The following is a 56,322-nucleotide window of genomic DNA, read 5'->3' on the forward strand; positions in this document are numbered from 1 at the left end:
TGCAGGGCAATGGGGTGTTGTTGGAGCGGATCGCGTTGAATCTGGTGCAGAACGCGGTGCGGTACAACGTGCCGGAGGGGGGTTGGGTGGAGGTGGCTACGGAGCCGCAGTCGGGGTGTGCGGTGTTGGTGGTGTCCAATACGGGGCCGGTGGTGCCGGCGTATGAGGTGGAGAATCTCTTCGAGCCGTTCCGGCGGTTGCGGACCGAGCGGACCGGTAGTGACAAGGGTGTGGGGTTGGGGTTGTCCATCGTCCGCTCGGTGGTGCGGGCCCATGACGGGACCATCACCGCCGTACCCCGTGAGGGCGGCGGCTTGGACATGCGCGTCGTCCTCCCCCTCTGACCTGCCGCTCCGGGCCGGCCGCACGGGGGCTGTACGCCCGCAGGAGCGGCCGGCCACCCCGGTGCGAGGTCGCAGGACATCTGTGCGTACGATCGCCCGTCTCGCGGGCGTACGCCGCTCTGCCTCCCGGTTTGACGAAACGGGGGGTGGGCGGGGATCCTTCGCCACGTTCGCTTTGCGCGGAATTGCACCGGTCCTCGTGCCGGGCTGTGCGTGTGTGATCTCTCACAGGCGCGAATTTCCGGCCATCTACGTTCTGTGATCAAAATGCCTGGTGGAATGCCGGGGACGTCCGGGTTTCCCGGGGGTGGGATCACGGGAAGTACAGGTGATGGGCTGCGCGAGGTGCGACATTCGGACCGTGTACGGTCCTGATCGCCATCCAAACCGATCACCTCTTCAGGGGTGCGGTTGGGTGTCGATTGAGTAACAGACCTTGATGTGAGGCAAAATCTCCGCCTCAGGTCGGGCACAAAGTCCGGCCTCTCACGCGTTACGAGCGCTGAGACACCGCAGACACCCAGAGGGGGAGAGCGAAAATGGCTACGGATTACGACACCCCACGCAAGACCGACGACGACCTCAACGAGGACAGCATTGAAGAGCTGAAGTCGCGGCGGAACGACAAGTCCGCCTCGGCCGTCGACGTCGACGAGTTCGAGCAGGCCGAGGGCCTTGAGCTGCCCGGTGCGGACCTTTCCAACGAAGAGCTCGCGGTGCGCGTGCTGCCCAAGCAGCAGGATGAGTTCACCTGCATGAGCTGCTTCCTGGTCCACCACCGCAGCCAGCTGGCGGAGGAGAAGAACGGTCAGCCGATCTGCCGCGACTGCGCGGCCTGAGACCGGCCTACGCCGTGACAGGCGTGAACCCGTTCCGTAAGGGCGCCAAGGGCGTCCGCGGCTCGGCGGCCGGCGCACGATCACGCGACGAAACCGCGCCCGTGCCCGCCGACCCGACCGCCCTTCCCGCGGAGCGGACGGCCGGTGTGCCGCTGGAGGGGCGAGGCCGTACGGCCTCGCTCGAAGCCATGGGCGACACCGGCGCGGCCGGAGCGGGCGACGCCCGGCAGCGGAGCCGGGTGCGGGCGTGGCTAGCCGTGATCGCCGACCGGATCATCGCCACCGCCCCGCGGATCCCGGTCCGCGACCTCGGCACCCTCCGCGCACAGTTCCCCGGCCTGACCCCCGAGGAGCTGGCGGACAAGCTGGTCGCGGGCGCCTGTGCGGGCACCGCCACCGTCGGCGCGGGCGTCGGTGCGGCAGCGATGCTGCCCGTACCGCCCGCCATGCCGGCCGAGCTGGCCGCCGAGGTCACCGGTGTGGCCTCGGTCGAGATCAAACTCATCGCCGAACTGCACGAGGTCTACGGACTCCGGCCGCCGGGCACCTTCCGGCAGCGTGCGATGGCCTATCTGACCTCCTGGACCGAGGAGCGGGGCATCGACCTCGCCGCACCGGCCTCGCTGAACATCGCCCTCGGCGGGCAGATGAAGCGCGAACTGCGCCAGCAGATCATGAAGCGCACCCTGCGCAACCTCCCCAACCTCACGCCGTTCCTGGTCGGCGCCGCCGTCGGTGCCTTCATGAACCGCCGCGACACCAGGAGGCTGGCGCAGAAGATCCGCAAGGACCTGCGCAGGCGGCAGATCCCCTGGGACGCCCCTCCCGCCCTCGACGGCTGACGCCGGCCCCGGGAGCCCAGGTCAGTCGCGTACCGCCGTCAGCGCCGCCACCAGGCGCTCCGGCTGCCGCGTCGAGAGGTAGGCGTAGGGCGTGGGGTCGTCGGGATCCGCGATCTCCACCCGCACCGCGGTACGGATGTAGCTGCGCAGCAGCATGAACGCCCGGGCGTCGGCCTTGTGCGTCCGCCATGCCAGCGCCGCGTCGGCATCCAGCACCTCGGCCCGGCCCAGGGCCGATACCGGGATCTTCGCCTCGCCGGCGATCAGCGCACCGCCCACCACCCGGATCCGCGCCGAGCCGTACGAGCTCACCGCCACCGCCGAGAGCGCCGCGCCGCCGATCAGCCCGCCGAGCATCGGCAGCGTCCCCACCGGGAGCAGCATCAGGGCGCAGGCGACGCCGATCAGTGCGGCGATCACCCACCAGGACCGGGGTGCGGTGAGGCGTTCCTCGTACGACTGCATGGCTCCAGCTTGGCACGGCGGCACGGGCCCCTTACGCGCGCGGGTAGGGTCTGCACTCGTGAGTGGAACTGACGAACCCAGGGCGCGGCTCGTGCCTCCGAAGGACGCCGTGGCCCCGGCCCGGCACGCCGACGCGCCGGCGCCCGGCGAACTCCTCGGCGCGCACTACGACCGCTGCTTCGGCTGTGGCACCGGACAGCCGCACGGGCTGCACCTGGAGGCGCGGGCCGGCGAGGGGGTGAGCGTACGGGCCGAGTTCACCGTCAAGGAGGCCCACCAGGGCGCTCCCGGCCTGGCGCACGGCGGGGTGCTGGCCACCGCGCTGGACGAGACGCTCGGCTCGCTGAACTGGCTGCTGCGGGTGATCGCGGTGACCGGCCGGCTGGAGACCGACTTCGTACGGCCGGTGCCGCTGGGCACCGTGCTCCATCTGGATGCGCGGGTCACCGCGGTGCACGGGCGGAAGATCTACTCGACGGCAGTGGGGCGGATAGGCGCGCCGGACGGCCCGGTGGCGGTGCGTGCCGAGGCCGTCTTCATCGAGGTGAAGGTTGACCACTTCATCGAGAACGGAAGGGCCGAGGAGATCCAGGCGGCGATGTCCGACCCGGACCAGGCCAAGCGAGCGCGTGCCTTCGAGGTGAACCCGTGAGTCAGGTGCGGAATCCCGTGGATGTGCTGCTGCGGCGGCTGGACCCGGACGTGCCCGTCCCGTCGTACGGGCATCCGGGCGACGCGGGGGTGGATCTGGTGACCACCGAGGCGGCCGAGCTGGCGCCGGGGGAGCGCGCCGTGCTGCCGACCGGGGTGTCCATCGCCCTGCCCGATGGGTATGCGGCTTTTGTCCACCCGCGGTCCGGGCTGGCAGCGCGCTGCGGACTGGCGCTGGTGAATGCCCCCGGGACGGTGGATGCCGGGTACCGTGGAGAGATCAAGGTGATCGTGGTCAATCTGGACCCGCGCGAGAGTGTGCGGTTCGAACGATTGGACCGGATCGCCCAACTGGTCGTCCAGCAGGTCGAGAAGGTGCGCTTCCACGAGGTGGCGGAACTTCCCGGCTCGGCGCGGGCCGAGGGGGGATTCGGTTCCACCGGCGGTCATGCGGCGGTGGACGGCTCCACGGGCGGGAATGAATACGCATCGGTCGGTGCCGACCGGGAAGGACAGTGACGTGTTCGGACGTCGCAAGAAGAACGAGGCTCCTGAAGAGCTGGCCGAGGACACCACGCTCGACGAGCGAGCGGTGAGCGACGCCGACGAGGACGAGGCGGAGCAGGAGCGGCTCAGCCTGCCGCCCGCCCCGCGCCCCGACGGCCCGTGGGACGTGTCGGAGGTCCATGATCCCGGCGAGGGCCGGGTGGACCTCGGTGGGCTCTTCGTGCCCGGTGTCGAGGGCATGGAGCTGCGGGTGGAGGTCGCCGGTGACGCGATCGTCGCCGCGACGGTGGTGCTGCAGGACAGCGCCGTACAGCTGCAGGCGTTCGCCGCCCCCCGGAACGAGGGGATCTGGGCGGAGGTCCGCGAGGAGATCGCGACCGGCATCACCCAGCAGGGCGGTGTCGTGGACGTGGTCGAGGGGCCGCTGGGCTGGGAGCTGCGCGCCCAGGTGCCGGTCCAGCTGCCGGACGGTACGAACGGCGTGCAGGTCGTGCGGTTCGTCGGCGTCGACGGCCCCCGGTGGTTCCTGCGCGGAGTGATCTCCGGCCAGGGCGCGGTGCAGCCGCAGGCCGCCGGTGTGCTGGAGCACATCTTCCGGGACACCGTCATCGTCCGGGGCGAAGGCCCGATGGCGCCGAGGGACCCGATCGTCCTGAAGCTGCCGGACGACGCCCAGATGGTCCCGGACGGCGTCCAGCAGGACTCGGCCGAGCAGTCCCGCTTCGGCGGTGGCGTGGACCGGCTGGAGCGCGGACCGGAGATCACCGAGATCCGCTGACACCTCCGAGGTCGGGGCGCCGCGGCGCCCCGACGACGGCTGGAACGTGACGCTCGCAAGGGCCCGTACCCCCTTCTGAGGGGTGCGGGCCCTTGTCGTTTGCGCAGGTCAGATCGGGACGCGTATGGGTTCCGTCAACGGGGCGCTAATGGCCGTAAGGGAGGCGTCAACGCCGTTCCGGCGGCATCGGATGGGCGCTTTGCTGTGGGAGTCCTGATCCGCCTCCCCTCTAGGAGCACACGATGGCCGACGTGGCCTTCGTCGTCGTCACGATCGCGGTGTTCGCGCTGGTGGCCCTCGTCGCCAAGGGGGTGACGAAGCTATGACCATCGAGAACGTCGTCGGCCTGATCGTCGCCGTCGCCCTGCTGGGCTACCTGGTCCTCGCCCTCGTCTTCCCGGAGAGGTTCTGAGCACCGTATGAGCCCCGTCCTCGCAGGCGTGCTCCAGCTGATAGCGCTCGTCGCGGCGCTGGCCCTGGCGTACCGCCCCCTCGGCGACTACATGGCCGCCGTCTACCGCTCTCCCAAGCACCTCCGCATCGAGAAGGTCATCTACCGCTGCATCGGCGCCCACGCGGACACGGAGATGCGCTGGCCCGCGTACCTGCGCGGGGTCCTGGCGTTCTCCGCGGCGGGTGTGCTCTTCCTCTACCTGCTCCAGCGGGTCCAGGGCAGCATGCCGCTCTCCCTCGGCTTCGCCTCGATCAGCCCGGACCAGGCGTTCAATACCGCGGCGTCGTTCGTCGCCAACACCAACTGGCAGTCCTACAGCGGCGAGCAGGCCATGGGCCACGTCGTGCAGACCGCCGGCCTGGCCGTGCAGAACTTCGTCTCCGCCGCCACCGGTATGGCCGTCGCCATCGCCCTGGTCCGCGGCTTCGCCCGGTCCCGCACCGGCGAACTGGGGAACTTCTGGGCCGACCTGGTCCGCGGCACCGTACGGGTGCTGGTCCCGATCGCGGTCGTCGGTGCGCTCGTCCTGGTCGCCTGCGGTGCCGTCCAGAACTTCTCCGGCATCCACGAGGTCGGCCAGTTCATGGGCGGCTCCCAGCAGACCAACGGCGGCGCGGTGGCCTCCCAGGAGGTCATCAAGGAGCTGGGCACCAACGGAGGCGGCTACTTCAACGCCAACTCCGCCCATCCCTTCGAGAACCCCAACGCCTTCACCAACCTCTTCGAGATCTTCCTGATCCTGGTCATCCCGTTCGCGATGACCCGCACGTTCGGCAGGCTCGTCGGCAATGTGAAGCAGGGCTACGCCGTGCTGGCCACCATGGGCATCATCTGGCTCGGCTTCACCGCGCTGATGATGTGGACCGAGTTCGCGCACGGCGGGCCGGCCCTGCAGGCCGCGGGTGCCGCCATGGAGGGCAAGGAGACCCGCTTCGGCGTCGGCTCCTCCGCGATCTTCTCGGTGGCCACCACCCTCACCTCCACCGGGGCGGTGGACTCCTTCCACTCCTCCTTCACCGCCTTCGGCGGCGGCATCCAGCTGCTCGGCATGATGCTCGGTGAGATCGCGCCCGGCGGTGTGGGCTCCGGCCTCTACGGCATGCTGGTCATGGCGATCATCGCGGTGTTCATCGCTGGCCTGATGGTGGGCCGTACGCCCGAGTACCTGGGCAAGAAGATCGGCACCCGCGAGATCAAGCTGGCCGCCTGCTACATCCTCATCACCCCGACGCTGGTGCTCGGCTTCACCGCGGTGTCGATGGTGCTGCCGGACGCGCTGGGCTCGATGCTCAACACCAAGGCGCTGGGTGCGGGCTCGCACGGTTTCTCCGAGGTGCTCTACGCGTTCACCTCCGGCGCCAACAACAACGGCTCCGCCTTCGCGGGCCTGAACGCCAACACGCCCTGGTATAACACCGCGATCGGTCTGGCGATGCTGCTCGGCCGCTTCCTGCCGATGGTGTTCGTGCTCGCCCTGGCCGGCTCGCTCGCCGAGCAGAAGCCGATCCCGGAGACCGCGGGCACCCTGCGTACCGAAAAGCCGCTCTTCGCCGGGCTGCTGGTCGGCACGATCCTGATCATCACCGGTCTGACCTACTTCCCGGCGCTGGCCCTCGGGCCGCTGGCGGAGGGCCTGTCATGACCACCCCTGTGAAACCAGAGGAGCCGGGCTCCATGGCCTCCAGCTCGACAGCTACTCCGACCCGCGCCCCGCACCAGGACGTCCCCAGCGGGCACAAGCCCGGCGACGGACGGGTGGGCGGCGGTCTCTTCGACCCCAAGCAGCTGATCACGTCCTTCCCGGACGCGATACGCAAGCTCGACCCACGGGTGATGGTCAAGTCCCCCGTGATGTTCGTGGTCGAGGTCGGCTCCGTGCTGACCACGATCTTCGCCGTGATGTCCCCCTCGGACTGGTTCGGCTGGGCGATCGCCGTCTGGCTGTGGCTGACCGTCCTCTTCGCCAACCTGGCTGAGGCGGTCGCCGAGGGCCGCGGCAAGGCGCAGGCCGACACCCTGCGCAAGGCCAAGACCGACACCGTGGCGCGCCGGCTCGACGGTGCGACGGAGCAGCAGATCCCCGGCACCGAGCTGCGCATCGGTGACCTGGTCGTCTGCGAGGCCGGCGACATCATCCCCGGTGACGGCGATGTCGTCGAAGGCGTCGCGTCGGTCGACGAGTCGGCGATCACCGGTGAATCGGCGCCGGTCATCCGGGAGTCGGGCGGAGACCGCTCCGCGGTGACCGGCGGTACGAAGGTGCTGTCCGACCGCATCGTCATCAAGATCACGACGAAGCCCGGCGAGACCTTCATCGACCGGATGATCAACCTCGTCGAGGGCGCCGCGCGGCAGAAGACCCCCAACGAGATCGCGCTGAACATCCTGCTGGCCTCGCTCACCATCGTCTTCCTGCTGGCGGTGGTCACCCTCCAGCCGTTCGCGATCTACGCGGGCGCCGAGCAGCCCATGATCGTGCTGCTCGCGCTGCTGGTCTGCCTGATCCCGACGACCATCGGCGCCCTGCTCTCGGCCATCGGCATCGCCGGCATGGACCGGCTGGTCCAGCGCAATGTCCTGGCGATGTCCGGCCGAGCCGTCGAGGCCGCCGGCGACGTCTCGACGCTGTTGCTGGACAAGACCGGCACCATCACCCTCGGCAACCGCCAGGCGGCCGAGTTCGTCCCGGTCCGCGGCACCACCGAGGCCGAGGTCGCGGATGCCGCCCAGCTCTCCTCGCTCGCCGACGAGACCCCCGAGGGACGTTCCATCGTCGTCCTCGCCAAGGAGAAGTACGGCCTGCGCGAACGGCACCAGGGTGAGCTGGTGGACGCGGAGTGGATCCCGTTCACCGCACAGACCCGGATGTCGGGCGTGGACGTCGACGGCCGCAAGATCCGTAAGGGCGCCTCCGGTTCGGTCATGGCGTGGGTCAAGGAGCGCGGTGGCGAGGTCGCCGACGACGCCCAGCAGCTGACCGACGCCATCTCCCAGGCCGGCGGCACCCCGCTGCTGGTGGCGCTGGAGGACGAGCACGGCCCGCGGGTCCTGGGGGTCATCCACCTCAAGGACGTCGTCAAGGACGGCATGCGCGAGCGGTTCGTCGAACTGCGCAAGATGGGCATCAAGACCGTGATGATCACGGGCGACAACCCGCTGACGGCCAAGGCCATCGCCGATGAGGCGGGGGTGGACGACTTCCTCGCCGAGGCCACGCCCGAGGACAAGATGGCGCTCATCAAGCGCGAACAGGCCGGCGGCAAGCTGGTCGCGATGACCGGCGACGGCACCAACGACGCGCCGGCGCTGGCCCAGGCGGACGTCGGCGTGGCGATGAACACCGGCACCTCGGCCGCCAAGGAGGCCGGGAACATGGTGGACCTGGACTCCAACCCGACCAAGCTCATCGAGATCGTCGAGATCGGCAAGCAACTGCTCATCACCCGGGGCGCGCTGACGACCTTCTCGATCGCCAACGACGTCGCGAAGTACTTCGCGATCATCCCGGCGATGTTCGCGGTGGCCTATCCGGGCCTGGACACCCTCAACATCATGCGGCTGTCCAGCCCCAACTCCGCGATCCTCTCGGCGATCATCTTCAATGCGCTGATCATCGTCGCGCTGGTCCCGCTCGCCCTCAAGGGCGTGCAGTACCGCCCGGTCAGCGCGGACCGGATGCTGCGCCGCAACCTCGCCGTCTATGGGCTCGGCGGCCTGATCGCCCCGTTCATCGGCATCAAGCTGATCGATCTGCTCATCTCCCTCATCCCCGGGCTGCACTGATTCAGGATTTGGTGACCGACATGAACAACTCGGTACGCAACACCGCCCGGTTGCTCGGGGCCGGGCTGCGCGCCCTCCTCGTCCTGACCGTGGTCTGCGGGGTCCTCTACCCGCTGGTGGTCACCGGAGTGGCGCAGGCGGCCTTCTCCGGCAAGGCCAATGGGTCGGAGGTGACGTCCCACGGCCGGACCGTCGGTTCGGCGCTGCTCGGGCAGCGTTACGACAAGGGGATGGACAAGGCCGGCAACCCGGTCCCGGACCTGCGGTTCTTCCAGCCCCGCCCGTCGGCTGGGCTGGGCAGCAACAAGACCAACGGCGTCAACACCCAGTACGACCTCCAGGTCTCCGGTGCCTCCAACCTGGGCGCCACCAACACCGACCTCACCAAGGCGGTGAAGGAGCGCAAGAAGTGGGTCTCGGAGACGTACGGCGTGCCGGAGTCCAAGGTCCCGGCGGACGCGGTGACGTCCTCTGGCTCCGGCCTGGACCCGGACATCTCTCCGGAGTTCGCCCGGCTGCAGGCCGACCGGGTCGCCGGGGAGAACCAGCTGCCCGCCGGCGCGGTGCGGAAGCTGGTCGAGGACCACACCGACGGCCGGCAGCTCGGCTTCATGGGGGAACCGCGGGTGAACGTCCTGCAGTTGAACATCGCGCTGAAGGACCTGGTGCGCAGCCACGGCAAGGGCTGATCGCGCGGCGGAGCAGGTGGGCGGCGGCCTCCGGGGAGTTCCTCGGGGGCCGCCGCCGCATGCCGTGTCCTTGCCGGTCCTGCCGTGCGGAGCGCGGGGCGGGAACGGGCCGAGGGCGAGGCTGGGGCCGGAGCCAGGGGCAGAGCGGGGCAGGGCGGGACTGGGGCGGGCTGGGGGGCGGAGCGGGGCTGGGCCGGAGCCGACCGGGGCGATCCGGAAACGGTCCGGGAGTTTTCCACAGGCGTTGTCTGCCGAACCGCGCGGTACGCATACTGGCGCAACCGGCAGGCGGCGCGGGTCCGGAGAGGCCGGGGTCGATTCGCCGAATGGAACAAGGGGCCGCCTTCCAGCGGGAGTTGACCAGGAAGGCGGGGGCGTTGGTGTGGAAGACAGGGGGGCTTGATTCGGAACGAGGGGGAGGCCGGCGCGTAGGGGACGCCGAGCGAAATGCAGGAGAAGCCGGTGCCGTACGCGGGGAGGGCGACGCGGAATGCGGGAGACGAGGACGCGGACCCAGGCGCCTACGCACCTAGCGGCGGACGCGCACAGACGCAGGAACGGACACGGGGGAGTGGGCACACCATGAACGACAGGGGCACAGCGAGGAAGACCACCGGCAGCGGCGCGGAGCCGACGGCGGCCGGGGCGGCGACGATCGATGCCATGGTCGTGGTCGAGGACCTGCAGCGCGGCTATGGCGAGGGCGCCCGCGCCGTGGCCGCCCTACGCGGGGTGAACTGCCGCGTCCCGCGCGGCGAACTGGTCGCGCTGCGCGGCCGTTCCGGATCCGGCAAGACCACGCTGCTCAACCTCATCGGCGGCCTGGACACCCCCGACTCCGGGCGGGTCACCGTCGACGGCACCCCGCTCGGCGGCCTCGGGGAGAGCGAGCTGCTGGAGATGCGGCGCGACCAGATCGGCTTTGTGTTCCAGTCCTTCGGGCTGATCCCGATACTCAGCGCCGCCGAGAACGTCGGGGTGCCGCTGCGGCTGCGCAAGGTCCCTCCGCGGGAGCGCGAGGAGCGCGTCGCCCTGCTGCTGTCGCTGGTGGGCCTCGCCGACCACGCCGAGCAGCGGCCCGGTGAACTCTCCGGCGGCCAGCAGCAGCGCGTCGCCATCGCCCGCGCCCTGGCCAACCGCCCCGCCCTGCTGCTCGCCGATGAACCGACCGGCCAACTGGACGCGGACACCGGTATGGAGGTGATGGAGCTGTTGCGCGCGGTGGTCCGCAGCGAGGGCGTCACGGCGCTGGTCGCCACCCACGACACAAACCTCCTCGGTCTCGCCGACCGGGTCCTGGAGCTGAACGACGGGCTGATAACGGAGCAGCCGCGGAGCTGACCGGGTGCACCGGCGTACGGTGCCGCAGGGGCGGGGCGTGCGGCCGGGGCGCGGCCTGCGGCCGGCGTGCGGCCGGGGCGCGGCGTGCTGCCCGTCACCCGGCAGCGGTCACCAGACGTCGCCGTCGCGCCAGTCGCAGGTGAGGTCAGCGTCGAGGGTGAGCGGGACCGCCGGGGTGGGCAGCACATAGATGCATCCGTCCTCGTCGGCGGTACGCCGGAGGCCGTCTGGTGTGAGCGCCCATGAGGCGCCGCGCCAGAGCTCCCAGCCGCGGGCCGCGTAGAAGGCGGCGGCCTCGTCGGAGGCGCCGAGGCCGCCGAGGTCGTAACCGTCGTGGATCACCCGTTCCAGAGCGTCCATCAGGGCCGCGCCATGGCCGCGTCCGCGCCGGTCCGCGCGGACGCCCACCCCCTCGACATAGCCGCAGCGCAGCGCCCGGCCGCCGTGCAGCAGCCGCCGTTGGACGACGGACGCATGGCCGATCAGCTCGCCGTCTTCGTGGATCAGGGCGTGCAGTCCGCCGAGGGCGTGTTCCCAGTCCTCGGTGGTCATGTCGTCGAAGACGTCATAGAGGAGGGCACGGGCCGCCCGGCGGGTGGCGGGGTCCAGATCCGCGGTGTGGGCGATGCGGAGGGTCGCGGTGCGGGGCGACGCGGGCAGGGGCGCCGCCGTCGGATGAGCGTCGGTCATACGGGCATGGTCGCAGCCGGGACGGTGTAACAGCCGCAGAAGCAGAAGCAGAAGCAGGAGCAGCGGTAGCCGTAGGCCGTCAGTGATGCGTCAGGGAAGGAGGGTTGGAGTGGTACTGGGGGAGTGGGTCCGTTGTCATGGGACAGGACCGGGTCCGCCGTGCCGCCGGATCGCCCGCCCCACCGCGGTGCCGGAGCGGGTGCGGTGCCCGGACCGGGCGGCCGGCCGGCCGCCACGGCGGGCGTCGCGTACCTCTTCGCGCGGCGCCCGCCGGAAGGGCTGGTCAGCGAAGGGCCGGTGCGGCTTGGACCGGTCCGCGAAGGCCGGTGCGGCTTGGACCGGTCCGCGAAGGGGCGTGCGGGAAGGGCCGGTCCGCGAAGCCGGTTCCGGAACGGCCGGAGGCGCGCCGGCATCTCGGTGGGCGGTGCCCGCCCGGAGGCGCCCTACCCGTACGGGTGGTGTTGCCGGCTTCCCCGCGTCCCCGTCGGCCGAAGCGACAGGCCGGCCCGCCCCACCTGCTTCCCATGACCGTTGCCCTGTCCCGTGCCGTCGCAGTATCAGAGTCGCGTCAAGACCGGGCGCGTAGTCGTTACCTGGGGCTTTTGTCCCCTTGGTCGGTCGGTAGGGTCGCAGCAGGTCCAGCCCGGTGGGGGCGGCCTTCACGTAAGACAATGGGGCCATGGCACGCGGCAAGCTACGGATATATCTCGGTGCGGCACCGGGCGTCGGCAAGACGTACGCGATGCTGTCCGAGGCACACCGGCGCGTGGAGCGGGGAACGGACGTCGTGGTGGCGTTCGTCGAGCACCACGGCCGGCCCCGCACCGAGGTCATGCTGCACGGCCTGGAGCAGATCCAGCGCCGGGAGCTGGAGTACCGCGACACCCGGTTCACCGAAATGGACGTCGATGCGGTGCTGGAACGCAAGCCTGCCGTGGCGCTCGTCGATGAGATGGCCCACACCAACGTGCCCGGTTCGCGCAACCAGAAGCGTTGGCAGGACATCGAGGAGCTGCTGGAAGCCGGGATCGATGTGATCTCGACGGTGAACATCCAGCACTTGGAGTCGCTCGGGGACGTCGTCGAGTCGATAACGGGTGTCCGGCAGCGCGAGACCGTTCCGGACGAGGTGGTCCGCCGGGCCGACCAGATCGAGCTGGTCGACATGACCCCGCAGGCTATCCGCCGGCGGATGGCCCACGGCAACATCTATCAGCCCGACAAGGTGGACGCCGCCCTCTCCAACTACTTCCGCCCGGGCAACCTCACGGCGTTGCGCGAACTGGCGCTGCTGTGGGTCGCCGACCGGGTGGACGAGTACCTCCAGGAGTACCGGGCCGAGCACTCCATCCGCTCCACCTGGCAGGCGCGGGAGCGGATCGTGGTGGGGCTGACGGGTGGGCCCGAGGGGCGGACGCTCATCCGTCGCGCCGCCCGGATGGCGGCCAAGGGCTCGGGCAGCGAGGTGCTCGCCGTCTACATAGCCCGCAGTGACGGGCTGACCTCGGCCTCGCCCAAGGAGCTCGCCGTCCAGCGGACCCTGGTCGAGGACCTGGGCGGGACGTTCCATCACGTCATCGGCGACGACATACCGAGCGCGCTGCTGGAGTTCGCGCGCGGCGTCAACGCCACCCAGATCGTGCTCGGGTCCAGCCGCCGCAAGGCCTGGCAGTACATCTTCGGGCCGGGCGTGGGCGCGACCGTCGCCCGCGACTCCGGACCCGACCTCGACGTGCACATCGTCACCCACGACGAGGTCGCCAAGGGCCGGGGGCTGCCGGTAGCGCGCGGTGCGCGGCTGGGCCGGACCCGGATCATCGCCGGCTGGCTCGTCGGCGTCGTCGGACCCGCGCTGCTCTCGCTGCTGCTGACCAGCATCGCCAACGGCCCCGGGCTCGCCAATGACGTCCTGCTGTTCCTGTTCCTGACCGTCCTGGCCGCGCTGCTCGGCGGACAGCTGCCGGCGCTGGCCTCGGCCGCGGTCGGCTCCCTGCTGCTGAACTTCTACTTCACCCCGCCCACCCACACCCTCACGGTCAGCGACCCCAAGAACATCGTCGCCATCGTGATCTTCTTCGCGGTGGCGGTGGCCGTCGCCTCTGTGGTGGACCTCGCCGCGCGCCGCACCCACCAGGCCGCCCGGCTGCGCGCCGAGTCGGAGATCCTCTCCTTCCTGGCGGGCAGCGTGCTGCGCGGCGAGACGACGCTGGACGCGCTGCTGGAGCGGGTGCGCGAGACCTTCGGCATGGAGACGGTGGCGCTGCTGGAGCGCAGCAGCGATGTCGCCCCGTGGACCTGTGCCGGCCGGGCCGGCGGCTCCGATGAGGCCCGGCCGCTGCTGCGGCCCGAGGACGCGGACGTCGACATGCCGGTGGGGGACCACATGGCGCTGGCGCTGACCGGCCGGGTGCTGCCGGCGGAGGACCGCCGGGTGCTGGCCGCGTTCGCCGCCCAGGCCGCCGTCGTACTGGACCGGCAGCGGCTGGTGGGCGAGGCCGAACGGGCCCGCGAACTGGCCGAGGGCAACCGCATCAGGACGGCGCTGCTGGCCGCGGTCAGCCACGACCTGCGCACCCCGCTGGCCGGCATCAAGGCCTCGGTCACCTCCCTGCGCTCGGACGACGTGGCCTGGTCCCCGGAGGACGAGGCGGAGCTGCTGGCCGGCATCGAGGCGGGCGCGGACCGACTGGACCACCTGGTGGGCAACCTGCTGGACATGTCCCGGCTGCAGACCGGCACGGTCACCCCGCTGATCCGTGAGATCGACCTCGACGAGGTGGTCCCGATGGCGCTAGGCGGCGTACCGGAGGGCAGCGTCACCCTCGACATCCCCGAGGAGCTGCCGATGGTCGCGGTCGACCCGGGGCTGCTGGAACGTTCGGTCGCCAACCTCGTCGAGAACGCCGTGAAGTACAGCCCGGACGGCGAGGTGGTGCTGGTCGCCGCCAGTGCGCTGGGCGAGCGGGTGGAGCTACGGATCGCCGACCGCGGCCCGGGCGTTCCCGACACCGCCAAGGACCGGATCTTCGAACCGTTCCAGCGCTACGGTGATGCCCCGCGCGGCGCCGGTGTGGGCCTGGGCCTGGCCGTGGCGCGCGGCTTCGCGGAGGCGATGGGCGGCACCCTCGCCGCCGAGGACACCCCCGGAGGCGGGATGACGATGGTCCTCACCCTCCGGGCCGCCGCCGGCCGGCCGCCGGTCAGGCCCGACCTTCCCGCCCAGGTCACGACATGACCCGGGCCGTACGGACCACACTCACCAGCCACCCCGCGGGCCCACCCCGTGCGGGGACGACACCACGAGGAGAACGCCAGTGAACCGGGTGCTTGTGGTCGATGACGAGCCGCAGATCGTCCGCGCCCTCGTGATCAACCTGAAAGCGCGCAAGTACGAGGTCGACGCCGCCCCCGACGGGGCCACCGCCCTCAAGCTCGCCGCCGCCCGCCACCCCGACGTCATCGTCCTTGACCTCGGCCTGCCCGATATGGACGGCGTCGAGGTGATCAAGGGACTGCGGGGCTGGACGCGGGTGCCGATCCTGGTGCTCTCCGCCCGGCAGACCTCCGACGAGAAGGTGGAGGCGCTGGACGCGGGCGCGGACGACTACGTCACCAAGCCCTTCGGCATGGACGAGCTGCTGGCCCGGCTGCGGGCGGCGGTGCGCCGGGCCGAGCCGACCGGCCCGGCCGACGACGAGGTGATCGTGGAGACCGAGGGCTTCACCGTCGACCTCGCCGCCAAGAAGGTCAACCGCGACGGCCGGGACATCCGCCTCACCCCCACGGAGTGGCACCTGCTGGAGGTCCTGGTCCGCAATGCCGGGCGGCTGGTCAGCCAGAAGCAGCTGCTCCAGGAGGTCTGGGGCCCCTCGTACGGCACCGAGACCAACTACCTGCGGGTCTACATGGCCCAGCTCCGCCGCAAGCTGGAGGGCGATCCCTCGCACCCGAAGCACTTCATCACCGAGCCGGGGATGGGTTACCGCTTCGAGCAGTGACGGGCCGGGCCGGGGGCCGGGGGACGGCTCCCGGGGGATGCCGTATCACCGAGCCCGGGTACGGACTCTCACCAAGCCGGGGACGGACTTCCACTTCGAGCAGTGACGGACGGGCCCCGACGCCGGGTGCGCGGGCCCACGGACCGGCCCGGACACCGTGATCCCGCGGTCCGGCCACCGGTACGCTGGGGCCATGAGTGCAGGTACCCGACCCGAGAAGCCGGCCGGTCGTTTCCGCCGGCTGCTCGACAGGCTGTCCTCCTCCGAGGAGGAGCTGCAGTCCGCCGAGCTGCAGCAGGACGCGGAGGACGCGGGGTGCACCCGTATCTCCGACTGCGACGACCGCCAGATAGTGAAGGTCACCGGCACCCTGCGGCATGTCACGCTGCGGCCGCGCGCCGGCGTGCCCGCGCTCGAAGCGGAGCTGTTCGACGGCTCCGCGGCGCTCGACGTGGTGTGGCTGGGCCGCCGCTCCATCGTCGGGATAGAGCCGGGCCGTAAGCTCATCGCCTCGGGCCGGGTCTCCTTGAGCCACGGACGCCGGGTGCTCTTCAACCCGAAGTACGAACTCCGACCGCTCGGACAGGAGTAGCCGGTGACGTCTTACGACCGACCGACCAGCGACGTGGACCCCCAGGGCACCGACGCTTCCGCAGAATCCCCGCCCCAGGAAGGTGCCGACGGCAGACAGGTGACCGAGGCGGCGCTGTTCGAGGCGTTCGGCGGCGTCCGCGGCATGGTGGAGACCGTCGTCCCCGGTCTGCTGTTCGTCGCGATCTTCACGGTCAACAAGGACCTGCACAGCTCGGCGATCGCCGCGCTGGCCGTCTCGCTGGTGCTCGCGGCCGTCCGGCTGGTCCGCAAGGACACCGTCAAGCACGCCTTCAGCGGTGTCTTCGGGGTGGCCTTCGGCGTGGTCTTCGCGATGATGACCGGCAACGCCAAGGACTTCTACCTGCCGGGCATGCTCTACACCCTCGGGCTGGCCCTGGCGTACCTCATCACCACCCTCGCCGGGGTCCCGCTGATCGGGCTGATGCTGGGCCCGGTGTTCAAGGAGAACCTCTCCTGGCGCACCCGCAACCCGGGCCGGAAGAAGGCATACGCCAAGGCCAGCTGGGCCTGGGGACTGATCCTGCTCGCCAAGTGCGCGATCCTCTTCCCGCTGTACTGGTGGGCGGACACCACCCAGCTGGGCTGGGTGCTGATCGCGCTGAAGATCCCGCCGTTCCTGCTCGCGGTCTACCTCACCTGGGTCTTCCTGGTGAAGGCGCCGCCGCCGATCGACGTCTTCGCCGAGATGGAGGCGAAGGAGAAGGCCGAGCAGGAGGCGGAGGAGCGCCGCCGCACCGAACGCCAGACGCTGGACCAGGCCGCCGGCGACCTCTACGGGGACGTCGGGCCGGAGGCCGCGACCGAGCCGCCCGCCGACCGTCCGCGGGGCCGGGCCCGGCACCGCCGCTGACGCCTCCGCACGGACCACGCGCCGGGGCCCGGGAACCGCTTGGTTCCCGGGCCCCGGCGCGTATGTGCGGCCTGCGGCCGGACGTCAGGCGTCCTCCCGCCGGACCGACAGCAGGTCCTCCAGCTGTTCCTCACGCGACTGGGCCGCTACGAACAGCAGCTCGTCGCCCGCCTCCAGTGCGTCGTCCTTGTTGGGCGTGAGCACCCGCGTGCCGCGGATGATGGTGACCAGCGAGGTGTCCTCGGGCCACTCCACATCGCCCACCCGGGTACCGGCCAGCGCCGCCTCGGGCGGCAGCGTCAGCTCGACGAGGTTGGCGTCGCCGTGGCTGAAGCGCAGCAGCCGCACCAGGTCGCCGACGCTCACCGCCTCCTCGACCAGCGCCGACATCAGACGCGGTGTCGAGACCGCGACGTCCACGCCCCACGACTCGTTGAACAGCCACTCGTTCTTCGGGTTGTTGACCCGCGCGACCACCCGGGGAACGCCGTACTCGGTCTTGGCGAGCAGCGAGACGACCAGGTTGACCTTGTCGTCGCCGGTCGCTGCGATCACGACGTTGCAGCGCTGCAGCGCCGCCTCGTCCAGCGAGGTGATCTCGCAGGCGTCGGCCAGCAGCCACTCCGCCAGCGGCACCCGCTCGACCGAGATGGCGGTCGGCGCCTTGTCGATAAGCAGGATCTCGTGCCCGTTCTCCAGCAGCTCACCGGCGATGGAACGGCCCACCGCGCCGGCGCCCGCAATGGCGACCCTCATGCGTGCGCCCCTTCCGGACCCGTGGCGAATGCCGCTTCTACCTTCTCGACCTCATCGGCGCGCATCATCACATGCACCAGGTCGCCCTCCTGCAGCACCGTCTGCGAGGTCGGCAGCATCGCCTCGCCCAGCCGGGTGAGGAAGGCGACGCGGACCCCGGTCTCCTCCTGCAGCGTGCTGATCTTGTGCCCGACCCAGGAGGGAGCGGTGTGCACCTCGGCGAGCTGGACCGCGCCGCTCGGGTCCCGCCACAGCGGCTCGGCCCCCGAGGGCAGCAGCCGGCGCAGCATCTGATCTGCCGTCCAGCGCACCGTGGCGACGGTCGGGATGCCCAGGCGCTGGTAGACCTCGGCGCGGCGCGGGTCGTAGATGCGCGCCGCGACGTTCTCCACACCGAACATCTCGCGGGCCACCCGGGCCGCGATGATGTTGGAGTTGTCGCCGCTGGAGACGGCCGCGAAGGCGCCCGCCTCCTCGATGCCGGCCTCCCGCAGGGTGTCCTGGTCGAAGCCGACGCCGGTCACCCGCCGGCCGCCGAAGGCCGAGCCCAGGCGGCGGAACGCGGTCGGGTCCTGGTCGACCACCGCGATGGTGTGCCCCTGGCTCTCCAGGGTCTGCGCGAGCGCGGAACCCACCCGCCCGCACCCCATGATGACGATGTGCATGCTGTTACCCCGTGCCCTGTACTAGCGCGCTGACCTGCACAAACACCCTGCTCACTACTTTCTACTCCCAGTACCGGCGACACGAGGACAGAGCTCGTGACACGGACCGGGGCGCGGCAGCGGCAGCGCCGGTCGCACCGCGGTCCGGTACAACCGTATCCGTAATGCCGCTTCCTGTAGGGGGCGCGGTGGGGAGGTCGTGGAGGCGGACCGGACCACGGGTGCGACGGCGTCCCACGCCGGGCTGCGCCGAGGGACGCACGTAAGGCACGCTACGAGGCGTGCCCAACCTGCCACTCCAGCCCCAACAGGGCTTCCCCACACCGCATATGGTCGTCTGCGGCGACGATGCGCTCGCACACCGGCTGGCCGCCGAGCTCCGGGACGTCTACGACGAACGGGTGACGCTGGTCGTCCCCTCCGCGCGGGAGCCGCACCGCCCCAGGATCCCCTCGCCGGCCCGCGCCCTAGGTCGGGCCACCGCACTGCTCGGCCGGGTCTCGGCAGCAATGGCGCGCACCACGCCGCCACCGCCGGAGGCGCCGACCGACGCTGAGGGGGAGGCACCGGAGCAGACCTTACGGATCCTGGAGTCCGCCCAGCCGGACGATGCGGCGCTGCACGCGGCGGGCATCACCGAGGCGGAGGCGCTGGCGCTGGTCTACGACGACGACGAGCTCAACATCCACGCCGCCCTGCGCGCCCGCCGGCTCAACCCCCGGCTGCGCCTGGTCATCCGGCTCTACAACCGCAAACTCGGTCAGCACCTGGAGGAGCTGCTGGACCAGGCCGCGGCGGTCGCGGCGGCCGCCGGGGAGGCAGTGGGCGGCAGCGGCCCCGGCAGCGACCCGGCCGACGACGCCTCCACCACCGTGCTGTCCGACGCCGACACCGTGGCCCCGGCCCTGGTGGCCACCGCGGTCGCCGGGACCAGCAAGGTCATTGAGGCGGACGGGCTGATGCTGCGGGCCGTGGAACGCATGCCCCAACCTCCAAGGCGGCCGGACGCCCCCGGGCTGTGCACCCTGGCGGTGCTCTCCGCCTCCGCAGCCGACCCTGCCGCGGCCGGTTCCCCGGCGGAGGCGCCGCGGAACGGCCTGACCGACGAGGGGCCGGTGATGCTGCCGGACGAGGCCGCCGCCTCGGCTGCCGCCGGTCGTGGCACCGTCGTCCTGGAGATCGTCTCCTATACGGGGCGGCGGGTGCGCCGTCGCGGGCTGCGCGGCCGGGGCGCCCCGCTGGCCTCGCTCTTCTCCCGGCGGCTGCGCTGGTCCCTGGCCGGCGTCGTCGGCGCGGTGCTGGCGCTGGCCGTCGCCGCCTGGCTCACCACCGGCGAGAAGCCCGTGCACGCCGCCTACCTCACCCTGCTGGACCTCTTCGCGATCAACGATCCGGCGGTCGACGAGCCGCTGCCCCGCAAGATCCTCCAACTGCTGTCCGGGCTGACCGGGCTGTTGCTGCTGCCGGTGCTGGTCGCCGCGGCGTTCGAAGGGCTGGGCACCTTCCGCAGCGCCTCGGCGCTCCGCCGCCCGCCGCGCGGCCTGTCGGGCCATGTGGTGCTGCTCGGCCTCGGCAAGGTCGGCACCCGGGTTCTGGCGCGGTTGCACGAGATGGGCATCCCCGTCGTCTGCATCGAGGGCGACCCCGAGGCGCGGGGCATCGCACTGGCCCGGCGGCTGCGGGTGCCCACCGTCCTGGGGGACGTCACACAGGAAGGCGTGCTGGAGGCCGCACTGGTCGAGCGGGCCGCCACCCTGCTCGCGCTGACCAGCTCGGACACCACGAATCTGGAGGCCGCCCTCTACGCCCGCTCGATCCACCCCCGGCTGCGGGTGACGCTGCGACTGTTCGACGACCGCTTCGCCACCGCTGTCTACCGCACCCTGCGCGCCGCCCACCCCCGGGCCCTGACCCGCAGCCGTAGCACCTCGTTCCTGGCCGCGCCCGCCTTCGCGGGCGCCATGATGGGCCGGCAGATCCTGGGGGCCATTCCGGTTGAGCGCCGGGTGCTGCTGGTCGCCCGGGTCGAGGTGCGCGGCCATGCCGCACTGGAGGGCCGTACGGTCGGCGAAGTCCTGCGGCCGGGCAGGCTGCGGGTGCTGGCGGTGGACACCTCGGCGCCCGACGACCCGGACCCGGAGGCCGCGGCCACCGCCGCACCCCAGGACAAGGACCGCGAGCCGGCCCGCCTGGTGCACGAACTGGGCGACGGCTACGTCCTGCGGCCTCAGGACCGGGTGCTGCTGGTCGCCACCCGCCAAGGGCTCGGTGACCTGCACTCCCGGCATGCGCGGGCGGTGGGCACGGGCGTGCCGGGGCCGACGTGACGAACGCCACGGAGCCCGGCCGGGGCGGCGGCCGAGGTGCGTACGGCGTGCAAATCCTGTGCAGGCGCCGCGCTGAGCTGGGCTTCGAGGCAGGCCAGGGGCGCTGTGGCGAGGAGCCCTCCTACCACTGGTACGGACAGTGGCTGGGCATGACCCTTGACGAACCCTTAGCATCCTCGGGTGTCCAAACTGACCGACGTGCCCAAACGGATCTTGATCGGGCGCGCACTGCGCAGCGACCGGCTGGGCGAGACCCTTCTCCCCAAGCGCATCGCACTCCCCGTCTTCGCCTCCGACCCGCTCTCCTCCGTGGCCTACGCGCCCGGCGAGGTGCTGCTCGTCCTGTCCGTCGCGGGGGTCTCTGCGTACAGCTTCAGCCCCTGGATCGCCGTCGCGGTCGTGGTGCTGATGTTCACCGTCGTCGCGTCGTACCGGCAGAACGTGCACGCCTACCCGAGCGGCGGCGGTGACTACGAGGTCGCCACCACCAACCTGGGCCCCAAGGCCGGCCTCACCGTCGCCAGCGCCCTGCTGGTCGACTACGTACTGACGGTAGCGGTCTCCATCTCCTCCGGAATCGAGAACCTGGGCTCGGCGATCCCGTTCGTCGTCGAGCACAAGACGCTCTGCGCGGTCCTGGTCATCGTCCTGCTGACCCTGATGAACCTGCGCGGGGTCAAGGAGTCCGGCAAGCTCTTCGCGATCCCCACGTACGTCTTCGTGGCCGGCGTCTTCATCATGATCGTCTGGGGCGTGATCCGCGCGGTGGTCCTGGGCCACTCCATGGAGGCGCCCACCGCCGGCTACACCATCCACGCCGAGCAGGGCGGCCTGGCCGGCTTCGCGCTGATCTTCCTCCTGCTGCGCGCCTTCTCCTCCGGCTGTGCCGCGCTCACCGGCGTCGAGGCCATCTCCAACGGCGTCCCCGCCTTCCGCAAGCCGAAGTCCAAGAACGCCGCCACGACCCTGGCCCTCATGGGCGGCCTGGCCGTCACCATGTTCTGCGGCATCATCGGCCTGGCCATGGCCACCCACGTCAGGATGGCCGAGAACCCCGCCACGGACCTGCTCGACCACGGCAAGCCGTTGGGCGCCGGATACACCCAGAACCCGGTGATCTCGCAGGTCGCCGAGGCGGTCTTCGGCAAGGGCAGCTTCCTGTTCGTCGTCCTCGCGGCCGCCACCGCACTGGTGCTGTTCCTCGCCGCCAACACCGCCTACAACGGCTTCCCGCTGCTCGGCTCGATCCTCGCCCAGGACCGCTACCTGCCCCGCCAGCTGCACACCCGAGGCGACCGGCTGGCGTTCTCCAACGGCATCGTGCTGCTGGCCGGCGCCGCGGCGATCCTGGTCTACCTCTACGGCGCGGACTCCACCCGCCTGATCCAGCTGTACATCGTCGGCGTCTTCGTCTCCTTCACCCTCAGCCAGACCGGCATGGTCCGACACTGGAACCGCCATCTGCTCACCGAGAAGGACCCGGCCAAGCGCAACCGGATGCACCGCTCCCGCGCCATCAACGCCTTCGGTGCCTTCTTCACCGGCCTGGTGCTGGTCGTCGTCCTCCTGACGAAGTTCACCCACGGCGCCTGGGTCGCCCTGCTCGGCATGGTCATCTTCTTTGTGACCATGTCCGCGATCCGCCGCCACTACGACCGGGTCGCCGACGAGCTCGCCGCCGACGACGACCCCGACGACGACGTCGTACGCCCCTCCCGGGTGCACTCCCTCGTCCTGGTCTCCAAGGTGCACAAGCCCACCCTGCGCGCCCTGAACTACGCCAAGCTGATGCGCACCGACACCCTCGAAGCGGTCAGCGTCGACGTCGACCACGCCGACACCAAGGCACTGCGGCAGGAGTGGGAGCGCCGCGGCATCGACGTACCGCTGAAGGTCCTGGCCTCCCCGTACCGGGAGATCACCCGCCCGATCATCGACCACGTCAAGTCGCTGCGCCGGGAGAGCCCGCGCGTCGCGGTCTCCGTCTACATCCCCGAGTACGTCGTCGGCCACTGGTACGAGCACCTGCTCCACAACCAGTCCGCGCTCCGCCTCAAGGGCCGCCTGCTGTTCACCCCCGGGGTCATGGTCACCTCCGTTCCCTGGCAGCTGGACTCTTCCGAGGCCGCCAAGCTGCGCGCCCGCAAGCGCGCGGAGTGGAACGCACCGGGTGCGGTGCGCCGTGGCCCGGTGGCCCAGCCGAAGAAGGAGAAGGCCGAGAAGGCCGCCGCCAAGAAGTAGGCGGTCGGCCCCCGCCGCGGGACCGGCTCCGGCCCCCGCCGGCGGGGGCCGGGGCACCGCACACGGGACGTAGAATTGACGGCTGGCCTCCCTCCGGAGGTCGGCCACCGTCCCCGCTCACCACCCACCTCAGGAGCCCTCCCGCCATGCAGGCAGAACCCAAGAAGTCGCTGGTCGGCGAGGAGTACGAGGTCGAGGTCGGCCCGGTGGCTCACGGCGGGCACTGCGTCGCCCGCACCGACGAGGGCCAGGTCCTCTTCGTCCGCCACGCCCTCCCCGGCGAGCGCGTCATCGCCCGGGTCACCGATGGCGAGGAGGGCGCCCGCTTCCTGCGCGCGGACGCCGTCGACATCCTTCAGGCCTCCAAGGACCGCATCGAGGCCCCCTGCCCGTTCTCCGGCCCCGGCCGCTGCGGCGGCTGCGACTGGCAGCACGCCAAGCCCGGCGCCCAGCGCCGCCTCAAGGGCGAGGTGGTGGCCGAGCAGCTGATGCGGCTGGCCGGGCTGACCCCCGAGGCGGCCGGCTGGGACGGCACCGTCGAGCCCGCCCCCGGCGACAAGGTCGCCAAGGGCGAGGTACCGGCCTGGCGCACCCGCGTCCAGTACGCCGTCGACAACGACGGCCGCGCGGGCCTGCGCAAGCACCGCTCGCACGACATCGAGCCGGTCACCCACTGCATGATCGCCGCCCCCGGTGTCTCCGAACTCGGCATCGAAAAGCGCGACTGGCCCCAGATGGACACCGTCGAGGCCATCGCCGCCACCGGCTCCCACGACCGCCAGGTCATCCTCACCCCGCGCCCCGGCGGCCGCCTTCCGATCGTCGAACTCGACAAGCCGGTCTCGGTCCTCCGCGTCAACGAGAAGGACGGCGGCGTCCACCGCGTCCACGGCCGCCCCTTCGTCCGCGAACGCGCCGCCGGCCGCACCTGGCGGGTCGGCAACGGAGGCTTCTGGCAGATCCACCCGAAGGCCGCCGACCTCCTGGTCGAGGCCGTCATGCAGGGCCTGATGCCGAAGAAGGGCGATATGGCCCTCGATCTCTACTGCGGCGTCGGCCTGTTCGCCGGGGCCCTCGCCGAACGCGTCGGGGACAAGGGCGCCGTCCTCGGCATCGAATCCGGCAAGCGCGCCGTCGAGGACGCCCGCCACAACCTCGCCGACCTCGACCGCGTCCGCATCGAACACGGCAAGGTCGACCGCATCCTCCCGCGCACCGGCATCACCGACGTCGACCTCGTCGTCCTCGACCCGCCCCGCGCCGGCGCCGGCAAGTCCACCGTCCACCACCTGGCCACCCTCACCCCCCGCCGCATCGCCTACGTCGCCTGCGACCCGGCGGCCCTGGCCCGCGACCTCAAGTACTTCGCCGAGGCGGGCTATGCGCCGCGGCGGATGCGGGTGTTTGATCTGTTTCCGATGACGCATCATGTGGAGTGCGTCGTGGTGCTGGAGAAGGCGGCAAAGGGCACCTGACCTGCGGTTTTGCGCGTGCGCATTATGTGCAGTGTGGGCGTTACGGGCGATATCTTGACGCTGAAATGACGCTCGTGACGCTCATTTGACGCTCGTCCTGATGGGTCGTCAGCTACTCTGTGTCGCTGGTCAGACGCCCTGCTGGCTGCGTGAGTACGGTGGGGCGTTGAGAGTCCGAGGCGCTGAGTGGAGTCGGCTGTACAGGTGTCCGGAACGCTCAGCAGGTTCTTCGTCTGCTGGTGGTACAGCGCTCATAGTGGTGCTGGCCTGTGGAAATGGCTGCTGTAACGGCCGTCTCTGGAGCGTTGGTCCGTGCATGGTCCGGATCTTGGCGTCAGCTACCTGATTGCCGGGCCATGGCGGCGGCAGCGCCAGGAAGGGTGACAGCCTCCAGGCCGCCGGCGCGTGATGAGGATCAGCGAGGCGTGGGGGAGGGGCCGGGAACCGCTGACATGTATGGGCATGGCGGTCTGGCCGTGTGCTGGGCGCGGTGCCTCTTTGGCTTCCATTGGCACCAGGTTGGTGGCCGTGTTGTGGGTGTAGCGGGTTGGCCAGCATCTTTGCAGCTCAGAGGTGGTGCAGGTCGGATTGGTACATGTGCATGTGTCGCCACCTGTCACCACCTCTGGTAGGACGCATGCTGACTCAATGCTGACTTTCCTGACGGTATGTCAGATACATCTGATGGTGCGTCACAGCGTCCTTCGTCTGACCTGGATTGGGGAACGGGTGGCCTCGGGCATCGAGCGGCTCTGCAGGCTCGATTTTCGGAGTTGGCTCGCCATTTAACGTCTTTCTTGGGAACGGGCTGGCTGACATTCCGAGGGGCGCTAGAAGCGGGATGGCTTATCTGCAGTGCACCTTCGTGAGCTTTGTATCCGCCGCTTCCCTGCGGCCCTAGGATTGCCTCATGGTGCAGAGGATTGTCGCCATTTTCACGGACGACCTCACGGGCGAAGAGGCGTATGAGCTGCTACCCACACCTTCGCTCTCAGGGTGTGTCGTATGAGATCGTCCTCGAACCCGGAACCCTACGGGCGGACGCTCGGGGCTTTCGGCCCTTCCGCTAAGGCGGCCCGGAAGGCTGGGAGGTCAAAGGGTAGGCAGCTGAGCGCTTGGCCAAGGCTGGAGAGGGTGCTGCAAGGATCTGTGCGTGGGCGAGGGAAATGGCTACGAGGTCAACGACCGCGGCCGAGTGCCTGCTGAAATCCGCGACGCCTTCCACAAGGCGCACTGGCAGACGTGAAGAGCTTGGAGCCCCCAGGGGCAGGGGTCTCTTCGCCATGTCTACTCGGGTGTGAGGTGCGGTGCCCGTGTGCTTGTTCTGTACGAGTTGCAGGCGACTGTAGGGGTGTCGCCGTGACAGTGGGCGTGTGGGGCAGAGCAGGTCTGATACCAGTATGCGCAGTCACTTGTTCACCGTGCCGACGTAGTGGCCGCCCGTCCATCTGGAATGGATCGGGGCGTCGCTGTGCATCACCGTTAGCTACCAAAGCGGAAGGTGATCCCGCCGAGCGAAATCGCCACCGCATCACGCGCCTCGTTTGCCTTGCATCGCCGGCACCACTCCGGACTCCGCCATAGTTGGCGGATCAGATGCCACATTGCCGACCGCGCCCTATTAGGCGGCTATCCTTGAACAGTGTCGGCAAGTCGCCCGTCTGTGTTGGCTTCCGGCTCTCGGTCAACAAGGTCTTCATCACTGCCCGCTGCGTCGACGGCCAAGACGCTGGCAAGCCGGACGTGCAATATGGCGGCACGGAGTGTGGAAAGCTGCCTTTTAAAGCGAGGTCTCGGAGATCAGCATCAACCGTTTCAACGTCCGTCTTCGCCACTCGGCCCTGCGCGATGTGTATCTGCGCCAGGTGATCAGAGTCAGATGGCGAGTATCCGGACGATAGGTCCTGTCACCGTGTCCACTGTGAACGCAGTCTCGAGCGTGGTGAACAGCAGGTAGGGCACATTCATGTCCCAGCCTTCGATTGCGAACCGGTCGGGGGCTTCCGGATCGTATTGGACCGTGACGCGCTGCCAACCCGAGCTTGAAGTAACTGGCCGCCGCAGGGTGACCCTGCACGCCCTGGCCCCAAACACGCACCAGTCCTCGCCCGCATCCACAGCAGCTCCTCCGGTCCGGCACACCACCGGCATGGCGGATCACCTCCGCCGCTCGCGCGGAGAGCAAGCCGCTTGGCTGCTGGCGGCCGCCACCATCGCCGGCCCGCCTCCGCCTTCGCGGAGAACTCGGCGGCTTTGACATTCGTTCACCATCGAACCTTTTGTCACACACTCGTCACATGCTCTCCATGGCGTCGACACGGTGACGAGACGCTGCAAAGCTCAGCGGACCATCCCAAACAAGGGGGACTTTTGACTCGCACCATCACACGTCCGGCGCTTCGTATCCGAAGCGCGTTGGCCGCCGTTGTGCTTAGCGCCGCCGTCATCGCACCCGTAGCCGTCGGCACAGGCACGGCTCAGGCCGCCACAGTCCACTGTGCCCACCACACCACTGGCACTTGCGGCACCCACATCAAGCACCCCAAGGGCGTTATGGCCAAGTGCAAAGACGGCACCTGGTCGTACTCGAAGCACTTCTCCGGCACCTGCTCCCACCACCGCGGCGTGAAGTACTGGTTCAAGTAAGCCAGCCCGACGCGTGCAGCGTTGGCGTACCGGCACCTCGATTGCGCTATCGACGGGCAACCGGCAGCTGTATGCCGGTTGCCCTGGCCAGCTCAAACCTACCTCCGGCTGCGCGGAGAACTCATCTGCGTCATTCCCATGAAGCGCACCTCGAACGGCTCACCTCCGCCTGCGCGGAGATGACGCATCCAGGATGTCTGGTTCATGCGCCCTGGCCGGCTCACCTCCGCCTGCGCGGAGATGACCTTCGCGACCTGCGGCGTTAGAAGTGCTTTGCCAATTCGTGATTCAAGGAACGCCGGTCATGCACCCGCCTGAATCTACCGGGGCCGCACGGCCTCGCGCAGGCACTGACCGGCGCACGGCCGCACACCTCCTTTGTCGCCGCGGCGGGCAGGCCCGCACAGTGCCGTTGAGGACTGCCGCGGCCCACCTCCGCCTGCGCGGAGAGCACCTTCGTGTTGGTCATCCCGTGTCACCCGGCGATCCGCGCGTGACGGACGTCTACCCAGTGTTCGTACCGGAAGCCGCCCTCCTTTCAGGAGATCAAACGGCCAATTCGGACCAGATCAACTGAGATCTGAGGCAACCGAGTGTCTCCAATGATCTGTCGCCGCAGGTCAGGAACCTGCTCGCAGACCTGATCATTTGAGACGGGACACCCGGCTTGGGCGCCGCGTGAATGGAACTGATGAGCCCATGGGGCGTAAGGGAAAGCCCCTAATGCTCCAGCAGTGGGGCGATCTTCCAGCAGTGGAGATCTTTTGAAAGCTGCGCGCGGCGCGTGTCGGGCAGGCCGTGGACGGCGACCGTTTGCAGTGTCTCGGGGCTGTTGGAGGTCTCAGCGTCTGAGGCGATGATTCCGGGCCAGTCGCCGCATGACCAGTACAGGCGATGCCGTCCGGGCGCCAGGGGGAGGACCCCTACCAGATTCGCCCTGTCTGTCGAGTGCATCGTCTCTGGGGCCAGGACAGCCGGTTCCTGCTGTTCCTGGTCTCCTCGGATGTCGAGGAGGTCAAGGGTCAGGGACGGCATCTGCGACAGGTCGCCTTCGTCGTCGCGGTAAAAGGTCCGGTAGAAGGGGTCTGCGGTCTGGGCGGCCCGCACGATCTGGAGGACTTCGCCGGCAGCGATGATGATCTCGTCCTGGATCAGGGGGATTTCGTAGACATTCAGGTCCGGTGCACACGCGTCCTTCGTGCCGACGGCAACGCAGACCGCTTCCTCCCCGCCCTGTGGTGGGAGTACTCCCCGCATGTAGGTGTTCCCGTGCACCGGGAGGGACAGGTGGCGCAGGACCAGGTGGACCACCTGTGTCTGTATGCGGGTGCTGTAGAGAGAGGAGGAAGGCGTCAACGTCGACTCCGATCAGCAGATCAGACGGATTCGGTCACACCCCGCATTTGGCGCGGCGGACCTTGGTTACGGCCTTCACTGGGGTGTCGGCGACGCCGATGATGTCAGTGCCGATGACGCTGCCCCGCTCGCGCGGAGAGCACGTGCCATTCCCCCAACACCCCCACAGCGTTCACCGGCCCACCTCTGCTCGCGCGGAGAGCACTCACGTGCGGTTCCGACGAGCTCGGGATGCAGCGGTGCACCTCCGCTCGCGCGGAGACCACTGCTGTTCAGGTGGCTGGGCCTGTGGTGGCGGCTTCTGTCTGCAGACCGTGAGAGGTGACCAGGCGGGCGCTTCCGTCAGCCAGTCGGTAGGACAGGCCCACTACGGCCGTGCGTCCGGCGGCAACTTGGTCGGCGAGGGCCCGGGAGCGGTCCAGGAGCAGGTCGACGGTGTGCCGAATGTGTTCGGCGATGATGTCGTCGTCGCTGGTGAGCCCGGCTGCGTGAGCGGCCAGGACGCTGGGGGTGACGCGTTCGATGACGTCGCGTACGTACCCGGTGGCGGCGACGCCATCGGACAGGGCTGCACGGGTGGCTGCGACCGCGCCGCACGAGTCGTGGCCGAGCACCACGACCAGCGGGCAGTCCAGCACGCTCACCCCGTACTCGATGCTGCCCAACACCTCCGGACCCGCGACATGGCCCGCGGTGCGGACCACGAACAGGTCGCCCAGGCCCTGGTCGAAGATGATCTCGGCGGCCAGGCGTGAGTCGGAGCAGCCGAAGAGCACGGCGAAGGGGCGCTGGCCGGGGGCCGTCTGGGCACGGCGTGCGGCATCCTGGTTCGGGTGCTCTGGGGCGCCGGCAACGAAGCGCTGATTGCCGGCCAGCAGCAGCTCGACCGCTTCGGAGGGGGACGGAGGCGGGGCGTCAGTCATGCCAGCAGGCTACGGCCGACCCCAACCCGCCGCAGTACCGGGGCCGCCAAAGGCAGGCACAGGTGCAGCACCTGCTGACATCACCAGCGGTACCGGTGTCCGGGAACAGCGCCACCAGCTCAAGCTCTCACGCCGCATAGCTGTCTGCATGGATCGCGGTGATGCCGCGTGCGCGGGCTTGCTGGCTGGTGGACGGCATCGCCTGACTGGCTTCCACACAGGGCGTCCGCGGCTGCGTTTGGGCAGGCTGAGGGTATGCCCGAGTCTCTGCCTCTCATCGTGGTGCACCCGCCGAGCCCCTCCGGGGGCCGTTGGGTTCGTGTCGCTGATGTGGACTGCGGTGTTGCTTACGGTGTGGTGGATCTGCTGGAGTTCCTGCGCCGAGCCGGTCTGGACCCCGAGGAAGTTCGGCTGAACGACCCGGCGATCAAATGGCGCGGGGGCGGGCCCCATGTCTGGGGCACTGAAGCCGTCTGACCGTACGGCAGGCACGTAATGCGCTCTGGCTCCGCCGAGCGGACTGCGGGTTCTTCGGCGCGGGCGTCGTGTCCGACGCTGCCTCTCCTCGGGGGCGGTTCCCCGTGGTGGCCCGCTGCCGGAGCGGGCGCGGTAGTCGGTCTCTGGGGCCAGGCTGGGGCCATGGGGAAACATCCTCCTCTCCGTATCTGTCCGCCTGCCAGCAGTGGAGGACGCCCGGTGCTCCTCGGCGGCGTGGCGCTGGGTGTGGCCTGCAGCCGCGATGATCTGCACAAGCTTCTGCGCCAGGCCGGCATCGACGAAGAGTTCGTTGCCCTCGATGACGACAGGCTGATCGACTGGGAGGGCGGCGGGCCGGACGTGTGGGACTGAAATCAGGCGTCCCGAGCCGGGGCAGTCTCACGGTGCTCCTCCCGCGCGCTGACAGCGGTACTACGCCATCTGCCTTCTGCGTCGCGCAGGGGCCCGGAACCCCGTGAGGTCATGGGGATACCACTCCGGCCGGAGCCTGACCGCACACGCCCCAAGGAGAACAGATGGCAGCCTGCGATGTCTGCGGCAACGACTACACGATGGCCTTCGAGGTCCACATGGTCGGCGGCGCCGCCTACACCTTCGACAGCCTCGAATGCGCGGCGCACAAACTCGCTCCCCTCTGCGACCACTGCGGCTGCCGCATCCTGGGCCACGGCCACCAGACCGACGGAAAGTTCTTCTGCTGCGCCCACTGCGCCCGCGCCAAGGGCCACACCGCGCTCACCGACCACGCATGAACGACCACGGCCTCGTCCCCGCGACCAGCGTTCGCGCGGCGCGCAGCCACGGCAGTAGGGCTCAGCATCGCCGGCGCGCGGCGCGGTACCGCTCTGAGGAGGCAGCCGTGAAGCAACGGCGCACCGGCGCGGAGCCGGTGACCGCCCAGGGTCCTGTGCGATTGCGGCGGACCTTGGCGCCGGCGCGGTGGTGCTCCTCGTCGCACTGAGCTGCGGTTAGCGATCGCAGTTCGTGGAGCGCCCGTCACCCGGAGCGCACTGGAGGTGGACTTGTCTTGATCATTCCGTCGTCCTTGGCCTGGAGGTCTTGATCGTCTGGGAGGGCTGCGGGCCGGACGTGTGGGTGGAACGGTTAGCGCCTCAGGCCGCGGCCGCGGTGCGTATACGCGTTCGCCTCTCGGTGCTCACGGCAGCGGTGTTCCGCCGGTGGCGTTGACGATCTCGGCGGTGATGTAGCTGGCCTGCGGGGAGGCGAGAAAGACGTAGGCGGGGGCCATTTCCGCGGGCTGGGCCGGTCGTCCGAGGGGGGCTTGTTTGCCTAAGGTGGTGGTGTCCGGCATGGTCGCTGGGATCAGCGGTGTCCATACCGGGCCGGGAGCTACCGCGTTCACGCGGATGCCGTCGGAGGCCAGCATCTGTGCCAGTCCCTGGGTGAAGGTGACGATGGCCCCCTTTGTGGTGGCGTAGTCGAGCAGGTGAGGGCTGGGTTTGTATGCCTGGACCGAAGCGGTATTGATGATGCAGCCACCGGCGGGGATGTGCGGCAGCGCCATTTTGGACAGCCAGAACATCCCGTAGAGGTTGGTGCGCATCACCCGGTCGAACTGCTCGGTGGTGATGGCCTGGATCCCGTCGGGCTGTGACATCTGGTACGCCGCGTTGTTCACCAGGATGTCGATCCGGCCGAACTCGGTGACGGCACGCTCGACGAGCAGCCGGCACTGCTCCTCCTCCCGGATGTCGCAGGCGATCGGTACGGCGCTGCGGCCTGCTTCGGTGACGAGTCGCGTGGTCGCTGCCGCTTCGTCCTCTTCGGCGGGCAGGAAGGTGAAGAGCACATCCGCGCCCTCCCGGGCGAACGCCAAGGCGACGGCCCGGCCGATGCCGGAGTCTCCTCCGGTGATCACCGTCTTGCGTCCTTCGAGGAGGCCGCTGCCCCGGTAGGACTCCTCGCCGTGATCGGGCGGCGGGTCCATCGGCCCCGTCCAGCCCGGGTGGCTCTGGTCCTGCTGCGGGAACTCAGGCTGCGGATGCTTGCTGACCGGGTCCTCGGGGTCCCGTTCTTCAGCCGCCATGTCGACCTCCTGCTGCGTTCAACCATCGGCCGCGCTCGCCCGGCCTCGTGCAACCGCACCCGGCATACGGTGGGCTGCGGCTTCAGGGGGTGAGGACTGTCTTGATCATTCCGTCGTCCTTGGCCTGGAAGGTCTTGTACGCCTGGGGGCCGTCTTCGAGGGGGAGCGTGTGGGTGGCGAAGTGGTCGACGCCCAGCACGTCCTCGTCGTTGAGCAGGGGCAGGATGTCGTCGACCCAGTGCTTGACGTTGGCCTGGCCCATCCTGAGCTGGATCTGCTTGTCGAACAGGGTCAGCATGGGCACGGGGTCGACGGCGCCGCCGTAGACGCCGATCAGGGAGATGGTGCCCCCTCGACGCACGGCGTCCACGGCCGTGTTGAAAGCCGTCATGCTGTCCACACCCGCCCTGGCCATGAGCCGTTCGCCGAGGGCGTCGGGCAGCAATGAGGCCATGTTCTGCGCGGCGCGCGTGAGCGGGGCGCCGTGAGCCTCCATACCGACCGCCTCGATGACGGAGTCCGTGCCGCGCCCGTCGGTCAGGCGCCGGATCTCCTCCGCAAGGCCCTTGCCGTGCTCGTTCAGGTCGAGGGTGTGGACACCGCGTTCCCGGGCCCGTGCGAGGCGTTCGGGGACCAGGTCGACGCCGATGACCTTGCTTGCGCCTTGGTGGAGGGCGATGCGGGCGGCCATGTCGCCGATGGGGCCGAGTCCGAGGACGGTGACGCTGCCGCCCGGCGGGATGGCGGCGTAGGCGACGGCCTGCCAGGCCGTGGGCAGGACGTCGGAGAGGTAGACGAACCGCTGGTCCGGCGGACCTTTCGGGACCTTGATGGGGAGCGTGTTGCCGAACGGCACCCGCAGGAGTTCGGCCTGCCCGCCGGGGACTTGGCCGTAGAGCTTGGTGAATCCGAAGAGGGAGGCGCCCATTCCCCGGTCGGTGACCTGGGTGGTCTCGCACTGTGATTGAAGGCCGCGTCGGCACATCCAGCACGTGCCGCAGGAGACGTTGAACGGAACAACCACGCGGTCGCCGACCGAGACCTCGGTGACCTCGGGGCCGGTCTCCTCGACGATGCCCATGGGCTCGTGCCCGAGGATGTCTCCGGGGTCGAGGTAGGGGCCGAAGATCTCGTAGAGGTGCAGATCCGACCCGCAGATGCCCGTGGAGGTGACACGCACGATGATGTCGGTCGGATCCTGGATTTTCGGGTCGGGGACCGTCTCCACACGCACGTCTCGTTTTCCGTGCCAGGTCAGAGCTCTCATCGCTACTCCTCGCCAGTACCCCCGGCAAATGGCTCCCCGCTACCACCATGCGTCCGCCCCCGGGCATACGCAGCGAAGCACAGACAGTGCGCGCCCGGCCACTTTCCGCATCTCCTTGCAGTCTCTGGCTGGGATGCGAAGGCTCCGGAAGGTATCCAGGCTGGAGGTAGGCGGCGCGGGCCCTTAAGCCACGGCGATCCGGATCGCGGCACGGCCCGCGGTGCCCCGGAGCAGGAGGCGACATGTCCAAGGACCGGAAGTCCTCGCACCCGGAAATGGGCGAGGGCCCCAGCAGGCACAAGGGTAGCGAACAGCACGGGTGGTCGCCGGACGTCGACGAGACCCGTCAGCAGGAGAACAAGAGCGCGCACCGGTCCTTCCACCCGGAGCGCTACGCCCCCGAGGCGGACCGCAGCAAGGAGGGCACGGGGCAGGAGAAGGTGCCGCCGGCGAGCGAGGTGAAGAGCGAGACCAAGGGCGGCGAACGCCGCGCCGAGGAGTCCGACGAGAAGGGCATGCGCAAGACCGGCACCAAGGGGCGCTCGCGCCGGCCGACCGGCACCAAGGATGCCGAGGCGCACACCGGCGTGGACCCGCAAAACCCGTGACAGCGGGGCCAGCCGGGGCCGTCAGCGCCGGTGCAGCAGACCGTCCTCCTCGCGCTGGGCGAAGCCGGAGTGTCACAGCGGCCTTCTAGCGGTGCAAACGCTGAACGCAGCGAGCGTCTCGTCACCTGCCGGGTACAAGCAGCAACTCTGTGGCCTGCGCTGTCTGGCGTGCTGGTCACTCGCTCTGCGGCCAGCGGCGGTCAGGCGGGTGATGCGGGCCCGGTAAGGGCTGCCCTCACGCCGGAAGGGCCCCTCTACGCGACGGCCCACCTGGACGGTGACGACCGCCCATGTCTGAGCGGGCCGGGTGCGCCAGCTGGGGCCGTGCCTGCGTTGGGTCAGCGTTTGACGCGGTTGCGAACGGCCAGGACCGCGAGACCCAGCAGCACGGGTTCGGCCACGCGGGAGGCCATCTCGATGTAGGTGCCGGAGGTGGTCAGGTCCTGGCCGGCGGAGCGAAACACCACCGAGTTGAGCGTGACGTTCAGCGCCTTCTCGAAGCGCTCGCCTGTGAACCGATTCCCGGTGGGATTCTGGGGATCTGCTTTGTCGATCTCGAAGCTGACCTTGCCAGCACCGGGAGGCACGATGCCGGTCGCTTCCTGCTTCGGGGAATCCTTCGGGATCCCGAAGCCCATCAGCAACAGGACGGTCACAAGCATGGCAGCAGCGAGCCAGCCCAGGGCTCGGGAGGCGCGCAGGCCGTAGCCGGACAGCAGCCAGTAGCCGTGCAGCAGTCCACGCTCGGCGCGGGTGGTGCCAGTGGGGTCGTGGCGACGCATTTCCATCTCGCCGTAGTAGAAGTCCGCCGCTCCTGGCTCGTTCTTGCTGTCTTCGAGCGCCTTGCGCAGCGCGCGGTACACCGGCGCCAGCTGCGCCGGCCCGACGGGTCTAACTCCGGACATTGCATTCCAGCCTGGGACCGCTGCTGGCTGGAACGCACGCCAGTGGTGCTCCTCAGCCAGGATGCGGCGCTGGGTGAACCGTACCGGGGGCCACCACCGCCATTGCGCTGGCGGGACCTTGCCGAAGGAGCAGCTGCCCTCCAGCCGCACCTGGTCCAGATGCACGGTCCCGGTGAACAGGCACCCCGACAGGTCGACGTCGGCGAGGGCCAGGTGGGCTGCGTCCGCCCCATGCAGCGAGGCGATCCGCACCGTGGCATCGGGTTCGCCGGCAAGAGCATGTTCCGCCACCGGCTGTCCGTTGGGGAACATGAACGGCTCGGTCTCCGCGGCGATGGTGAGTGGGTATTCGAAGACCGCGTGGGCGAAGTCCACCGTGGCGTAGCGCAGACGTAGCTCGGCCGTTGACGACCATCGGGTCCGACGGCATTCCAGGTGGGGTGTGGCGAGCGAGAGGGTAAGCGGGCCGCCGAACACCGCCCCGGACAGCACAACCCGCCCGGCGCAGGTAAACGGCCCGAGGTTGGCCAACCGCTCGAAAGCCGCCCCCTCGAACATGGCAGTGCCGAGCAGAGCCACCGCGTCGAGCTGGATGTCGCCCTGGAAGGTCGCCGAGACGAAATCGGCGTCTCTCTGGAAGGTCGCCGAGTGGAAGGAGACGTCACTCTGGAAGATCGCCCTGTGGAACCAGGCTGGGCCGTGGAAGGCCGTCGAGAAGAACTCGGCGTCGCTCTGGAAGGTCGCCGAACCGAACCAGGCGGCGCTCTGGAACGTCGCCGAACCGAACCAAGCGGCGCCCTGGAAGGTCGTCTTGTCGAACTGAGTCGTGCTGTGGAAGGTCGCCCTGCGGAACCAGGCTAGGCCGTGGAAAGTTGCCGAGTCGAACCGAGCCTCACCGTGGAAGGCCGCCGAACCGAACCAGGCGTGGGCGTGAAAGGCCGCAGAGTCGAACCTGCTGTTGCGCTGGAAGGTCGCCGAGTCGAAGGAGGCGTCGCTCTGGAAGACCGCCGCGACGAACCAGGCATCGCTCTGGAAGGTCGCCGATCCGAACTCTGCATTGCCGTGGAAGGTCGCCCAGCCGAACTTGGCCTCGCCCTGGAAGGTCGCCGAGAGGAAGGAGACGTCGTCATGGAAGGTCGCTAAGCCGAACCGGGCGAGGCCGAAGCATGGATGACCAGTGGCAGGGTCGCGGAGCGCGTCGAGGAGAGCACCGAGAAGGGGGCCGGTGAACGTGGTGCCGCGGTGGTCAATATCGCTGCCTGGGGTCAGGTCGGCCAGGTAGGCGTCACGGTCGGCGTCGGCCAGGTGGGCGAAGCATGCGGCGTGGCCAGACACGTGGATACCGCGGCAGCCAACCGGATTCTCAGCCGTAGCGCCGTGGCCACAAAGCGGCCAGTCAGCCGCTGGGGACGGTACGGGACTCGGATGCGTCATGCCCAAAGGACGACCAAGCACGGCCAAATAGTTGCTCGCACCGCATCTCTGAGCACCTCACTGAACCGTCGGCGCGGCGCTGGAAGACGCACTGAAACGAATCGTGCGCCAATGAACCTCCATGGGGTCCGACACGGCTACCGAGGGGTACACCGGTATCGGTCCGCAGGCTCGCTCTGACAGAAGCCCATCAGTTCACGGGGCCCTGAACGCTGATCCGAGGGCCCGGTGGAATGGTCGGCCCCCAGGACGTCCTCGTCGTTGAACCGGGGCGCGATGTCGTCGACCAAGTGCTCCGGGACGCCGAGGCACACACCGGAGTGGACCCGCAAGACCGGTGACGGCGGGCCCCGGCCGGTGCCGTCAGCGCCGGTGCAGGAGGCCGTCCTTCTCGTACTGCGCCAGCGCCAGGCCGAGACCGAAGAAGGTGGGAGCCCATTCGCCGACGAAGATGCCCCACCGGTCGGCCCGGTCCACATCGGCGGCCTTCTCCAGCTTGGTGGAGGCGGCCCAGCTCAGGAACGAGATGCCGATGGACCCCAGAGCGGCGCAGTAGGCGTGCTCACTGCGCAGCCCGGCTTCGTGCAGCTTCTTGATGATCACAGCATTCTCCTCGGTGAAGGACGTCGGTCCTCAAAGAAGACCACCGCGCCACGGCCCGCGCTCCTCGTGCTGCGCCGAATGCATGGACGGCAACGGCACCCGCGGTAGGCCCCTGCCGCATCGCGTTCTGTCCCTCACCAGTGGTCGGCGTCGGCGGTGCTGCCCGACGGTGGTGGCGCGCCCGCCTCTTTCGCCGCCCGCGAGGTGGAGGAGCCTGCGGCGGTGGCGGGTGCAGCGGCCACCGCGCACACCAGGGCGTGGAGCCGCCAGCGGGCGCTGGGTTCCAGATCGGCGGAGTTCAGGTGGTGCGTGCTGTGCCTGACGAGCCGGATGATCTTCGTCTCGACTGCCGTTCGGGCACCGGTGACGACGAGCACGTGCCGTACCGCGGTGAGGTCCTCGGGGGTCAGGCCGGGGCAGCCGACACAATCGTCCAGGACAGCCAGGGAGGCTGCGTCGCCGTTGGCCAGCGCTCGCGCGCGGGCCACGGCGACGAGAGGGGTGAGCTTGCCCTGCCGGAGGTCGTCGCCCGAGGGCTTTCCGGTCTGCCCGGGGTCACCGAAGGCGCCGTGGAGGTCGTCGCGGAGTTGGAAGGCGATTCCGGCGCTGCGGCCGGCCGCCCGCAGCGCCCGGGCGGAGGTTTCGTCGGCGCCGGCCAGGGCTGCGCCGAGCGCCAGGGGCCGCTCCACCGAATACAAGGCGCTCTTGAGGTAGGCGATGCGGATCGCGGCGGACAGCGAGGTCGATCCGGTGGCCTGAGCGTGCAGGTCGAGGTATTGGCCTGCGGCCATCTCGGTCCGCATGGCGGTCCAAATCTCCCGGATGCGGCGGCCGGTCTGTGCCGGCAGTTCGAGGTGGGCGACGGTGTCGTCCGCCCAGGCCAGCGCGAGGTCGCCGCCGAGCAGGGCTCCAGCGACGCCCAGCGCCTCGCCCGCTGCCGGCCGAGGGGCCGCGGCGTACTGGGCGGCGATGTCGACCTGCAGGGTAGGTCTGCCACGGCGAAGCCGGGAAGCATCCAACAAGTCGTCATGCACGAGCGCGCAGGTCTGGAGGAGTTCGAGTGCGGCAGCGAGACGCAGCGCGCGGCGGACCTGCTCGTGGTCGTGGCCTCCTCGGCAGGCACGCAAGGCCCACCACAGGAACTGTGACCGCATCCGCTTGCCGCCGTCGAGCGTGAACCGGGCGACGCGCTCGGCGACATCACGCCCGAAGACGCCGTCCAGGCCACAGGCCGAGCTCGCTCTCTCGCGCAGGACATCAGCGAGCACGGAGCCGACGGCAACCGCCACGTCCCGGTCGACGGATGCTGCTCCTCGCCACGCCACCGCACGACAGCTTCTGGGCCCGCGGGCACGAGCAGGACCCGGAGGGTCCGGCTGCTGGCCCCTGGGGGAAGTTGGGAGATGCTGGGAGGGTTGCTGTGCCCCCATGTGGTGCATTCCCTCTCCTCTGTGACACTTTCAGCAATGACCAGAAACGGACCACAGTTCACTCAGTCGATCACGGGGAGCACTCTCCGGCACGCGGAGCGTCGGGCCAGGACACCGCGTCGCGCCGCCGACTCTGCGGACCGGGACCTGTTACTCGGGGCCGAGGAGGCTTCAGTTGGGGTGTTGTCGGCCCTGTGCCGCTGGGTGCCCCGGGGGAGAGTGGGGTGGGCACAGGGCCGCCGGCCGGTGAGGGGTGGCCGGGACAACGGGTGGAACGGATCGCACCCACCCTGATGGTCTGTCCTCCAGCGCGCAGGGTGTGGATGCCACGCCCGTACGTCAGGCGGTTGGGGCCATTCCGGGCATGCCGGTGTCATGCGTGTGACGTCTGGGAACTCGTGGTGCGTCAGCCGGAGGAACCGGCTGCCGGAGGAGAGGCGGCGCGCTGTGGAGCATGACGGGGATGTGATTGCGGAGCTGACCGCCGATCACCGGGAGCTCGGGGAGCTCTTTGCACGGTTCGACCAGGCACCCCGGGCAGCAAGGACCGCAAACGGCTCGTGGACGCTCTGGCGATCGAGCTGGTGCGGCACTCCGTTGCCCAGGAGCAGTACCTCTACCCTCACCGAGCTCCAGCGGCGCGAGGCCCTGGACGAGGACTTCGAGTACCTGGTGCGCAGGCTGTGCACCGAGGTGACCGCACACGTCGACGACAAGGAGAACACCCTCTTCACCCGTCTGCGCGAAGGCGTGCACCCCTACGTCGTGGAAGAGCTGGGCAACAAGGTCCGCCAGGCGAAGAAGAACGCCCCCGCCCGCCCGCATCCCGGTGCGCCGAGTACACCGCTTTGAGAGCCGGTCGCGCGGCTACGGCGCTGCCCGCCAGCCACGCGGTGCGAGCATGAGCCCTTCCACCTCTTCGATAGTAGGAACGTAGCCGTCCAGCGCATCGCGGGCCTCGCCTGCCGAGCGCGCCCATTCAGCCAACGTCAAATACCATCCGTCATGCGGGTGTTGGGCTGAGACGTTCGGGCATGGCTTCGGCATGCTGCCTGAACCAGATCACCCCAGGGTCAAGGGGAGTCCGGTCGTTTCGATCGAGGATTACCAGCGCGCATGCGTCGTCGTCCTGCAAGGAGACCTTGACCACGACGACCAGGATCTGCTGCGCCTCACGATGCGAACGGCTCGGCTCTCTGGCAAACAGGTCATCATCGACCTCTCACGCGTCAGCTTCCTGGATGTGGCAACGGTAGGAACCCTGCTTCGGGCGGGGAAGGCCCCTCTTTGTCTCGCAGGACCTCTCGCACTCAACCCTCAACGTGTGCTGGCGCTCATCGGGACCGAGGGCGTTTTCCGTGTGTTTCCCAGCCTGGCCGACGCTCTGGTCGAGCCGTGGCTCATCAGCCTGCAACCACCCCGATCGAGGCTCTGGCAACTGATGTCAGACGGTTCGGCGCGGGCGTACTGCTCAGTCCGTCGGCGGCGACGAGCGCGGCGACACTCCCGGGGAGCACGCCGTCGTGCACGACGATCCGCAGTGGGCAAGGGCGGCGGTGCCTGTGGCGAGGCACACCGTTAGGTGGTCATCTGGCGCCTGACGCGGTGGCCGGCAACGATCCGGTGCAGGAGACGCTGGCCACGAGCGCACCCGCAGCGGCCGCACCCGCCGCGAGGTACCGGTGGCACCGCCGCGGCGGGTTGCCGTCGGTCGGCCGCGGAAGCGGCTGGTCGACGAGATCACGGCCCCAGCTGCCGATGTTCATAAGCGGCTGCTGCCACTCACCATCCCGCTGGGCCAACGCCGGGTCGAGCTCACCCCTCATCGGTGACAGCGCGCGCCCCTTGCTCATCGACGGGCGTTCTGCCTGCCGCTCGTCTCGCTGACGATCATGTCGATTCCCTGCAGTTCTCAGAGCTTGCGAGTGTCGCGGGGCTCGGCGTAGGGCTCGTCACCCGGGGGATGGCCGCGTTGGGTGGCGCGTCCGCGTTCGAGTTCGGCATTGAACTCCAGCCCGAGCAGGATCGCGATGTTGGTGAGCCACAGCCAGATCAGCGCGACGATAGGAGTGGCGAAGGTTCCGTAGGTCTTGTTGTAGCTGCTGAAATTGGCGACGTAGAGGGCGAACAGTGCAGAGGCGATGAGCCAGATGGCGACGGCCAGGACGCCGCCGGGCAGCACGCGCCGGATGCGGCGTTTGACGTTCGGGGCTGCCCAGTACAGCACCATGACACTCAGAGCGACCAGGATGAGCATGACGGGCCACTTGGCGACATTCCACACGGTCACTGCCGTGTCACCCAGGCCCAGGATCGACCCCATTTTCTTGGCCACGGTGCCGGTGAACACGACCCCGACCGCGGTGAGGGCCAGAAGGATCACCACGGCGACGGTGATGCCGAGACGGACCCACAGCGTCTTCCACACCGGCCGGCCCTCACCGATGTCGTAGACGACATTGGACGCCCGCATGAAGGCGGCGACGTAGCCGGAGGCCGACCACAGAGCCAGGGCAATACCGATGATCAAGGCGAGCAGGGCCTTGCCCTGGCCGCCCTTCAGCTGCTCCAGGATGGTGGTGAGGAGGCTGCGCACGGACCCGGGCGCGACGGTGGAGAGGTTCTTGATCATTGAGTCGATGGCGGAAGGACCCAGCAGACCCAGAATGGATACCAGAGCCAGCAGGGCAGGGAAGATCGCCAGTACTCCGTAGTAGGTCAGGGCAGCCGCCCAGTCCGTGAGATTGTCCTTTTTGAACTCCCGCAACGTGCGCTTCACGACGCCCGTAGACAAACCACCCTCGGCGGCACCTTTCCGGGACGGACGACCGGCCTCGCCGCCGTCGCCATCCTCGTCTGCGTGGGAGCGACGCGCGCCGCCACCGTCGCCGCTCGGGCGTCTGTGAGCGCTACCACCGTGGTCAGCGTCGTCGACCTCGTGGTGTTCTCGGTCCGGACCATCCGAGGAGGGCGTGGCCACCGTGACTCCTTTCGCGAGAGTCGGCGCCCGCAGCGGCCGGCGCGCTCAACTCTGCTTCGCATACAACCTCGCTGGCCGGCAGTACTGGCTCGGGACGCTGTCCGCTGAGACGGTCGCAGGACCGCGTCCCCATCACACCCGCTGAGCTGGCTGCTGACACCCGGACGGCACCCACCTGGACCAGCCGCCCCACCTGCGGGTGCGCATCCCCGCCCCATGCGAGGGGGCGCGGATGCGCATGTTCGGTGACCGCGGTCTTGGGAGATCTCGTGCGAGCGGCCTTGAGCGACCGGGGCCGCAGTGTGACCGTATCCGGCATGGGAACCAGGTCTCTTCAAGAACGCGATCGACCTGGAGCTGTGCCCAGCTGCTGCTGTACCGGCTGTACCGGCTGTCCGAGCGGCGCATCGACCGCGGCGACGGTCAGGGCCTCTATTGCGTGGCCGGCCCGGAGCGTGTCCTGGGTCGGAGACGAAAGCACTGGGCGACGCCGACCGGGCGGCTCGCCGGACCCCGACACCAGGGGAGGCGCAGGTCCCGGCCCCGCACACTGGTGGATCTCAAGGTGCGGGGGCGTCGCACGGGACCGCAGACTACTCACGAGACCGATGACGTGGCGGAGAGGAGCCGAGGGTGGGGATTCCCGTGCCGCCCGCGGGGACCGGGGCGGCCTCCGCAGCCCGGCCGGGCGCGCCGGACCCGTTTCAGGCGGTCGCCGAGCAGTTCGCCGGGTTGGTCGAAGGGCACGTCCTGGACCTTCCCCTGCCCGGCTCCGGGCGGACCGGTGAGCGGTTCGGGGCCCTGCGGGCCCTGGGACGGCAGGAGCTGTCCGTAGCCCGGCTGGCCGAAGGGCATGTCGATGCGGCGGCGATCCTCGACGAACTGGACGGCTGCGCGGCGAATCCGGGAGAGCGGTGGGGCGTGTGGGCGGCCCATCCGCCCGGCCCGGAGCTCCACGCCGACAACGACGGCACCGGCTGGCGCCTGCGGGGCGTCAAGCAGTACTGCTCCGGAGCACGGATCTGCACCCACGCGCTGGTGACGGCCGAGACCGGCCGGGGGCGGCGCCTGTTCGCCGTGCGCCTCGCCGACCGGGGCGTGGCACCGGTGCCGGACAGCTGGCAGGCGCTGGGCATGGTGGGCAGCGACACCCTCGACGTCACCTTCCACGACGTTCCCGCGGAGCCGGTTGGTGAGGTGGAGGGCTATGTGCAGCGGGCGGGCTTCCAGCACGGCGGTGTCGGGGTCGCGGCCTGCTGGCTGGGAGGCGCTCAAGCAGTCGCCGACACTCTGCTGGACGCGGCGGGGCGGCACCCGCTGGACGGGCACGCCGCCGCCCACCTGGGACAGGCGGACTCCCTGTTGCATGCCGCCGAGACGGTCCTCGACCGCGCGGCGCTAGAGATCGACGAGGACTTCCTGGACCGGAGCAGGAAAGGCCGGGTGCGCAGCCTGCGGGTGCGGGCCTTCGTGGAGAAGGTCTGCACCGAGGTGCTGCAGCACGTCGGACGGGCCACCGGCGCCGGTCCGCTGTGCCGGAACGCGGCGCACGCCCGCGCGGTGGCGGACCTCACCGTCTACCTCCGCCAGCACCACGCCGAGCGCAGTGACGCGGAACTGGGCACCCTGCTGGCGCGCGGCGAGGGGGCGGCGTGAGCGCAGACCTCCGGCAGGCCGCTGCCGACGCCATCGATGCCCCGGGCACCTCAGAGGGACTGTGGGCGGCGTGGGACGCCCTGCACCGTCTGCCCACCGCGGCCCTGCCCGGCGGTCCGGTCGTCGCCGTGGCCGCCCACCCCGACGACGAGGTGCTGGGCTTCGGCGGCACCCTCGCCCGCCTCGCCGCCGCCGGCACCGAGGTCCACGTCATGACCATCACCGATGGCGAGCTGTCGCATCCGCACAGCACCGTTGTCACGCCACAGCAGCTGGCCCGCACACGCAGCTCCGAACTCCGTTCCGCTCTGGCCGTGTTGGGTCTACCGGACGTGCGGCCGGTGCGTCTCGGCGTGCCCGACACCCAGGTCGACCGCCACGAAGCCGCGGTGGCCGGACGGCTCGCCGCTCTGCTGCGCGAGACCGGCGCCGCCTGGTGTGCCGCCCCGTGGTCCGGGGATCTGCACAGTGACCACGAGGCGGCCGGACGGGCCGCCCGCCGCGTGTGCCGGCAGGCGGGGGTGCGGCTGTGGATGTATCCGGTGTGGATGTGGCACTGGGCCCGCCCGGGCGATCCACGTGTCCCCTGGGGCGACGCCGCGCTGCTGCGGCTGCCGGCCGATGTCGCGGCGCTGAAGGCCGCGGCGATCGGGCAGTTCGTCAGCCAGCTCCACCCCCTGGGCGAGGGCGCGCACAACGCGGCGATCCTTCCACCGGAGGAGGTCGCACACCACGCCCGGCGCTTCGAGGTGGTGTTCCGTTGAGCACCCCACCCGGCTACTTCGATGCCATGTACGAAGCCTCGACGGACCCCTGGGACCTGGCCGGCCGCTGGTACGAGCACCGCAAGTACGCCCTGACCCTCGCCTCGCTGCCCCGGCAGCACTACCGGGCCGGCTTCGAGCCGGGCTGCTCCGTCGGCGTCCTGACCCGCCAACTCGCCGCCCGCTGCGACCATCTGCTCGCGACCGACCGCGTCGCCTCCGCCGTCGCCACCGCCGACGCGCGCAACCGCGACCTCCCGCACGTCGACGTGCGCCGGCTCACCGTCCCCGACCAGTGGCCAGAAGGCACCTTCGACCTCGTCGTCCTCTCCGAACTCCTCTACTACTTCGACGACACGACACTGCAAAACACCCTCGACCAGGCCGTGGCCTGCCTGGAACCCGGAGGCACGCTGATCACCGTGCACTGGAACCACCCCGTACCCGAGCATGTGCGCACCGGTCCCGAAGTCGCCACCGCGGTCGCCGCCACCCCGCAGCTGTCCCTGCTCACCGAGGTCCGCGACGCGGACTTCACCCTCCAGACCCTGCTGCGCCGCCGCGGCAACCACAGCGCCCCGCGCTCGCCCGCCCAGCACAAGGACCTGGTGTGAAACGGCCACCACCCCCTCCCTCGGCGCTCGCCGTGGTCATCCCCGCGCACAACGAAGCGCACGAACTCCCGGCCGCACTGGCCGCCCTCCGCATGGCTCTCCGCCACCCGGAGGCAGCCGCAGTGCCCGTGGTGACAGTGGTCGCCGCAGACGCCTGCACAGACACCACGGCCGCGATCGCCGCGCACTGGGGCGCGGCGATCGTCGAACTGCCGGCGCACAACGTCGGGGCCGCCCGAGCCGCTGGCGTGGCGTGCGCCCTCCGCCTGCTCGGCTCCCGAGCGGAGCGGGCATGGATCGCGACGACGGACGCCGACTCCCTCGTACCGCCACGATGGCTGGCCCACCAGCTGCGGTGCGCGCGCCAGGGCTGGCACTGCGTCGTCGGCACCGTGCGCATCCGCCCGCACGCCGCGCTCGCCCCTCGGACGGCGGCCCGGCACCGTGCCCACTACTTCGCCGGCCGTCCCGCACCACCCCACCCCTGGGGGCACCCGCACGTCCACGGCGCCAACCTCGGCGTAGCAGCCGCGCCCTACCGCGCGACGGGCGGATTCGCCGCTCTCGCCCACGGAGAGGACCGCTCGCTCGTAGCCGCTCTCGAACAGCGCGACTACCGCATCCTGCGCACCGACGCCTGCCCGGTGCACACCTCGGCCCGACCCGACTCCCGGGCCCCGCACGGCTTCGGCGCCTTCCTGCGGCGCATAGCGCTTGACGACACACCACAGGGAGACATGCCTCTACGCGCCGCAGACCCGGAGGCGGAGCAGCCATCGACCGCACAGGACGAACGGGGCCGACCCGCCGTGTCTCCGAGCGGAGGAGCAGCTGTTGAGCGCGCGGGCCAGAAGGCAACAGCGCCAGCGCAGCGACCATCTCCTTGACGGGCGCCTCCGGTACCGAGGTGCCATAGGCGAGGACACATATCTCATCGAGGATGCTGCGCTGCGCCTGCCCCCATCGGCCTCGACGGTCGCGCGTGCATGCGGGGCTTCGGCCTGGGCCTTGGCTGCTTCCCTCTCGTCCTTGCGTCGGGGGTGCGGACTGCGCGGCAGCCCGCAGCAGGGGGCTCATTGCGTCGCACACCGGCGGCCTCCCGGCTGACGTCGGCCCTCTCGTCCGTGATCACGGTCGGCGTGAGGTGGGTGAGGTTATCGCGGCTCTTTCACGGCCGCGATGCTGAGGGGCCGAAACCAGGAGAGCGGTCCGCCCGTACCGACCCTGTCGCCCCGGGCCACGCACTCTGGCGGGCAGCACCGGTCACCCGCAGGTATGGACTCACCGGCACTTGGTAGAGGGCATCGGTGGCGGGCCCAGACCGAAGCCGGCGCGGCGTGTCGCGCACCAGCAGAGCTGTCGGCTTCCAGGCAGCGGAAGGCCGCCGACTCGGACCAGCCGATAGACCTGGCCCCAAGAGTTCCAGCGTCTCGCGCAGTACAGCGACGGCCCGGGCTTTGCGGTCCACGCCAGTGTGCGCCGCGGCATCCCAGGCTCCGGTCGGCCGATGAGCGACTCTCGGAGCCGGTCTGTCCTCACGCCCTTCTCGTCGGTCTGCGCCGCTCGGGGTTCGCTGCCCTTGGTCTCGCTTTTCATCTCGTTCGCCGGTGGCGCCTTCTCCTGCCCTGTGTCCTCCTTGCGGTGGTCCACCTTGGGCACGTAGCGCTCCGGCTGGGAGGACCGGTTGCGCTCTCGTTCTTCTGCTGGCGGTGTTCCGAACTCGGGGCTCTTGCATCGCGCGCAACTGCTGAAGAAGGTGCCCGGTGGTGCCTGCGAGCGGATGGGTGCAGCCTGATAACAGCGCTTTCGGGTGATTATCAGGAGTTCGTCATGATTGTGATTCTCGGAGTCATCCTCTTGATCGCTGCGGTAGTCGTCGGCGTCGCCGCCGTTGTTACCAACATGGGTAGCGCACACGAGCTGACGGCAGCGTTCAAGGTATTCGGGTACCACATGACCGGATCCACCGGCATGTTGTTCCTCTTGGGTGCCATCATCGGCGCGGTGGCAGTGCTCGGGCTGAGTCTGCTGCTCGGCGGCATGCGCCGCAGCACCCGCAAGAAGCACGCAATGCGTCAAGCGCTCAAAGGGGAGCGCCACGATGCAGCCGCTGCACGCGGCACGGACCACGAGGGCCGCGTCGACCACCCTGACACGAGGAGCGACCTGGGAACGGCGGCACGGCAGGACGGCAGCTCTCCTCGGGGTGGCCGACCCGACGGTGACGGACACCGTCACAAGTGGCACCTGCTCGGACATCGACCTGCCCACCGGTAGGTCATGAGCCGAGCGAGTCGTCCGCATCATCGCGCGCGCCGGGAGCCACTCACCGAGGTGGCCGAGTCGCCCTCCAGTGCGCCGTCAGCACGGCGAACGTAGAGCGTCACGGTGTACCTCGCGACAAGCGCCGAGCGGTACGCCGCCCGAAGCTTGCCGGGTAGCCGTGCTGTCGCCCGCCTGTTCGGCGGAGCCTCAGGAAGCCCGTGACCGTCACTGACCCTAGACGACCGCGGGCTTCAGGCAGGGAATTTCCCCTGAGGTGTGTGGGTGGGGTGGACGGGTCACATATGCCGAACGCCGCCACCCAGAAGCTGCTGCGGCTTTCATGGCTTTGCGCGAGGGCGTCACAGGGTGACGTTTTCTCTGTTGGCTCGAACTATTCGAATGCATTGTGTGCGATTATTGCTTCTAGCAGCTGGGCGCGAGAAAGAAGCGAATCGTGAGCGCGAGCGAAAAGGCGAAGGCGAAGGCCGAGCAGGTCAAAGGCACGGTGAAGAAAGAAGCCGGTCGATCCGTCGGCAACGAGGGCATGACCGTCAAAGGTCAAGCACAGCAGAGTAAGGGTTCCGCCCGTGAGGCCAAGGAGAAGGCGAAGGACACTTTCAAGAACAGAGGCTAATTTCACGGAACGGTAGGTCACGTTCCGAAACTCTGAGTTGCCGCCCCGCCTGCGCGCAATTCGGTACCGCCCCGCATCATGGGTGCCGGGAGACGGTGAATGCCCACCCGGGGGAGACTGGGGCGCAGCTCGCGGGCGGAGGCGTCAAAACCCGTCGTCGGTGGCGGGCCGATCCAGGCCGCCCAGCCCTTTTGCGCGGCGGGGTGAGGTTGCCTGGGTGATCTGAGCCGTGCCAGTGCGAGCACGGAGCCGGCTCGCTATCACGTCAATGCCGGATTGTGGTCATTAGACGGTGTCCTATGTGGCGAGGCGGACCAGGCGCCTGTAGTAAACGTCGCGGTCGAAGTCGGGCGGGCGATCACCTGACCTGACAGCCTCGCCGCAGGCGGGGCCGATCTGTTCGAGGGGCTGCCGCGCGGATGCCTCGGCGTCGCAGGTGACGGCGGATGGCGGACTGAGTGAGCCCGGCCGACCAGCACGGCGAGGGGCTGGCTCTCGGCCTGCCCGGGCCGTTTCGCGGCACGGGGATGCCAGACATCGCCGTCGCGAAGGTAGGGGCGTCACCGGCTTGGCCTGCGGTGACGGTGAAGGTCAGAGGCCGTGCAGCGCCGTCGGCGGCCAGGTGTGCCTTGGTGTTCAGCTCGCCGCGGGAGCGTCCAAGTGCGCGATCGGCAGGCTCGCCGGAGCGCGTCGCCTCTTTTTGCGTGCTCCCGCGGCGTGCTGGTGGGCCCGGATGCCCGTGGAGTCCACCGGCGTCGTCCAGTCGATGTCGTCGTCGGCGTCTGCGGGTGCCAGGACGGCGGCCGGCGCTCTTTCGCCGTCGGGAGGCGTCGTCAGGCGGGCAAACGCTCCCACCGTGGACCGGGCGTCCCGGCCAAGGACCAGCACTACGAAGAGGTCAAAGAAGAATAGTGAGGGCCGTTTCAACTATGGGCAAGGAGCAGCTGCGGCGGGCTTACGGGCAGCTGAACCTCTTGCCCCGGCAGGCCCATGCGGAGCAAGTGGCAGGCTGTCAGCAGCAGTTGAGGTGCTGTTCAGTCAGTCGGTGGCCAGCATCTCTTCCCGCAGGTGTGTGCAGATGCGGGTGATGAGGCGGGAGACGTGCATCTGGGAGAGGCCGAGTTCCTCGCCGATTTCGCTCTGGGTCATCTCGGCGCCGAAGCGGAGTTCGAGGAGAGTGCGGTCGCGGTCGCCGAGCTCGGCCAGGTGTGGCTTGAGAGCCTGGATGTCTTCTGCCAGTGCGAGGGCAGGATCCTCGGTGCCGATGAGGTCGGCGACAAAGCCGGTCTGCTGATTGGAGCCGGAGGCTTGAACGGGCCGGTCTATGGAGTCACTCTCGTAGCCGTTGGAAGCAACAACTCCTTCCCCCACCTCCGCCTCGTCCAGATCAAGGCGAGCGGCGAGATCGGCGACGCTCGGCTCGTGGACGCCCTGGCCTTCGAGCTGTTCGCGGGCTCGGGCAAGGTCGATGCGCAGTTCCTGCAGGCGTCGGGGCACGTGGACCGACCAGGTGGTGTCGCGGAAGAACCGCTTGATCTCACCCTGGATGTAAGGGACGGCGAGCGTGGTGAACTCCACGCCGCGCGAGACGTCGTAGCGGTCGATGGCCTTGATCAGACCGATTGTGCCGACCTGCAGCATGTCCTCGGCCGACTCCCGACGGCCGGAGAAGCGGCGGGCGACGTAGCGCACTAAGGTCAGGTTCATCTCGATAAGGGTGTTGCGCACGTACTGGTACTCGCGCGTCCCCTCTTCCAGCGCGTCAAGTCGCTGCAGGAATACCTTCGTGAGCTCGCGCGCGTCGGCGGGAGGCATGTGCTGAGGGTCCTCGATCTGCGGCAGCACCGTCGGGGCCGGGACGGCACACACCTTCGACGTGGTCCCCTGCGCTGCTCGTGCCGTCATGGTGCTGTTGCTCATGACCGGCTCCCTCCGATTGCTGAGCCCCCGTCACCAGCCCCCTACCCGGCACGGCCACGAGCACACCCTGCCAGCCGCGTCGGGTCCGCTCACCCATCGGAACGGGTGGACCTGACGTCTGATCGTTCGACAGTTGGTCGCGGCGTCGGGTGCGGAAACAGGATTACGGCCACGCACGCGGGCCCGATCGACTCCACAGACAGCTGTTTCGGGGGTGGCTCGTGCCGCCCGGACCGGGCGACATCCGCCGCGCCCGTACCTGGCGCGGCAGAGCCGGATACTCGTTCGGCCCGCCGGATAGCGCGAGACGAAAGCCGCACCGCGTCCTGGCGAAACCGCTCTCCCGGCATACGAAGCCGGCAAATCAGGCATCCGTACCCGGGGCGGACGGCAGGATCGACAAGTCCGTCCCGGCCGACCGGGGCGGAAAGGAAGCTGTGCCGGCCTGACGTCCGGTCGCACCCCGGACCCCGCAGCGGTCTCCGGGTGGACTCATCGTGCAGTGAATGCGGACGGACTGTTCACGGGGCGGACCGGGCTCCCTGTGGGGAGCCTGATCACGCGCAAGTCATCAGCGATCGTGATTCGAAAGCCTCGTGAGCACCTGGAGCTCTACGAGTTCGTCAGGCAAACCCGAACTGTGTCGTCGAGGTGTGGTCCGGCACCGAGGGCGATTTACCTGGGGAGATGCGCGTCTGAGGATGTGGGGTGAAGGTGGGAGAAGAGAGCTTCTGCTCCCAAGAGGCGCTGCGAGACATCTGGGGAGTCTCGCACCGGGGTCGCACGGTGCCTGAGCGGCGCGATCCCACGAACGTGACATGAGGCCATTCATGGAAACCGATACGAAAGTCACTCTGGCTGCAGCGCTCGCGGCTGGATATGTACTGGGCCGCACCAAGAAGGGCAAACTCGCCATCGGGGTCGCCTCGATGGTCGCCGGTCAGGCGCTGAGTCCGCGCGAGTTGATCGGTCAAGCGCTGCGCAGCCTCGCGGCCACTCCCCAGGCCGCCCAGCTCATGGACCAGGTTCGTGGTGAGCTCTTGGAGTCCGGTCGCACCGCGCTGTCTGCGACAGCCGACCGCAGTCTCGGGGCACTTGCCGGTGCCCTGCAGAAACGCACCAGCGCCCTTCAGGGGCCCCCGGAGGACGAGGAGCCAGCCGAGGGCGAAGAGCCGGCCGAGGATGAAGAAGAGGGCGAGGCCGAGGACGAAGAAGGACCGGCTGACGACGAGGAAGAAAGCGCGGACGAGAGCGAAGAAGCAGAGGGCGAAGAGGAGAAGCCCTCCGGGCGGCGACCGGAGAAGTCTTCGGCGAGCCGTGCCCGCACAACGAAGTCCCCGGGCAAGAAGGCTCCGGCGAAGAAGGCTGCCTCCGGTAAGCCGGCGGCGAAGAAGAAATCCGCCAAGAAGACGGCTGCCAAGAAGACATCCCGCCGTACCAGTCGCAGGAGGTAGGTCATGGCCACGAAGGAGGGCGACTCCACTCCGGACAAGGCTTCCGGCCTTGACATGCTCAAGGAGCAGCTGGCCGGATTCGCCGAAGCGCAGGGCCAGAGGCTGGTGGACAAGGCCGGAGAAAAGATCAGTGACCTTGCACAGGGGCTGGGCGACGTGGGGGACGGCAACAGCACCCTGCTCAATGTCGGGAAGCGGGTGCTCGGCGGCGGCGAGTCACCTGTAAAGGCTTTCCTCAGCGAGAAGGCCGGTGACCTCAAGGACAAGGCAGTCGACACCGTGAAAGGGTTCTTCGGCGGTGGCGGCAAGGCCGGGGACAAGAAGGTCACCAACATCGTCGAGGTGATCGACATCGGTATGCCCCTGCGTACCGTGTATGACCGATGGACCCAGCTTGAGGAGTTCAGCGGCTTCACCAAGGGCGTCAAGAGTGTCACGCAGTCGGACGAGATCGAGAGCGACTGGAAGCTGAAGGTGGCTTTCTCCAACCGCAGTTGGAAAGCGACCGTACAAGAGCAGATTCCCGATGAGCGCATCGTGTGGAACTCCGAAGGGGGCAAGGGCACCACACGCGGTGCCATAAGCTTCCATGAACTCACCCCGGAACTCACCCGCATTGTCGCTGTCGTCGAGTACTACCCCGCCGGCTTCTTCGAAAAGACCGGCAACATCTGGCGCGCTCAGGGACGGCGCCTGCGTCTGGACCTCAAGCACTTCCAGCGGTACGTCACGCTCACCGACAACGAGGACCTCGAAGGCTGGCGCGGCGAGATCCGCGATGGCGAAGTCGTCCGAACCCACGAAGAGGGACTCGAAGACGACGAAGATCGAGACGCCGAAGGCGAAGAGGACCAAGAGGTCGAGGATGAGGAAGACTCCGAAGACCTGGAGGACGAGCCCGAAGAGGACGAGCCCCCCGAAGAAGACGAGCCCGAAGAGGACGACGAAGACGCTGAATACGAAGAGGAAGAAGAATAAGATGCGCCGGAAGGAAACGCACGTCGGTGCAACTGCGGGTGCAGTTTATGGCGCGTGAAATGCGTCTGAAATTCTCGGCGATTTCATAATTCTGCGGCGTGAACTATCCTGGCAGTGACGCCACGCTCGCCGGCTCGCGGCGCGGCGTACACGAGAGGCGGATCCGCTCATGACCAAGCATGAAAAAACACCCCACCCTTCCCACGGCGAAGGGCCGAGCCGCCACAAGGGAACCAAACAGCACGGATGGTCTCCTGATATCGACGAAACCACGCAACAAGACAATCCGAGCGCGCACCGGTCGTTCCACCCTGACCAGTACGCCCCCGAGACCGGACCTCGCAAGGAAACGTCCCAGGAAGAGATGGAGGGCGTCACGGGCGACACCGTCAAAAGTTCCTCCCGTCGCGGAGAAAAGCAGGGCGGCAGGGCCAAGGAGAAGGGAATGCACGACGAAGGCCGGCGAGGCCCTTCGCAGCGCCCCAGCGGCAGCAGGGATGCCGAGGCATCCTCCGGCGTCGACCCGCAGGAACCGCGCTCCAAGTCGGACTGAGCTGCCCAGCTGACGCATCACGACCGCACGGCGATCCGCAGCACGTCGCCCACCGCGGTCGAGGAGACCCTTGGAGGATCGACATGCTCACGGCCATAGCAGACGTACTCAGGTCTATCGGCGGGGCCATCGCCACCGTCGTCACCCTCCCCTTTCGAGCCGTCGCCCGGCTGTTCGGCGGAGCTGCCGACAGCGCCCACGGACGCCACTGAACCCTCGCTCTGCCCAGGCCGCGGACTGGAACATCCCGGCAGGCCGGGCGGCGCCCCCAACTAAGCGACCAGCGCGGCCTGCGTTGGCTCGCCGCTGCCCTGTCCTTCAGCTGCGTCCCGAACCGTGAACGGGACGTGGTGTCATTCGACGCGGTGTGCTCTGTGGTGGGCGACGCTCAGGTCGACACGGACGGGGAGGTTGCCCCAGCCGGCGGATCGTCGTGCCCGTTCGACGGCGTCGTGCAGGCCCTCCAGGATCTGCTCCGGACCGGTGCCCGGGCCAAGGGCGAGGCCGATACGGGCCTGTGGGTGCGTGTACTTGCCGTAGAACAGTGCTCGGCTGTCCCGGACGCCCGGCAGCACGGCGAGGTCGGTGGCGAGCGCATCGCTCAACGCGTGGTTGCTGACCGTCACCGTCTCCTCGGATGAGTCTGCGACGGTCAGTTGGCGCGGGTGGTGCCGATGCTGGGACAGCAGCCACGCCAGGGCGAGCAGCAGGAGCAGGGCCAGTGCCGCAATGACGGTCGGCGACCACCAGCTCGTGTCCGTCCACCGGGTCTGATCGGCGGACGGGACCAGGACGTTGCGCGCGGTGGTGAGCGGCCAGCCGGCCGGGGGTACGAGGTGCCGACGCCGGTAGAGGTCGGCGCCGCCGGCGAGCACCAGGAGGCCGCCGCCCAGCAGCACGAGTCCGAGCAGAGCGAGCAGAGTTCGGTTGGTCTTGGCGTGTTCCCTCATCATGTTCTCCAGGGAGTCTCTGCGTACCCGGTCCGGCCTCGTTACTTCGTGCTCCGGCGTACGCGGACCCTCAGCCGAGGTGGGCGTGCCAGAGCGAGTTGGTCGCGTTCCTCGCGGCGGAGGGTGCCAGTGAGGTCGTCCTTCACATCGGCGGTATCACGAAAGCCCACGCCGGCACGGACGGTGATGCGGCGCCGGCGCACCCGCACTCGCACCGTGCTGACCCCCGGGACACGCATGGCCGCGTCGCGCAGCAGCAGCAGCGCCGCGCCCTTGCGCGCGAGTACGGCATGCATCCGTATGCGGCTGTTGTTCGGCACACGCAAGGGCAGCTGGTGCCGTAGGCCAGGGGTGAGGGCCAGGATGATGAGCCACAGGCCCAGGGCTGCGGCGACGGCGGCACCGGTGAGGATCCAGAGGTTGCCGAGCGTGCGGGTGGCGAGCTGGTCTGTGAGGCTTGTCCACCATGCGGTGGCCCGGTGTCCGGTGCGTATCCAGATCGCTTCGAAGAGCAGTGCCCCGGCTGTGAGCAGGATCAGCGAGGCGGCCACACAGGCGGGGGTGCGACGCGCCGACCAAGGTCGGCGGGAGCGGTCTTTCGCCGGCACGCTGTACTGCGTTGGTCCAGCGGGCCGGGAATGTGTGGTGGCCGGCTGTGATTGCGGGAGATCGCCGTCGTGGCCGGGCGGGGCGTGTGGAGTGGGGGAGGTCATGATGTTCCTGTCGTGGCGCGGGCTCAGGTCATGCGGCCCGGCCTTGTCGCAGGCTTTCGTCGGATACGAGCCGCTGGACGGAGACGGTGAGGTCGTCGATGCGCAGGCCGGTCAGGTCGGACACCCGGTCGGTGATGTAGCGCCGGATTTCGCCGCAGGTGCGGGCGATATCGATGGGGTAGGGAAGGTCCAGGGAGACCTTCAGACGTGCTGAGCCTTCGTGCACGGCGGCCGTGGAGTGGGCAGGGCCCAAACCGAGACGTGCGGGTGGCCGGCCGGTATGCCGGATGAGCGCTTCGCGTGCCGCCCGGACCGCAATGCGGGCCACCACGGTCTCGGGGATCAGCGTGGCACCGCGCCGGGCGGGCGGGGGAAGCGAGGGCGTGCGTGGGCTCTCACCTTCCGGGCCGCTTCGGAGGGGAGGCGACGGGAGGTGGGTTGTCATCGGACTCGCCCGGTGCGCCCGGTGCGGGGCGGCCCGGGGCTGTAGGTGCTGCGAGGGCGGTCGAAGGTCTCGCGGCGCCCGTCGCCCTCGCGGGTGTGTACGTAGTCGCTGAGGTGCACGTCGCTGCGTGCCAAGTGGCCGATGATCAGGCCCACCAGGCCCATGGCGGCGACCACGAGGAAGGCCCCGAAGCCGCCGAAGTAGCCCGCGAAGCCCAGGGTCAGACCGGTCAGCAGTCCCACCACGGTTGCATTCATCGTTCCTTCACCCGTCTCGTGTTGTCGTCTCGTCGCGCCGTGCGGGCGCGGCCGGGAGGAGTCCGGGGGAGGTCACTCCACCCGCTGCTCGCTGCCGTCGTCCTCGTCCCCCGGTATGTCGACGTCATTGACGGCGATGTTCACCTCGACGACCTCCAGGCCGGTCATCCTTTCCAGCGCCGCGATGACATTGGTACGAACGTCTGCGGCGACCTCGGTGATGGGATAGCCGTAGTCGACGACCACATCCAGGTCCACCGCCGCCTGGCGCTCGCCCACTTCGACGCTGACACCGCGGGTGGCGCTGGGCTGCCCGCCGGGCATCCGCTCACGCACGCCCCCGAGGGCCCGGGCCATGCCGGAGCCGAGGTTGTGGATGCCCGGTACCTCGCGGGCCGCCATCCCGGCGATCTTCGCCGCGACGGTGTCCGCGATCGTGGTCCGGCCCCGGCTCTCCGGCGAGAGGACACCTCGCTTCGGATCTTGCTGTGCCGTGGTCTCGTCGGCGGTCCTGCGCCCTTCCGAGGCAGGGCGGAATGTCGCGTTCGTCATGGCGTTCTCCTGGGCGAGTGGCGCGGGCGCCGGACCGGCGCCCGTCACAAGATTGGACACATCTGGGGCGAAATCGTCACGCTTGAATGTGGCCTGCATCACGTAGGCTGGTCGGTGGCTGCCTGACCGGGCCTGCGCCATCAGGGAGCCGGCGGGGGACGGCGAGCCTCGCGGCCCGCGAGACGCCTCACGTAGGAAGCGAACAGTGGATGTGGAGCACGAGGGATTCTCGTCACCCCGGCGCGCGGAGCCGCCTCCGCCCACCGGGGCGAAGCGTCCCCGCGAGCCGGATCTCGGGGAGGTGGCGGACCGGATCCTGGTCGCCCGCGCCGCCGAAGGCGATGATGATGCGTTCGCGGTACTCGTGCACCGCCACAGCGGCCCGCTGCTCGCCCTGGCGTACCACATGCTCGGCAACCTCTCGGATGCCGAGGAGGCTGTGCAGGACGGCTTCATCAGCGCGTGGCGGCGCCTTCCCCAGTTCCGCAGGGACGCGGCGTTCCGCACCTGGATGTACCGCATCGTCACCAACCGGTGCCTCAACGTCCGCCGCGCCCAGACCCCTTCCGTCGCCCTCGACGCCGTCGCCGAGCCGGCGGCCCACGACGCCGGCGGCGAACCCGCCCGTGCTGCCGAAAGCACGGCAGCCACCGCCGCGTTGGCCCAGGCACTCGCACACCTGCGGCCCGGACAGCGCGCCTGCTGGATCCTGCGGGAGCTGCACGGACTGTCGTACGAAGAGATCGCGCACGTGGTGGGGGAGAGCGAACAGACCGTACGCGGCAGGCTCTTTCGCGCACGACGCACACTGATGAAGGAGATGGCCTCATGGCGCTAGAAGACCCCCGTGCCACCTCCCCACCCGAGAACGCGCCCGCATCGCACCGGGACACCGACCCGGCACGGCTCATCGGCGACGAACGGCTGCCCTGCGGACGTCTGGTCAGCCACGTCTGGGACCAGGCCCGCACCGGAAACGATCAGCCCGACGCGCACACGGCCGACTGCACGTACTGCCGGGAGGCAACCGAGGGACTGACAGCCCTGGACGCCACCACCCGCACACTGCGGGCGCAGCGGCCCAGCGCCCGCACGGTCGCCGACCGGGTCGTGCGCGCCGTACGCGCGGAGGCACACCTCGGCCGGATACTGCCCCTGGACGACCCCGCACACGAACTGCGGATCGCGGAAACCACCGTGGCCAAGATCCTGCGCCGCGCCGCCGACCGCATCCCCGGAGTACGCGCCGCGAGCTGCCGCCTGACCCCCAACGAGGCCGGCACCACCGTGACGATCACCATGACCCTCGCCGCCACCCTCGACCAACCCCTGCCCGGCCGAGCCGCCCAGGTGCGCCGGGCCGTCGCCGACGCCTCGGCACACGAGATCGGCCTCGCCGTCAGCAGCATCGACCTGAGCATCGTGTCCGAACTGGAGTCCTTGACGTCCGCCGAGCCCACCGAACCCACCCCACGGAACGGAACCGGGCCATGATCACCGTCGACACGGCCAGCATTGAGCAGACCGCGGCCCGGGCCGCGCTGGCAGTCCCCGGCGTGC

The 56,322-nt window shown here is 69.5% G+C and carries 56 protein-coding genes and 1 pseudogene (1 of these 57 only partly in view); 38 read left to right on the forward strand and 19 right to left on the reverse strand.

The window, feature by feature from the left end; translation table 11 throughout:
• From AB0G84_RS31050 to AB0G84_RS31060, 3 genes are all read left to right on the forward strand, one after another.
• A partial coding sequence (locus AB0G84_RS31050) for an ATP-binding protein (RefSeq protein ID WP_361328144.1) occupies nt 1-344 on the forward strand: 344 nt, incomplete at its 5' end.
• A gap of 539 nt (nt 345-883) precedes the next feature.
• Nucleotides 884-1,183 carry a DUF4193 domain-containing protein gene (locus tag AB0G84_RS31055; RefSeq protein WP_033267328.1) on the forward strand — a complete coding sequence of 100 codons (300 nt, stop codon included), beginning with the start codon at nt 884-886 and terminating at the stop codon, nt 1,181-1,183.
• A gap of 101 nt (nt 1,184-1,284) precedes the next feature.
• Entirely contained in the window at nt 1,285-2,025 is a 741-nt protein-coding gene (locus AB0G84_RS31060) for a hypothetical protein (protein WP_361328342.1), read from the forward strand.
• Between the two features lie 21 nt (nt 2,026-2,046).
• Here the strand turns inward: AB0G84_RS31060 and AB0G84_RS31065 are convergent, their stop codons facing one another.
• A complete protein-coding gene (locus AB0G84_RS31065; RefSeq protein WP_361328147.1) occupies nt 2,047-2,490 on the reverse strand; it encodes a DUF3093 domain-containing protein in 444 nt (147 codons plus the stop codon).
• Nucleotides 2,491-2,548: 58 nt separating this feature from the next.
• Here AB0G84_RS31065 and AB0G84_RS31070 point away from each other — a divergent pair, with 58 nt between their 5' ends.
• From AB0G84_RS31070 to AB0G84_RS31105, 8 genes are all read left to right on the forward strand, one after another.
• Nucleotides 2,549-3,142 carry a PaaI family thioesterase gene (locus AB0G84_RS31070; protein ID WP_361328150.1) on the forward strand — a complete coding sequence of 198 codons (594 nt, stop codon included), beginning with the start codon at nt 2,549-2,551 and terminating at the stop codon, nt 3,140-3,142.
• A gap of 5 nt (nt 3,143-3,147) precedes the next feature.
• Nucleotides 3,148-3,660 (forward strand): dUTP diphosphatase, encoded by a 513-nt coding sequence (gene dut, locus AB0G84_RS31075; protein ID WP_361328345.1) that lies wholly within the window; start codon nt 3,148-3,150, stop codon nt 3,658-3,660.
• Nucleotide 3,661: 1 nt separating this feature from the next.
• The gene (locus AB0G84_RS31080; RefSeq protein ID WP_361328153.1) at nt 3,662-4,426 is read left to right on the forward strand and encodes a DUF3710 domain-containing protein; all 765 of its coding nucleotides are present in this window, start codon (nt 3,662-3,664) and stop codon (nt 4,424-4,426) included.
• A 322-nt stretch (nt 4,427-4,748) separates the two neighbouring features.
• Nucleotides 4,749-4,838: a K(+)-transporting ATPase subunit F gene (gene kdpF / locus AB0G84_RS31085; RefSeq protein ID WP_003982525.1), complete on the forward strand. Its 90-nt coding sequence runs from the start codon at nt 4,749-4,751 to the stop codon at nt 4,836-4,838.
• A gap of 7 nt (nt 4,839-4,845) precedes the next feature.
• Nucleotides 4,846-6,522, forward strand: coding sequence for a potassium-transporting ATPase subunit KdpA (gene kdpA / locus AB0G84_RS31090; RefSeq protein ID WP_361328156.1), 1,677 nt, complete (start codon nt 4,846-4,848; stop codon nt 6,520-6,522).
• On the forward strand, nt 6,519-8,663 hold the full coding sequence (gene kdpB / locus AB0G84_RS31095; protein WP_361328159.1) for a potassium-transporting ATPase subunit KdpB: 2,145 nt from the start codon (nt 6,519-6,521) through the stop codon (nt 8,661-8,663). The genes kdpA and kdpB overlap by 4 nt, the downstream gene beginning before the upstream one ends.
• Before the next feature lie 20 nt (nt 8,664-8,683).
• Nucleotides 8,684-9,352 carry a potassium-transporting ATPase subunit KdpC gene (gene kdpC, locus AB0G84_RS31100; protein WP_361328162.1) on the forward strand — a complete coding sequence of 223 codons (669 nt, stop codon included), beginning with the start codon at nt 8,684-8,686 and terminating at the stop codon, nt 9,350-9,352.
• Between the two features lie 663 nt (nt 9,353-10,015).
• Nucleotides 10,016-10,693 (forward strand): ABC transporter ATP-binding protein, encoded by a 678-nt coding sequence (locus AB0G84_RS31105; protein ID WP_361328348.1) that lies wholly within the window; start codon nt 10,016-10,018, stop codon nt 10,691-10,693.
• A gap of 108 nt (nt 10,694-10,801) precedes the next feature.
• On the opposite strand, the gene AB0G84_RS31110 is transcribed toward AB0G84_RS31105, so the two are convergent.
• Nucleotides 10,802-11,383, reverse strand: coding sequence for a GNAT family N-acetyltransferase (locus AB0G84_RS31110; RefSeq protein ID WP_361328165.1), 582 nt, complete (start codon nt 11,381-11,383; stop codon nt 10,802-10,804).
• Nucleotides 11,384-12,062: 679 nt separating this feature from the next.
• Here AB0G84_RS31110 and AB0G84_RS31115 point away from each other — a divergent pair.
• From AB0G84_RS31115 to AB0G84_RS31130, 4 genes are all read left to right on the forward strand, one after another.
• Nucleotides 12,063-14,618 carry a sensor histidine kinase KdpD gene (locus tag AB0G84_RS31115; RefSeq protein WP_361328168.1) on the forward strand — a complete coding sequence of 852 codons (2,556 nt, stop codon included), beginning with the start codon at nt 12,063-12,065 and terminating at the stop codon, nt 14,616-14,618.
• A 79-nt stretch (nt 14,619-14,697) separates the two neighbouring features.
• The gene (locus AB0G84_RS31120) at nt 14,698-15,381 is read left to right on the forward strand and encodes a response regulator (RefSeq protein WP_361328171.1); all 684 of its coding nucleotides are present in this window, start codon (nt 14,698-14,700) and stop codon (nt 15,379-15,381) included.
• 193 nt (nt 15,382-15,574) lie between these two features.
• Nucleotides 15,575-15,973: an OB-fold nucleic acid binding domain-containing protein gene (locus AB0G84_RS31125; RefSeq protein WP_361328174.1), complete on the forward strand. Its 399-nt coding sequence runs from the start codon at nt 15,575-15,577 to the stop codon at nt 15,971-15,973.
• 99 nt (nt 15,974-16,072) lie between these two features.
• Entirely contained in the window at nt 16,073-16,846 is a 774-nt protein-coding gene (locus AB0G84_RS31130; RefSeq protein WP_361328352.1) for a DUF3159 domain-containing protein, read from the forward strand.
• Nucleotides 16,847-16,930: 84 nt separating this feature from the next.
• On the opposite strand, the gene AB0G84_RS31135 is transcribed toward AB0G84_RS31130, so the two are convergent.
• Both AB0G84_RS31135 and AB0G84_RS31140 read right to left on the reverse strand, forming a co-directional pair.
• Complete coding sequence (locus tag AB0G84_RS31135; protein WP_361328177.1) at nt 16,931-17,602, reverse strand: TrkA family potassium uptake protein; 672 nt, start codon at nt 17,600-17,602, stop codon at nt 16,931-16,933.
• Complete coding sequence (locus AB0G84_RS31140; protein ID WP_361328180.1) at nt 17,599-18,267, reverse strand: TrkA family potassium uptake protein; 669 nt, start codon at nt 18,265-18,267, stop codon at nt 17,599-17,601. The genes AB0G84_RS31135 and AB0G84_RS31140 overlap by 4 nt, the downstream gene beginning before the upstream one ends.
• A gap of 329 nt (nt 18,268-18,596) precedes the next feature.
• Between AB0G84_RS31140 and AB0G84_RS31145 the strand changes: the two genes are divergently transcribed.
• The 4 genes from AB0G84_RS31145 to AB0G84_RS31160 all read left to right on the forward strand — a co-directional run bounded on the left by AB0G84_RS31145 (nt 18,597) and on the right by AB0G84_RS31160 (nt 26,956).
• Nucleotides 18,597-20,594 (forward strand): NAD-binding protein, encoded by a 1,998-nt coding sequence (locus AB0G84_RS31145; protein ID WP_361328355.1) that lies wholly within the window; start codon nt 18,597-18,599, stop codon nt 20,592-20,594.
• Between the two features lie 180 nt (nt 20,595-20,774).
• The gene (locus AB0G84_RS31150) at nt 20,775-22,835 is read left to right on the forward strand and encodes an APC family permease (protein WP_361328182.1); all 2,061 of its coding nucleotides are present in this window, start codon (nt 20,775-20,777) and stop codon (nt 22,833-22,835) included.
• A 146-nt stretch (nt 22,836-22,981) separates the two neighbouring features.
• Nucleotides 22,982-24,310, forward strand: coding sequence for a class I SAM-dependent RNA methyltransferase (locus tag AB0G84_RS31155; protein WP_361328184.1), 1,329 nt, complete (start codon nt 22,982-22,984; stop codon nt 24,308-24,310).
• Between the two features lie 2,427 nt (nt 24,311-26,737).
• Nucleotides 26,738-26,956 (forward strand): DUF3761 domain-containing protein, encoded by a 219-nt coding sequence (locus AB0G84_RS31160; RefSeq protein ID WP_361328358.1) that lies wholly within the window; start codon nt 26,738-26,740, stop codon nt 26,954-26,956.
• Nucleotides 26,957-27,676: 720 nt separating this feature from the next.
• Here the strand turns inward: AB0G84_RS31160 and AB0G84_RS31165 are convergent.
• Together AB0G84_RS31165 and AB0G84_RS31170 are read right to left on the reverse strand one after the other, a co-directional pair.
• Nucleotides 27,677-28,267 carry a hypothetical protein gene (locus tag AB0G84_RS31165; protein ID WP_361328187.1) on the reverse strand — a complete coding sequence of 197 codons (591 nt, stop codon included), beginning with the start codon at nt 28,265-28,267 and terminating at the stop codon, nt 27,677-27,679.
• A 317-nt stretch (nt 28,268-28,584) separates the two neighbouring features.
• Nucleotides 28,585-29,235 carry a carbonic anhydrase gene (locus AB0G84_RS31170; protein WP_361328190.1) on the reverse strand — a complete coding sequence of 217 codons (651 nt, stop codon included), beginning with the start codon at nt 29,233-29,235 and terminating at the stop codon, nt 28,585-28,587.
• A gap of 255 nt (nt 29,236-29,490) precedes the next feature.
• On the opposite strand from AB0G84_RS31170, the gene AB0G84_RS31175 reads away from it, so the two are divergent.
• From AB0G84_RS31175 to AB0G84_RS31185, 3 genes are all read left to right on the forward strand, one after another.
• The gene (locus tag AB0G84_RS31175) at nt 29,491-29,712 is read left to right on the forward strand and encodes a hypothetical protein (protein ID WP_361328193.1); all 222 of its coding nucleotides are present in this window, start codon (nt 29,491-29,493) and stop codon (nt 29,710-29,712) included.
• Between the two features lie 219 nt (nt 29,713-29,931).
• Nucleotides 29,932-30,084, forward strand: a complete 153-nt coding sequence (locus AB0G84_RS31180; RefSeq protein WP_361328196.1) for a hypothetical protein — start codon at nt 29,932-29,934, stop codon at nt 30,082-30,084.
• A 164-nt stretch (nt 30,085-30,248) separates the two neighbouring features.
• Nucleotides 30,249-30,485, forward strand: a complete 237-nt coding sequence (locus AB0G84_RS31185) for a hypothetical protein (RefSeq protein ID WP_361328199.1) — start codon at nt 30,249-30,251, stop codon at nt 30,483-30,485.
• Between the two features lie 404 nt (nt 30,486-30,889).
• On the opposite strand, the gene AB0G84_RS31190 is transcribed toward AB0G84_RS31185, so the two are convergent.
• Both AB0G84_RS31190 and AB0G84_RS31195 read right to left on the reverse strand, forming a co-directional pair.
• Nucleotides 30,890-31,780: an SDR family oxidoreductase gene (locus AB0G84_RS31190; protein ID WP_361328202.1), complete on the reverse strand. Its 891-nt coding sequence runs from the start codon at nt 31,778-31,780 to the stop codon at nt 30,890-30,892.
• An 82-nt stretch (nt 31,781-31,862) separates the two neighbouring features.
• Nucleotides 31,863-33,047 carry a zinc-dependent alcohol dehydrogenase gene (locus AB0G84_RS31195; protein WP_361328204.1) on the reverse strand — a complete coding sequence of 395 codons (1,185 nt, stop codon included), beginning with the start codon at nt 33,045-33,047 and terminating at the stop codon, nt 31,863-31,865.
• A 242-nt stretch (nt 33,048-33,289) separates the two neighbouring features.
• Here AB0G84_RS31195 and AB0G84_RS31200 point away from each other — a divergent pair, with 242 nt between their 5' ends.
• The gene (locus AB0G84_RS31200) at nt 33,290-33,655 is read left to right on the forward strand and encodes a hypothetical protein (RefSeq protein ID WP_361328207.1); all 366 of its coding nucleotides are present in this window, start codon (nt 33,290-33,292) and stop codon (nt 33,653-33,655) included.
• A gap of 338 nt (nt 33,656-33,993) precedes the next feature.
• On the opposite strand, the gene AB0G84_RS31205 is transcribed toward AB0G84_RS31200, so the two are convergent.
• The 3 genes from AB0G84_RS31205 to AB0G84_RS31215 form a co-directional block, all read right to left on the reverse strand.
• A complete protein-coding gene (locus tag AB0G84_RS31205; protein WP_361328210.1) occupies nt 33,994-35,895 on the reverse strand; it encodes a pentapeptide repeat-containing protein in 1,902 nt (633 codons plus the stop codon).
• A 462-nt stretch (nt 35,896-36,357) separates the two neighbouring features.
• Nucleotides 36,358-36,597 carry a hypothetical protein gene (locus AB0G84_RS31210; protein WP_361328213.1) on the reverse strand — a complete coding sequence of 80 codons (240 nt, stop codon included), beginning with the start codon at nt 36,595-36,597 and terminating at the stop codon, nt 36,358-36,360.
• Between the two features lie 134 nt (nt 36,598-36,731).
• Entirely contained in the window at nt 36,732-37,865 is a 1,134-nt protein-coding gene (locus tag AB0G84_RS31215) for a polyprenyl synthetase family protein (protein ID WP_361328216.1), read from the reverse strand.
• A 759-nt stretch (nt 37,866-38,624) separates the two neighbouring features.
• Here AB0G84_RS31215 and AB0G84_RS31220 point away from each other — a divergent pair.
• Nucleotides 38,625-38,879, forward strand: a complete 255-nt coding sequence (locus AB0G84_RS31220; protein WP_361328219.1) for a hypothetical protein — start codon at nt 38,625-38,627, stop codon at nt 38,877-38,879.
• Nucleotides 38,880-39,072: 193 nt separating this feature from the next.
• On the forward strand, nt 39,073-39,609 hold the full coding sequence (locus AB0G84_RS31225; RefSeq protein ID WP_361328222.1) for an STAS domain-containing protein: 537 nt from the start codon (nt 39,073-39,075) through the stop codon (nt 39,607-39,609).
• Between the two features lie 330 nt (nt 39,610-39,939).
• On the opposite strand, the gene AB0G84_RS31230 is transcribed toward AB0G84_RS31225, so the two are convergent.
• Nucleotides 39,940-41,007, reverse strand: coding sequence for a YihY/virulence factor BrkB family protein (locus tag AB0G84_RS31230; protein WP_361328225.1), 1,068 nt, complete (start codon nt 41,005-41,007; stop codon nt 39,940-39,942).
• A gap of 633 nt (nt 41,008-41,640) precedes the next feature.
• On the opposite strand from AB0G84_RS31230, the gene AB0G84_RS31235 reads away from it, so the two are divergent.
• The 6 genes from AB0G84_RS31235 (at nt 41,641) to AB0G84_RS31260 (ending at nt 46,940) form a co-directional block, all read left to right on the forward strand.
• Complete coding sequence (locus tag AB0G84_RS31235; RefSeq protein WP_361328228.1) at nt 41,641-42,663, forward strand: acyl-CoA dehydrogenase family protein; 1,023 nt, start codon at nt 41,641-41,643, stop codon at nt 42,661-42,663.
• Nucleotides 42,660-43,427, forward strand: a complete 768-nt coding sequence (locus AB0G84_RS31240; RefSeq protein ID WP_361328231.1) for a PIG-L family deacetylase — start codon at nt 42,660-42,662, stop codon at nt 43,425-43,427. Before AB0G84_RS31235 ends, AB0G84_RS31240 begins: the two co-directional genes overlap by 4 nt.
• Nucleotides 43,424-44,041: an SAM-dependent methyltransferase gene (locus AB0G84_RS31245; protein WP_361328234.1), complete on the forward strand. Its 618-nt coding sequence runs from the start codon at nt 43,424-43,426 to the stop codon at nt 44,039-44,041. The genes AB0G84_RS31240 and AB0G84_RS31245 overlap by 4 nt, the downstream gene beginning before the upstream one ends.
• Complete coding sequence (locus AB0G84_RS31250; RefSeq protein ID WP_361328237.1) at nt 44,038-44,928, forward strand: glycosyltransferase; 891 nt, start codon at nt 44,038-44,040, stop codon at nt 44,926-44,928. Before AB0G84_RS31245 ends, AB0G84_RS31250 begins: the two co-directional genes overlap by 4 nt.
• Nucleotides 44,929-45,871: 943 nt before the next feature.
• A complete protein-coding gene (locus AB0G84_RS31255) occupies nt 45,872-46,318 on the forward strand; it encodes a hypothetical protein (protein WP_361328240.1) in 447 nt (148 codons plus the stop codon).
• 442 nt (nt 46,319-46,760) lie between these two features.
• Nucleotides 46,761-46,940 carry a CsbD family protein gene (locus AB0G84_RS31260; RefSeq protein WP_361328243.1) on the forward strand — a complete coding sequence of 60 codons (180 nt, stop codon included), beginning with the start codon at nt 46,761-46,763 and terminating at the stop codon, nt 46,938-46,940.
• Nucleotides 46,941-47,258: 318 nt separating this feature from the next.
• Here AB0G84_RS31260 and AB0G84_RS31265 read toward each other — a convergent pair.
• Nucleotides 47,259-47,744, reverse strand: a pseudogene (locus tag AB0G84_RS31265) (IS5/IS1182 family transposase); the annotation flags it as partial.
• 234 nt (nt 47,745-47,978) lie between these two features.
• A complete protein-coding gene (locus AB0G84_RS31270) occupies nt 47,979-48,860 on the reverse strand; it encodes a SigB/SigF/SigG family RNA polymerase sigma factor (RefSeq protein ID WP_361328246.1) in 882 nt (293 codons plus the stop codon).
• A gap of 830 nt (nt 48,861-49,690) precedes the next feature.
• Between AB0G84_RS31270 and AB0G84_RS31275 the strand changes: the two genes are divergently transcribed.
• The 4 genes from AB0G84_RS31275 to AB0G84_RS31290 all read left to right on the forward strand — a co-directional run bounded on the left by AB0G84_RS31275 (nt 49,691) and on the right by AB0G84_RS31290 (nt 52,057).
• Nucleotides 49,691-50,314, forward strand: a complete 624-nt coding sequence (locus AB0G84_RS31275) for a hypothetical protein (RefSeq protein ID WP_086719639.1) — start codon at nt 49,691-49,693, stop codon at nt 50,312-50,314.
• A 3-nt stretch (nt 50,315-50,317) separates the two neighbouring features.
• Complete coding sequence (locus AB0G84_RS31280) at nt 50,318-51,292, forward strand: SRPBCC family protein (RefSeq protein WP_361328250.1); 975 nt, start codon at nt 50,318-50,320, stop codon at nt 51,290-51,292.
• A 169-nt stretch (nt 51,293-51,461) separates the two neighbouring features.
• Nucleotides 51,462-51,845, forward strand: coding sequence for a hypothetical protein (locus AB0G84_RS31285; RefSeq protein WP_361328253.1), 384 nt, complete (start codon nt 51,462-51,464; stop codon nt 51,843-51,845).
• A gap of 83 nt (nt 51,846-51,928) precedes the next feature.
• Complete coding sequence (locus AB0G84_RS31290; RefSeq protein ID WP_263295776.1) at nt 51,929-52,057, forward strand: LPFR motif small protein; 129 nt, start codon at nt 51,929-51,931, stop codon at nt 52,055-52,057.
• Nucleotides 52,058-52,198: 141 nt separating this feature from the next.
• Here AB0G84_RS31290 and AB0G84_RS31295 read toward each other — a convergent pair whose 3' ends face one another.
• From AB0G84_RS31295 to AB0G84_RS31315, 5 genes are all read right to left on the reverse strand, one after another.
• Nucleotides 52,199-52,798, reverse strand: coding sequence for an alkaline shock response membrane anchor protein AmaP (locus AB0G84_RS31295; protein ID WP_361328256.1), 600 nt, complete (start codon nt 52,796-52,798; stop codon nt 52,199-52,201).
• A 38-nt stretch (nt 52,799-52,836) separates the two neighbouring features.
• Complete coding sequence (locus tag AB0G84_RS31300; RefSeq protein WP_361328259.1) at nt 52,837-53,346, reverse strand: DUF6286 domain-containing protein; 510 nt, start codon at nt 53,344-53,346, stop codon at nt 52,837-52,839.
• A gap of 190 nt (nt 53,347-53,536) precedes the next feature.
• Nucleotides 53,537-53,839: a hypothetical protein gene (locus AB0G84_RS31305; RefSeq protein ID WP_361328262.1), complete on the reverse strand. Its 303-nt coding sequence runs from the start codon at nt 53,837-53,839 to the stop codon at nt 53,537-53,539.
• Between the two features lie 110 nt (nt 53,840-53,949).
• Nucleotides 53,950-54,210 carry a hypothetical protein gene (locus AB0G84_RS31310; RefSeq protein WP_361328265.1) on the reverse strand — a complete coding sequence of 87 codons (261 nt, stop codon included), beginning with the start codon at nt 54,208-54,210 and terminating at the stop codon, nt 53,950-53,952.
• Nucleotides 54,211-54,282: 72 nt separating this feature from the next.
• Nucleotides 54,283-54,762, reverse strand: coding sequence for an Asp23/Gls24 family envelope stress response protein (locus AB0G84_RS31315; protein ID WP_361328268.1), 480 nt, complete (start codon nt 54,760-54,762; stop codon nt 54,283-54,285).
• Between the two features lie 301 nt (nt 54,763-55,063).
• Between AB0G84_RS31315 and AB0G84_RS31320 the strand changes: the two genes are divergently transcribed.
• The 3 genes in view from AB0G84_RS31320 to AB0G84_RS31330 are tightly spaced (each overlapping or abutting the next) and all read left to right on the forward strand, a layout consistent with a single transcriptional unit that may run on beyond the window.
• A complete protein-coding gene (locus AB0G84_RS31320; protein WP_361328271.1) occupies nt 55,064-55,600 on the forward strand; it encodes a sigma-70 family RNA polymerase sigma factor in 537 nt (178 codons plus the stop codon).
• Entirely contained in the window at nt 55,591-56,256 is a 666-nt protein-coding gene (locus AB0G84_RS31325; protein WP_361328274.1) for a hypothetical protein, read from the forward strand. Before AB0G84_RS31320 ends, AB0G84_RS31325 begins: the two co-directional genes overlap by 10 nt.
• Nucleotides 56,253-56,322: the 5' end (the start) of a hypothetical protein gene (locus AB0G84_RS31330; RefSeq protein WP_361328277.1), read on the forward strand. Its footprint extends 323 nt past the window's final position; the window shows 70 of its 393 coding nt (coding positions 1-70); it begins with the start codon at nt 56,253-56,255; the stop codon falls past the right edge of the window. Before AB0G84_RS31325 ends, AB0G84_RS31330 begins: the two co-directional genes overlap by 4 nt.

This window comes from Streptomyces sp. NPDC020742 (assembly GCF_040641675.1).
Lineage (GTDB): Bacteria > Actinomycetota > Actinomycetes > Streptomycetales > Streptomycetaceae > Streptomyces.

Coding starts and splice junctions, on each gene's coding strand:
- AB0G84_RS31055 (WP_033267328.1), top strand. CDS start 884: ATGGCTACGGATTACGACACCCCACGCAAGACCGACGACGACCTCAAC.
- AB0G84_RS31065 (WP_361328147.1), bottom strand. CDS start 2,490: ATGCAGTCGTACGAGGAACGCCTCACCGCACCCCGGTCCTGGTGGGTG.
- kdpF (WP_003982525.1), top strand. CDS start 4,749: ATGACCATCGAGAACGTCGTCGGCCTGATCGTCGCCGTCGCCCTGCTG.
- kdpA (WP_361328156.1), top strand. CDS start 4,846: ATGAGCCCCGTCCTCGCAGGCGTGCTCCAGCTGATAGCGCTCGTCGCG.
- kdpB (WP_361328159.1), top strand. CDS start 6,519: ATGACCACCCCTGTGAAACCAGAGGAGCCGGGCTCCATGGCCTCCAGC.
- kdpC (WP_361328162.1), top strand. CDS start 8,684: ATGAACAACTCGGTACGCAACACCGCCCGGTTGCTCGGGGCCGGGCTG.
- AB0G84_RS31105 (WP_361328348.1), top strand. CDS start 10,016: ATGGTCGTGGTCGAGGACCTGCAGCGCGGCTATGGCGAGGGCGCCCGC.
- AB0G84_RS31110 (WP_361328165.1), bottom strand. CDS start 11,383: ATGACCGACGCTCATCCGACGGCGGCGCCCCTGCCCGCGTCGCCCCGC.
- AB0G84_RS31115 (WP_361328168.1), top strand. CDS start 12,063: ATGGCACGCGGCAAGCTACGGATATATCTCGGTGCGGCACCGGGCGTC.
- AB0G84_RS31125 (WP_361328174.1), top strand. CDS start 15,575: ATGAGTGCAGGTACCCGACCCGAGAAGCCGGCCGGTCGTTTCCGCCGG.
- AB0G84_RS31135 (WP_361328177.1), bottom strand. CDS start 17,602: ATGAGGGTCGCCATTGCGGGCGCCGGCGCGGTGGGCCGTTCCATCGCC.
- AB0G84_RS31140 (WP_361328180.1), bottom strand. CDS start 18,267: ATGCACATCGTCATCATGGGGTGCGGGCGGGTGGGTTCCGCGCTCGCG.
- AB0G84_RS31145 (WP_361328355.1), top strand. CDS start 18,597: ATGGTCGTCTGCGGCGACGATGCGCTCGCACACCGGCTGGCCGCCGAG.
- AB0G84_RS31155 (WP_361328184.1), top strand. CDS start 22,982: ATGCAGGCAGAACCCAAGAAGTCGCTGGTCGGCGAGGAGTACGAGGTC.
- AB0G84_RS31170 (WP_361328190.1), bottom strand. CDS start 29,235: ATGACTGACGCCCCGCCTCCGTCCCCCTCCGAAGCGGTCGAGCTGCTG.
- AB0G84_RS31175 (WP_361328193.1), top strand. CDS start 29,491: ATGCCCGAGTCTCTGCCTCTCATCGTGGTGCACCCGCCGAGCCCCTCC.
- AB0G84_RS31185 (WP_361328199.1), top strand. CDS start 30,249: ATGGCAGCCTGCGATGTCTGCGGCAACGACTACACGATGGCCTTCGAG.
- AB0G84_RS31190 (WP_361328202.1), bottom strand. CDS start 31,780: ATGGCGGCTGAAGAACGGGACCCCGAGGACCCGGTCAGCAAGCATCCG.
- AB0G84_RS31195 (WP_361328204.1), bottom strand. CDS start 33,047: ATGAGAGCTCTGACCTGGCACGGAAAACGAGACGTGCGTGTGGAGACG.
- AB0G84_RS31200 (WP_361328207.1), top strand. CDS start 33,290: ATGTCCAAGGACCGGAAGTCCTCGCACCCGGAAATGGGCGAGGGCCCC.
- AB0G84_RS31225 (WP_361328222.1), top strand. CDS start 39,073: ATGCTGCCTGAACCAGATCACCCCAGGGTCAAGGGGAGTCCGGTCGTT.
- AB0G84_RS31255 (WP_361328240.1), top strand. CDS start 45,872: ATGATTGTGATTCTCGGAGTCATCCTCTTGATCGCTGCGGTAGTCGTC.
- AB0G84_RS31270 (WP_361328246.1), bottom strand. CDS start 48,860: ATGAGCAACAGCACCATGACGGCACGAGCAGCGCAGGGGACCACGTCG.
- AB0G84_RS31275 (WP_086719639.1), top strand. CDS start 49,691: ATGGAAACCGATACGAAAGTCACTCTGGCTGCAGCGCTCGCGGCTGGA.
- AB0G84_RS31280 (WP_361328250.1), top strand. CDS start 50,318: ATGGCCACGAAGGAGGGCGACTCCACTCCGGACAAGGCTTCCGGCCTT.
- AB0G84_RS31285 (WP_361328253.1), top strand. CDS start 51,462: ATGACCAAGCATGAAAAAACACCCCACCCTTCCCACGGCGAAGGGCCG.
- AB0G84_RS31290 (WP_263295776.1), top strand. CDS start 51,929: ATGCTCACGGCCATAGCAGACGTACTCAGGTCTATCGGCGGGGCCATC.
- AB0G84_RS31295 (WP_361328256.1), bottom strand. CDS start 52,798: ATGATGAGGGAACACGCCAAGACCAACCGAACTCTGCTCGCTCTGCTC.
- AB0G84_RS31310 (WP_361328265.1), bottom strand. CDS start 54,210: ATGAATGCAACCGTGGTGGGACTGCTGACCGGTCTGACCCTGGGCTTC.
- AB0G84_RS31315 (WP_361328268.1), bottom strand. CDS start 54,762: ATGACGAACGCGACATTCCGCCCTGCCTCGGAAGGGCGCAGGACCGCC.
- AB0G84_RS31325 (WP_361328274.1), top strand. CDS start 55,591: ATGGCGCTAGAAGACCCCCGTGCCACCTCCCCACCCGAGAACGCGCCC.